Source organism: Caballeronia calidae (assembly GCF_900044055.2).
Taxonomy (GTDB): domain Bacteria; phylum Pseudomonadota; class Gammaproteobacteria; order Burkholderiales; family Burkholderiaceae; genus Caballeronia; species Caballeronia calidae.
This window is the reverse complement of the sequence record NZ_FCOX02000012.1, coordinates 57,672-113,373: the sequence shown is the minus strand read 5'-3', so window position 1 is coordinate 113,373 and position 55,702 is coordinate 57,672. Positions and strand designations below refer to the sequence as shown.

Here is a 55,702-nt window from a genome sequence, read left to right as displayed (position 1 = left end):
CGCAATGGGGCTACGAAGTGCATCGCGGGCTCGGCGAGACGGGCGTCGTCGGTGTGCTGAAAGAGGGCGATGGCGGCAAGCGCATCGCCCTGCGCGCGGACATGGACGCCTTGCCGATCGAGGAAACGACCGGCCTCCCGTACGCCAGCAAGCATGCCCGCACGATGCACGCATGCGGCCACGACGGCCACACCGCGATGCTCCTGTGCGCGGCGCGCTATCTCGCCGAGAGCCGTCAATTCTCGGGCACGCTGATCGTGATCTTCCAGCCTGCCGAGGAAGGCGAGGCGGGCGCGCGCGCGATGATCGAAGACGGCCTCTTCGAGAAGTTTCCGTGCGATGCCGTGTTCGGCCTGCACAACATGCCCGGCCTGCCCGCGGGCGACATGTTCTTCACGCCGGGTCCGGGCATGGCTTCGTCGGACCGCGTGAACATCACGGTGCGCGGCGTCGGCGGCCACGGCGCGATGCCGCACGTCGCGCGCGATCCGATGCCCGCCGTCGCATCGATCATGCTCGGCCTGAACAGCATCGTCGCGCGCGAAGTGGATGCGCAAAAACCCGCGGTCGTCACGGTCGGCAGCGTGCAGGCGGGCGAGGCGTGCAACGTGATTCCCGAGACCGCGCTGATGAAGCTCTCCGTGCGCGCGCTCGACGCGGGCGTGCGCAAGCAGCTTCAGCACCGCATCACCGCGCTCGTCGATGCGCAGGCGCTCGCCTACGGATGCACGGCCGAGATCGATTACGAACTCGGTTATCCGGTGCTCGTGAATCACGCCGAGCCGACCGCCTTCGCCACCGATGTCGCCGTGAAGATGCTCGGCGCGCAACGCGTCGAACCGGCCGCGAAGCCGCTGATGGGCAGCGAGGACTTCGCGTTCATGCTCGAAGCATGCCCGGGCTCGTATGCGTGGATCGGCAACGGCATCGGCTCGAAGGGCGGCTGCATGGTGCACAACCCCGGCTACGACTTCAACGACGACATCCTCGCGATCGGCGCGAGCTACTGGGTGCGCCTGGCCGAAGCCTGGCTCGCCGACTGATCCTGCCTGATCCTTTTCGCCCGACGCCCCGGAGCACACGATGAATACATCCACGTTAGCCAGCGCCAGCACTTCAGCCGCGAGTCCCGCGCCGACCACGCGAACCTCACGCACGCGTCTCGTCGCGGCAGCTGCCGTCGGCAACGCGCTCGAGTTCTACGACTTCACCGTCTACGCCTTTTTCGCGCTCGTCATCGGCAAGCTGTTCTTTCCGGTGCACGATCCGGTCGGCCAGTTGCTGCTCGCGGTGGCGAGCTTCGGCGTCGGGTTTTTCACGCGGCCCATCGGCGGCTTGCTGATCGGCATGTACGCCGACCGCGCCGGCCGCAAGAAGGCGATGCTGCTCACGCTCGGCCTGATGGCGCTCGGCACCGCGATGATCGCCGTCGCGCCGACGTATGCGCAGGCGGGCATCGCCGCGCCCATCATCCTCGTGATTGCGCGGCTCATTCAAGGCTTCTCGGCGGGCGGCGAAGTGGGCGCATCGACCACGCTGCTGCTCGAACAGGCGCCGTCGAATCGCCGCGGCTTCTACGCATCGTGGCAGTTCGCGAGCCAGGGTCTTTCGGCGCTCGCGGGCGCATTGACGGGCGTCGCGCTCACGGCATCGCTCACGTCGGCGCAACTCGAAAGCTGGGGATGGCGCGTGCCGTTCATCATCGGCACCGCGATCGTGCCGGTCGGCTGGTGGCTGCGCCGCACGATGGAAGAAGCGCCGCGCGAAAGCGCGGAAGCGGCTCCGAAGGCGCCGAAGATTCCGCTCGTAACCGTGCTGCGCGAACATGGCCGCGCGGTGCTCAATGGCCTCGGTCTGACGATCGGCGGCACGTCGGCGCACTTCATCATCGTGTTCTATCTGTCGATCTACGGCGTGAAGACGCTCGGCCTGCCGGGCTGGACGTCGATGCTCTCGGGCTGCGTGTCGGGCGCGATTCTCTTCGTCGTCGCGCCGATCGGCGGCTATCTGTCTGACCGCATCGGCCGCAACCGGCTCGCGCAGACGACGCGCATCCTGCTCATGCTCGCGATCTGGCCCGCCTTCGCGCTCCTGAATCAATCGCCGACCACGGCGACCTTGCTCGCGGTCGTCACGGTGTTGTCGATCGTGCATTCGCTCAACGTCGGCCCGACCGGCGCGATGCTCGGCGAACTCTTCCCGCGTCCGGTGCGCGCGACGGGGGCCGCGATCGTCTATAGCCTGGGCGTCGCGATCTTCGGCGGCTTCGCGCAGTTCTTCGTGACGTCGCTCATCGTCATCACGAAGAGCGTGATGGCGCCCGCGTGGTATGTGATCGGCTGCGGCGTGCTGTCCGTGATCGCCGTGGCGTGCATGCGCGAGCGTTCACAGGAGACGCTCGACTGATCGTGTATAACGAGACGTGTTTGGGTTGCGCAAAGGCCGCCTCGTGCGGCCTTTTTCGCTGGAGATTGAGCGGAGACATCGATGTCCGACTATCAAACGCCGCCGACCGGCATGTGGCCGGTGCTCTACACCTATTTCGACGCGCTGAACCGCCTCGACCGCGACGCCACGCGCAAGCAGATCGATGCGGCCATCGCGGCGGGCGCGCCCGCGATCGTTACGCTCGGTCTCGCGACGGAAGTGCATCGGCTGTCGACGGACGAGAAGCGCACGATGATCGACGATTGCGCCGCGCATATCGCGAATCGCGTGCCGCTCGCCGTCACCATCACGGGCGATAGCGTCGAGGCCCAGATCGGGCTTGCCGGATACGCGCTCGAACGCGGCGCGTCGTGGCTCATTCTTCAACCGCCATCGATACGTGGCGAATCCGAGGCGTTCTATCACGACTTCTTCGCTTCGGTGCTCGAACGAACCGGCGCGAGCGCGGGCATCCAGAACGCGCCGGACTATCTCGGCGTGGGATTGTCGGCGGAATCGATCGCCGCACTCGCGGCCGAGCGGCCTAACTTCCGGCTGCTGAAGGGCGAAGGCCCGGCCGTGACGATACGCGCGACCATCGAGCGGCTGCGCGCGCTCGAACAGACGCTCGCAGTGTTCAACGGGCGCGGCGGTCAGGAGCTTCTCGACAACCTGCGCGCGGGTTGCGACGGGTTGATCGTCGCGACCGATGCCTTCGATCATCAGGTCGCCATTCACGATGCCTTTGCCGAAGGGCGCGAGCACGACGCCGAATCGCTCTATGCAAACGCGCTGCCCGAAATCGTGTTCGTGATGCAGTCCCTGGAAACGCTCACCTGTTACGGCAAGCGGATCGCTGCGTGGCGCATGGGCTTCGATGTCGCGCACGATCGCGGCGTGCGTCCGACGCAGTTCGGCATCGAATGCGCGCGCCGTTTCGCGCAACGTCTCGGACCGACTTCGCGCGTCGTGCGTAAATGAATCATCGCACCGGGCGACGCGTGAAGCGCTGCTCGATCACCGTCGCGCCCCATTGCGTGCCTTCGGCTTCATCGCTCAGGACGAAGCCGGACGACTCGTACAAGTGACGCGCGGCATCGAGGCTCTTGAAGGTGCAGAGATACGTCTCGTCGTAATGCGCGTCGACGAAAGCCGTCGCGCGCTCCATCAACTGCCTGCCCATGCCGCTGCCGCGCAATGCATCGTCGATGATGAACCAGCGCAGATGCGCGACGCGCGTCGACGTATCGCCGTCGATCGCAAGCGAGCCGAGCGTGCGTTCGCCTTCCATCACGAGCCACAGCGCCTTGCCTTGCGCGGGCAAACCTTCCGCGAACGCGGCGAGCTCCGTCGCGACCCTGCGCTCGAAGAACACGCCGAAGCGCGCATGATGCGCATAGAAGCGCGCGTGCAGACTCGCGATATCGCCGATACATCCCGGCCGATAGCCCTCGACGATGCGCGCGCTTTCCGTACGCGCGGCGTGCGGCGTCTTGTGTTCGTGATCGTGACCGTGCGCGAGCGCATCGGCGTAGAGCGCGAGCGAGCGCACGAGCGTCTGCTGATCTTCCGGAACCATGCGGCGCAATGCATCGGAGACTTGATCGGTCGCGAACTTGTCGATCTTTCTGCGCAGCTTTTGCCCTGCCGTCGTCAGATAAAGCTCGGACGAGCGCGCGTCCTCGCTCGATGTCTGACGCGTGACGAGCCCCGCCGCTTCGAGCCGCGCGATTTGCCGGCTCGCGTTCGATTTGTCGAGCCGCAGGATCGTGGCGATATCGCGCGCCTGAATGCCGGGCGTCGCGCCGATCTCGATGATCGCATGCACCGCCGAAGGCGCGAGCCCGCTGTCCGCGAGCGTGTTGCGCATGAAGCCGAGTTCGCGCACGAGCTTGCGCGAGAAGTCGCGCAGTTCGAGGATGGTTTTGTCGCGGGATTGAACGGGTGTGTCGATGATGTCCATGATGTCTCCATTGGTTGCGACGCGCAACCAATTGCCTTGCACTTTAGTTGCGAAATGCAACTTTTGCAAGGGATGAACTCATGCTCCCGAATATCCTCACCTTAGCCGCGGTCGCGTGCGAATTCGCAAGTGCGCTTCGGCTCCGCCACACGCAACAGCACGAGCGCGATGCCGCCCCAAGCGAACTCGCGCATGCGCCGCAGCAACGCGAACGACAGCGCCGCTTGCCGATCGACACCGAACGCCGCCGCGATCGCGATGATCGTCGCTTCCTGCACGCCGAGGCCCGCGGGCGCGATGAACACCGCGTTGCGCACGGCCTGCGTGAGCGTTTCGATGGCGACGGCGCCCGCGATCGACACCGGATGGCCGAGCATGTCGAGCGCCGTATACACTTCGGCCGCGCCGAGCACGTAGCCCGCGAATTGCCACGCGAATGAACGCGCGAGCAGCGGCACGCGCTGCAGCAGCACGCGGATATCGTGATCGAGGCGCTTGCCGTCGAGCCGCGCGGCGAGCGCGTGAGCGGGATCGAGCCAGCGCCGCGCCATCGCTTCGAGACGATGGAACGGCGCGCCCCGGTGCGCGACCACGAACGCCGCGACGCAAACCGGCAGCGACGCGATCAAACCCGCCGCGATCACGTTGCCGATGACGTTCCCATCGCTCGCATGAAAGCGCAGCAGCGCGAGACCGAGCATCGCGAGCGCGTATTGCACGACGATCGTCACGAGCATCTCCACGATCACCGATGCGCTCACGAGGCTCACATTCGGCAGATAGCGCGTGCCGAGGCGGATGCCCGCGAGCTCGCCGCCGATGCCGAGCACGGGCAAGAGACGCCCGACCGCCTCGCGCACGACCGCAATCCACCATAGCGCGGCAAGGCCGACGCGCTTGTCGAGCAGAAGCTGCCATGCGCGCGCATCGAGCAGCAGCGGCAGCGCGTGCAGCGGCACGAGCCACAGCAGCACCGGCCCCGTGTGCGCGATGAGCGCGAACGCATCCGCGATGCCTTCGTGCACCGCGAGCGCAATCAGCAACGCGATGGCCGCGGGCCAGCGCAGCCACGCGACGCGTTTCAATGCGCCCGTCATGCAATCGGCTCCGGCGTGGTCGCGAAGTTGAACACATCCGCGAAGCCGCCCCGCATCGCGCCGGTCGCTTCGATGGCGCGCCTGACGCGCGGCGAGCACAGCGCGGCCAGTTCGTCCGCGTGCCGATAGTCGCGCATCGATGGCGTGATGGGCGCGGCGCCTTCCGTCGCGGGGTGACTGTAGATTTCGAGCACGCCTTCGGGCGCCCGTGCAAGCAACGCGAGCAGCGCGGCTTCATCCATGCGGCCCGTCGACGAGATGCCCGCGACCCAGTCGTTATATGTGATGCCCGCGCCATCGAGCCGCTTCTTCACCAGTGCGACCCACGGCGCGAGCAGGCGCGAGCCGTGCCTCTCGCGCGGCAGGCGCACCGCGCGCATGCCGAACTGCGGCCCGATTTCGAGGATCAGCGCAAGGACCGTCGGATGCAGATGAAAATGCTTGTGCACATTGACGTGATCGAGCTCGAGGCCGGTCGCGGCGAATGCCTTGAATTGCGCGCCGATTTCGAGGGCGAGCTGCCGCCGCACGTCATGCAGAAAGAAGAAGCGCAAGCCGTTCTCGAACATCGTGCCTTCGAAGTTGCCCCGCGCATCGACGAGATCCGGTATCGACCAGTGCGGCAGCGAGGCGACGCCATCGTTCAGGACGAGATGCAGCCCCACGCGCAGCTCCGGCAAATCGCGCGCGATCTTCACGGCATCGTAGGCAGCGGCCGCACCGACCATCAGGCTCGCGCACGTCAGCACGCCTTCACGATGCGCGCGCGCGACCGCCGCGTTCACGCGTTCGTGCAAGCCGAAATCGTCGGCGGTGACGATCAGTCCGCGCACGGCATCACGCCTCGTGCGCGCGCAGGAAGCGGAAGAACTCGACGCCTTCGCGCAGGCGGCGCTTCATCATCTCCCAGCTCGTGAGCATCTCGCGCACGATCTCCCAGATCTTCGACGGCCGGAAATAAAAGCGCTTGTAGAAGCGTTCGAGATCGTGATAAATCTCCTCGCGCGACAGATGCGGATAGCCGATCGCGGCAAGCTGCACGCCTTCCCTGCTGACGAGATGGATCGTCTTGTTCTCTTCCATCCAGCCGTTATCGACCGCCTGCCGGTATAGCGTCGTGCCCGGATAAGGCGCCGCGAGCGAGACCTGGATCGTATGCGGATTGATTTCCTTCGCATATCGAATGGTCTTCTCGATCGTCTCCTTCGTTTCGCCGGGCAGGCCGAGAATGAACGTGCCGTGCACCTTGATGCCGAGCGTGCGGCAGTCGTCGGCGAAGCGCCGCGCGATATCCGTGCGCAGGCCCTTCTTGATGTTCAGGAGAATCTGATCATCGCCGGATTCAAAGCCCACGAGCAGAAGCCGCAAGCCATTCTCCTTCATGATCTTGAGCGTCGAGTAAGGCACGTTCGCCTTCGCATTGCACGACCACGTGACGCCGAGCCTGCCGAGCCCGCGCGCGATCTCTTCGACGCGCGGCTTGAAGTCGGTGAAGGTGTCGTCGTCGAACATGATCTCCTTCACTTCGGGCATGTTGTCGCGAATCCACTTCACTTCCTCGAGCACGTTCTCGACCGAGCGCACGCGATAGCGATGCCCGCCCACCGTTTGCGGCCACAGGCAGAACGTGCAGCGCGAGCGGCAGCCGCGTCCCGTGTAGATCGACACATACGGATGCTTCAGATAGCCGATGAAATAGTTGTCGATGGTGAGATCGCGCTTGTAGACCGGCGCGACGAACGGCAGCTCGTCCATGTTCTCGAGGATCGGACGGGCCTCGTTGTGCTCGATCGAGCCATCGGGCAAACGGTAGCTCAGCCCCTTGATATCGGCGAACGCGCGGCCCTCCGCGATCTCCCTGCACGTGAAGTCGAATTCCTCGCGGCATACGAAGTCGATCGCGTCGCTCGCGGCGAGCGAGTTATGCGGATCGACGGCCACTTTCGCGCCGACCATGCCGATCGAAACGCCGGGCGCGCGCGCCTTCAGCTTTTCGGCGAACAGGGCATCGGTGGGAAACGAAGGCGTGCTCGTATGAATGATAACGAGTTCGTAGCGCGCCGCGATATCGAGCGTCGCTTCGACGGAAAGGCCGTCGGCGGGCGCATCGAGCACGCGCGAGCCGGGCACGAGCGCGGCGGGTTGCGCGAGCCAGGTCGGATACCAGAACGAGCGTATTTCGCGCTTCGCCTGATAGCGTGAACCGGCGCCGCCGTCGAAGCCGTCGAACGAGGGCGCCTGGAGAAAGAGCGTGTGCTTCATGATGCGAGGTTCCGTTGAGTTTCCGATTGACCGATGCTCATCGACTGTCGGATGCGTTGGCGTCGTAGCGTGCGCGGGCGCCGTCGAGCGGAACGCGCACGCCGCGCCACACGACGCTCGAGCCGAACAGGGCGGCGAGCCATTGCAGCCACATCAGCACATCGCGCAGCGGTATGAGCGGCAGATCGCGCCAGAACGCGCGCCACGAGCGCGCGCTGCGCCAGTGCAGCACGAGCCGGGCGCTCAGGCCGAGCGACGTGCTCATATCGACGATGGTGTCGGCGACGATTTCCGCGACATTCGTGCCGTGCTCGAAGCCGAGCCCGAGCAGTGCGCTCGTCAGCAGCCACGGCGTGGTGAACGACAGGCACATGAACAGGAAGCCGAGCGGGTTGACCGAGCGGATCGTGCGCAGCCAGCGTGTTTCGCGGCTCCAGAGCGAGGCGAGATCGTGTTCGATCACATCGGTCGCGACGATCACATCCGACAGCACGGTGCGCAAGCCGAGCGCGCGTGCATGTTCGGCGAGCCAGTAGTCGTCCGCGAGACAGTCGCGCAGCGCTTCGAAGCCGCCGCTTCTCACGAGCGTATCGCGCGTGAGCGCGAGCGTCGCGCCGAAGCCGAAGCTTCTGTGACCGAATGCATCGGCGACGTGCACCGAAGGCGCGAACCATTCGTCGATGAACAGCGCGCCGATGCGCGACCAGAAGCCGCCGATGCGCCGCGCACGATACAGGCAGGTGACGACGCCCACGGTCGCATCGGCGAGCGGCGCGGTCACGCGTTCGAGATAGTCCGGCTCGACGGCGATGTCGCTATCCGCGATCACGATGAGATCGTGCTTCGCGTGCGCGGCGAGATTGATCAGATTGCCCACCTTGCGGTTGCTGCCGTGCGCGGTGCCGTCGACCACGAGCTCGATGTCGCGTCCGCGATGGGCGCGTGCGAGCCGCGCGACGACGCCCGCCGCGGGATCGGACGCACTCGCCACGCCGAACAGCAATTGATACGACGGATGCGTCTGCGTGCAGAAGGTTTCGAGATTCGAGTAAAGACGCGGCTCGATGCCGCAAAGCGGCTTCAGCACGCTGACGGGGCCGGGTATTCCGCCGCCGCGCCGTGCGCCCGCCGTGCCGCGCGAGCCGTGATGCACGAATGCCGCGAGCGTGGCGTGGCAGGTGGCCGCGCAGCATAGCGCGATGACGAGCCAGACGAGCAACGGAACCGAATGCGCCGTCATGATCGTTTCGCGTGAATGCAGCAAATGAACGACGGCATGTCGATCCCCACAGTTAGCTTGCACATCGCAGCGATTGGAATGCGTGTCGAGAGTCCGAAGCCTGCATCGCCGATCCTTAAGCGATGCTTAGAGAAGCGAACGAATGCACGCTGAAATATGGGTGAAAGCGCGCCGTAGCGGTGCGGCAAGGAAACCGTCGCGCGAAAAAAAACCCGGCAACGAGGCCGGGTTAAAGGGGATCGGGCGCGTTCCGAGGTCACGCCCGACCGCGTGGCACTCCGCGGCACGTCACGCCGGTTTCGGCGTGGCGAAGCACAATCATCGGCGCCGGATTCGCGCGCGGCCGGCGGCAGCGGATGCCCGCATGGCATTCCAGGTCCGCGCGGCCGCGAATCGGCGCGCACGACGGTATAGTGCGTGGACGAACCTTATGCGAAGCTTAAGCTGCGAGCGCGGTAGTCCGGGTAACGGGGACATAATGTGCTGTCACCCGCAAAGCTTAAGGGGCGCTTAAGCATGCGGGCCGGAGAATCGGGTGCGACGTGTTGCGAGCCTGGAGGAAGTGGATGCGCCTGTTATTGGTGGAGGACGACGAGATGATCGCGGAGACCGTGCTCGCCGCGTTGCGCCGCGCAAACTATACCGTCGACTGGGCGCAGGACGGCCGGGCGGCCGAGCTTTCGCTGGGCAACGGCGTGTACGACCTCGTCTTACTGGACCTGAATCTGCCGAAGCGCGACGGCCTCGATGTGCTCGGCGGCTATCGCAGGAACGGCGGCGATGCCCCGGTGATGATCATCACCGCGCGCGATGCCGTCGATGACCGCATCCGCGGCCTCGACGCCGGCGCCGACGATTACCTGATGAAGCCCTTCGATCTCGACGAGCTCGCCGCCCGCGTGCGCGCGCTCCTGAGACGCCGCACCGGCCAGAAGCATCCGGTGTATTCGCACGGCGAACTCTCGCTCGATCCCGCCGCGCACGAAGCGACCAAGGGCGGCGTCGTGCTCAATCTCGTGCCGCGCGAGTTCGCGTTGCTGCAGGCGCTGATCGAGGAGCCGTCGCGCGTGTTCCGCCGCTCGGAGCTCGAAGAAAAGCTGTACGGCTGGGGCGAGGAAGTGGGCAGCAATGCGATCGAGGTCCATGTGCACAGCCTGCGGCGCAAGATCGGCGCGGAGGAGATCGTGACAGTGCGCGGCGTGGGTTATCGGCTGAAGAGGATCGGATGACATCGATACGCAGATGGCTGCTCGGCTGGCTCATCTGCGGGCTCGGCATCGCATGCCTGATCGCGGGCATCGGCATATTCAGCGCGGCGCGCCTCGAAGCGGGCGAGCTCTTCGATTATGAATTGCGCACCGTCGCGCTTTCGCTGCCCCACAACATCGGCGCCGACGACGTCGCGCTGGGACGCAGTCACGAACTTCACGGCATCATGGATGACCGGCTCGTCATCGACATATGGGACCGGACGGGCCGCCTCATTTATCACTCGCCGCACGAACCTGCTCTGCCGCGCTTCGGCGATGGCTTCGAATCCGCCGAGCGCGAGGGGTATCGCTGGCGCGCGTTCGGCGTCGCGCAGGCTGACCGCTTCGTGCAGGTGGCGCAGCCTTATTTCATTCGCGACGATCTCGCCGTCTCGCTCGCGCTGCGCACGATCTGGCCGCTCGCGCTGCTCATTCCGGTGATCGTCGCGATCGTGCTCATCGTCGTCGCGCGTGGGCTCGCGCCGGTGCGCTGGCTGTCGCAATCGCTCGCCATGCGTTCGCCGGAATCGCTCGACCCCATCGCGTTCGACAAGCCGATGCCCGTCGAATTGCGCCCGCTCGTGCATGCGTTGAATGACCTGCTCGCGCGCCTGAACGAATCGTCGCAGGCGCAGCGCACGTTCGTCGCCGATGCGGCCCACGAGCTGCGCACGCCGCTCGCCGCGCTCAAGCTGCAAATCCAGGCCGCCATCGGCGACGGCTCGCTCAAAGTCGATGCCGTGACGCTCGCGAAGATCGATGGCCGTCTGAACCGCCTCATCCATCTCGCGCAGCAATTGCTCAGCATGGCGCGCGAAGATGCCGCGCGCGAAGCGGCCATCGGACCGATGAGCCTGCGCACGCTCTGCGAGATTCGCGTGAGCGACTTTTCGTTGCTGGCCGAAGCCCGGTCGATCGATCTCGGCCTGGAGCTCGAAGAGGCGCTCGACGATCACGACGCGTTCACCATCATGGGCGACATGCACGCGCTCGCCGTGCTGGTCAACAATCTGCTCGAGAACGCGATTCGCCATACGCCGCCCGGCGGCCGCGTCGACGTGATGCTGCGGCGCGAAACGGACGGCATTGCGCTGACCGTGCTCGATTCGGGAACGGGCATTCCGGAAAGCGAGATCGATCGCGTATGCGACCGCTTTTATCGCTGCGTCGGCACGACGGGGCATGGCAGCGGCCTCGGGCTCGCGATCGCGCTGCGCGTCGCGCAGCGTCATCACGCGACGCTCGATATTCGCAATCGCGCGGGGGCGAGCGGGCTCAGCGTATCGGTGCACGGCCTGCGCGCGCTTGCATCGCCGGCGCGCACGCGGGATATCGTCAGCGGAATGCATGCGTGAATGAAAGCGCAAGAAGCGGGGCGTGCCGCGCTGCTTGCGGGACGAAGCTTGCAGTTTTCATTCCTTCATGCCGAGCCGATCATGAAGAAGCTGTTTCTTTCATGCGCATGCCTTGCGTGGATTTGCACCGCGCATGCGACAGACGCAGCCGCATCCGACGCGGCATCCGAACCGAAGACCTTGAAAGAACGACTCGGCGACAAGGCGAGCGATGAACAACGCGTAGACAACTGCCACGTTCCCGCCGATCAGCGCGGCACGAAGGTTCGTCCCGACACGTGCGCGCCCTGAAGCGCGCGCGATTGTGGTACCTTTAGCGGGTGAACCATTTGGTACAAATTCAAGGAGCCTGCCTTGTCTTCCATTCAAGCTTCATCCGTCCTGCGCCTCGGCATTCTCGGCGGCGCGAACATCGCAAGACAATTCACGCGTGATGTGAGGCCGAGCGAGCGCGTGCGCGTCGTCGCGGTTGCGAGCCGCAGCGACGAGAACGCGAAAGCGTTCGCCGAGGCCAACGGCATCGAAACGTGGTTCGGCAGCTATGACGCGCTGCTCGCGAGCCCGGATATCGACGCCGTCTATATTCCGCTGCCCAACAGCCTGCACGCCGAGTGGGCCATCAAGGCCGCCGAGCACGGCAAGCACATCCTGTGCGAAAAGCCGCTCGCGCTCGATCGCGATGAAGCCGCGCGCATGTTCGAAGCCGCCGACCGCCACGGCGTGATGCTGCTCGAGTCGTTCCCGTATTACTTCCAGCCGCAGACCGCCGCGATGATGTCGCTGATCGGCGAAGGCGCGATCGGCGACGTGCGCGCGATTCAGGCGAACTTCGGCTTCACGGTGGGCAATCCCGGCGCGAACATCCGCATGAAGCCCGAGCTCGGCGGCGGCGCGCTGCTCGACGCGGGCAGCTACCCGCTGAGCCTCATTCGCCTCGTGATGGGATGCGCGCCGCAACGCGTCGATGCGATCGCGACCTGGGCCGGCAGCCAGGTCGATATCAGCCTCATGGCGACGCTCATCTACGCCGATGGCCGCCGCGCGCAGGTCTCGTGTTCGATGGACGCGGCCAATCACCGGCACGCGACGATCATCGGCACGCAGGGGACCATCGACACCGAGTATCTCAATCACACGAGCGCGCAGGCAGCGGGCGACCCGTACGGCTATCTGCCGAGCCAGTTGCGCGTGCGGCGCGGCATTCCCAATTCGGTGCCGTTCGAGCCGGTCGCGTCGGAGGCGGGCAGCGGCTTCTTCTTCGCGGCGGAAAGCTTCGCGCGCATGGTCGCGGCGCGCGATGACGCCGCGATCGAGTACTACGCGCAAGTGAGTCTCGACAATGCCGCGACGCTCGCGGCGATCATCGAGAGCGCGCGCAGCGAAAAGCCCGTCACGCTCTGATCGTCGTAAGCGATTCACGCGCCGCATGTGGCGCGTGAATCGCCGGTCATGCGCCGGACTTCAACGCTTGACGATCACCACTTCCAGATACTCGCTCGGCACGACGAGCGACGACGTTCCCGCGATATTGCAGCGTTCCAGCAACGCCGTGATATCGCGTTCGAGATCCGCCTGTTTCGCGGCATCGAGCGCGGCGAACGCGCGATGCGTCGGCCCGTAGAAATCACGGAACACCTGGATCCAGTGCGCGCTCGATTCATAGCGGAAGTTGAAGTGCTTGCGCACGCAACGAATGTCCGCCGCCGCCGAACCGAAGAGCGCGACGACATGCGGCTCCGTGCCCCATAGCGCAGGCGATTGCAGTCCGGCGGGCGGCGGCACGTAAGCGCCGATCACCTTGAAGAGCTGACCGATGAACCCCTCGGGCGTCCAGTTCGCCATGCCGATGCGTCCGCCGCTCTTCGTCACGCGCAGCATCTCGCCCGCGGGGCGCCTGTGGTCCGGCGTGAACATCGCGCCGAAGGTGGACAACACGACATCGAAGCTGCCGTCATCGAACGGCAGGTCTTCCGCATCGGCCACCTTGAACTCGACCATGAGCCCTTCGGCTTGCGCGCGCGCCCGGCCTTTTTCCAGCAGCGCGGGAACGTAGTCGGTCGAGGTCACGTGAGCGAAGCGGTGTGCAGCGGCGAGCGTCGCGTTGCCGTTGCCGGCGGCGACATCGAGCACGTGCTCGCCGGCGCGCACGTCGATGGCCTCGGCGAGTGTTTCGCCGACGATCTGCAAGGTCGTGCCGATCACCGCAAAATCTCCGCTGGCCCAGGTCGCCTGCTGCCTGGCCTTGATCGCGGCGAAGTCGGGTTGTGCTTGGGTCGGCTCGTCGCGAACCGCGGATGTATTCAACGCATGCATGGTTCCTTCTCCAGATTCCAGATGATGTGTCGAGCATCGCCCTGATGGCGGGCAAGTGCAGTATCCCGTTACCATCGCATCGACGCCTGCCCGCGCGTCGCCGCGAATTGCCCGTTCGTCCGCTTTGCGCCCGCTTCACGTTCGCCGCGCTGGCGCCGCCTCCGATCATCGGGAGCCGACATGAGCCACGACATCCTGTCCGATGTGCTGCGCACGGTGCGCCTGCGAGGCGCGCTCTTCTTTCACGTGAGCGGCAACCGCAACTGGGCGGCGGAGGCGCCGCCCGCGCGCGATATCGCGAGCATCGTCATGCCGGATTGCGAGCACGTGATGGAGTATCACGTCGTGACGCACGGCAACTGCTGGGGCGCGATCGTCGGCGAAGCGCCGGTGCGCCTCGCGAGCGGCGACATCATCGTGTTTCCGCACGGCGACGCGCATGTGATTTCGAGCGCGCCCGGCATTCGCGCGGAGGTCGATATGACCGCGCTGTCGGCGAAGATCGATCAGTTGCCCTTCACACTGACCTACGACGCGGTAGAAGCGCGCAACAATCCGTGCCCGAACGACGCCTACGAAACCATGCTGGTGTGCGGCTTTCTCGGCTGCGATCTGCGTCCGTTCAATCCGCTCATCGCTACGTTGCCGCGGCTGCTGCATCTCACGGAGACCGGCAGCCAGGGCTGGATTAATCACTTCATGCAGCAGGCCGTGATCGAGTCGCGTCACAAACGGCCGGGCGGCGAGGCGATGCTCGAGCGCATGAGCGAAATGATGTTCGTCGATGCGGTGCGACGTTATGTCGATGTGCTGCCCGATGAAAGCCGCGGCTGGCTCGCGGGCTTGCGCGACCGGTTCGTCGGCCGCGCGCTCGCGGTGATGCATGACGCGCCCGCACACGAGTGGACGGTCGAAGAGCTGGGCGAGCGTGTCGGACTCTCGCGTTCGGCGCTGCATGAGCGCTTCGTCGAGATGATCGGCTTGCCGCCGATGCAATATCTCGTCAACTGGCGCATGCAGGTCGCGGCCGGGCTTCTGCGCAATACGAATTCGACGATCGCATCCGTGGCGCTGGACGTCGGCTATGCATCGGAAGCGGCATTCATTCGCGCATTCAAGCGCCTCGTCGGCAAGCCGCCGGCCACGTGGCGCCGCGAAAAGAGCCGCGCGGAAGCCGAGATGCACGCGCACTAGGCGAAATCGGATTGACTCTCGCCGATTCTCTGACTAATGTCAGAGATGTTAAAACACGCCTCGGTGACAGAGATGAACCCGGCCGATATCACCCAGATTCGCAGCTTCAATCGCACTGTCGCCGAGGGCATCGGCGCGCTCAACGATCACTTTCTCGGACGCGGCCGGCCCATGGGCGAGTCGCGGCTCTTGTGGGAGATCGGTCCGCAAGGCGTCGATCTTCGCGTGCTGCGCGAGCGTCTCGGTCTCGACTCGGGTTATCTGAGCCGCACGCTCGCATCGCTGGAACGGCAGGGCCTGGTGCAGGTCGATGCACACCCCGACGACCGCAGGGTGCGTCGAGCCTCTTTGACCGAAGCGGGCAGCGATGAGCGCGCCGAACTCGAACGCCTCTCGGATGCCGTCGCGGGCGGCATGCTGGCGCCATTGAGCGAAGCGCAGCGGCGTCGGCTCATCGGGGCGATGGCGGAAGTCGAGCGTCTGCTGCAACCCTCGCTGATGCGCTTCGCGATCGAAGATCCTGCGGGCGAAGAGGCGCAATGGTGCATCGGTCAATACTTCGCGGAGTTGAACACGCGTTTCGCCGCGGGCTTCGATCCGTCGCTCAGCCTGTCCGCCGATGCGCGCGAACTGACCGCTCCGCATGGCGCGCTGATCGTGGCGAGGCTTCATGGCGCGGCGATGAGCTGCGTCGCGCTCAAGTTTCACGGCAAGGCCGCGGCCGAGCTGAAAAGAATGTGGGTGAGTGCGTCCGCTCGCGGCCTTGGCGTCGGGCGGCGCCTGCTCGCGGAAGCGGAAAGGCACGCGCTTGAAAGCGGAGCGAAGGCCGTGCGGCTCGAGACCAACGACGCGCTGAAAGAAGCGATCGCGCTGTATCGGCAAGCGGGGTATATCGAGGTCGCGCCGTTCAGCGACGAGCCTTACGCGGATCACTGGTTCGAGAAAGCGCTGCGTTGACGCCTCCGGTCAGCGCGATGACGAGATCGAGAAACGCGCGCGTCTTCGCCGGCGGATGATGCCGCGACGGATAGAACGCATAGAGCGGAAAGCGCTCGTCGGGCCAGTCGGGGAAGAGATCGATCAGCTTGCCATCGGCGAGCAGATGTTCATGGCCGAGCGCGAGAATCTGCGCGACGCCATAGCCTGACAGAAGCGTGCTCAGCATCGTGCCGGGATCGTTGAGCGTGAGACGGCCGCGGGTTTCCACGGTGATGCGCTTCTTCTTCCGATGAAACTCCCACACGAACGGCCGCCCCGTTTCGGGATCGCGAAACTCGATGCACGTGTGCGACTCTTCGGCGAGCGCTTGCGGCGTCGCGGGCTTGCCGCATCGCTTGATATACGAAGGCGCGGCGACGGTGCGCACCGGCGTATCGAGCAGCTTGCGCGCGACGAGACTCGAATCGCGCGGCTCGCCGAAGCGGATCGCGAGATCGAAGCCGTCCGCGATCATGTCGCCGAGCCGGTCGCTCGTGATGAGATCGAGCTGCAGCTCGGGATGCGCCTTCAGAAAGGCGTCGAGCTTCGGGCCGAGCAGCAGCCGCGAGAAGATCGGATCGACATTCACGCGCAAGCGCCCGCGCACCGCAGTCGCGCTGCCCGATGCCGTGGCGGCCGCTTCCTCCAGGCCCGCGAGATGCGGCATGACGTGCTCGAAGAAGCGCCGGCCATCGTCGGTGAGCGATACGCTGCGTGTCGTGCGATCGAAGAGACGAATCTTGAGACGCGCTTCCAGACGTGCGATCGCACGGCTCACGCCGGGCTGCGACATGCCGAGCCGATCGCCCGCCGCGGCGAACGTGCCCGCATCGACGATCGCGGCGAACACGCTGATGCCGTTGAGGATGCGTTCGTTGAAGCCCGCCATTCATGCCTCCGCGTCATGGATGAAATGGCATTCATGTTATCGCGAAGCGAAGCGCGCACGCGCAGAATGGGCATCGTTCAATCGGCTAACACGTAAGGGAGCTATACATGGCGCGTGTTTTCATCACAGGTTCGACGGACGGGCTCGGCGCGATGGCGGCGCGCCTTTTGATCGACGAAGGGCATCGCGTGGTGCTGCATGCGCGCAACGCCGCGCGTGCCCACGACGCGCGCAACGCATTGCCCGAGGCGGAGGCGGTCGTCATCGGCGATCTGTCGCGCATCGAAGCGATGCGCGATGTCGCGGAGCAGGCGAACACGCTCGGGCGTTTCGATGCGGTGATTCATAACGCGGGCATCGGGTATCGCGAGCCGCAACGTATCGAGACTGTCGATGGCCTGCCGCAGGTGTTCGCGATCAACGTGCTCGCGCCTTATGTGCTGACGGCGCTGATCGAAAAGCCGCGGCGGCTCGTGTATCTCAGCTCGGGCATGCATCGCGGATCGCGCGCCAATCTCGACGATATCGAGTGGAAAGCGCGTCACTGGAACGGCGCGCAGGCGTATGCGGAGAGCAAGTTCATGGACGTGCTGCTCGCGCTGGCCGTCGCGCGTTACTGGCCGGACGTGCTGTCGAACGCGCTGGAACCCGGCTGGGTGCCGACGAAGATGGGCGGGTCATCGGCGCCCGACGATCTCGACAAGGCGCATCGCACGCAAGCATGGCTCGCCACGAGCGAAGATGAAGACGCGCGCGTGACGGGACGCTACTTCTTTCACATGCGCGAGCGCGCCTGCGATCCGGCGGCGCGCGACGAAGCGTTGCAGGATGCGTTGATCGCGTTGTGCGAGCGCCTCTCGCGCGTGAAGCTCGAACGCTGAGCGCGTGCAAAAAAAACGGGCCCCGAAGGGCCCGCCAAATCACTCCAACACGGTCATCTTCATGCGTGGTGCGCCTTGGCGACCTTGTCCACGGACATCGAATCGGCGCGCAGACGCTCGTACTCCTGCTCGCTCATCGGCACGGCGTCCTTCTTGCCCAGATCGTTCAGGCGGACGCGGTACGTTTCACGTGCGGTGTACGCTGCGATCGCCGCGATGATCGTCACGCTGAACGCGATGGCGCCGACCGTCAGCGGGATATTGTTCGATCCCGGGGGCGCAACCGCTGCGAACAGCGCGGGCAGCAGCGCAGTGATCGTCGTGCCAACATTCTGCGAGATCGCCATGGCGGAGACACGCGTGCGGGTCGGGAACAGTTCCGGATAGAAGCTCGGGAAGATCGCGTTGTAGCCTTGATACACCACGCCCCACATCAGCAACGACATCAGGAATGCGAGCGGAATGCTGTGGATGCTGATCGCATAGAGATAAGCGAACGCGAGCACACCCGAGATCAGCGAGCCGCCGATCATCATCGGGCGACGGCCGATCTTGTCCGACAGATTGCCGACGAACGGAATCACCAGCACCGCGACGATGTTGCCGACCACCGGAATCCACAGATACACGCTCTTGTGGAAGCCGATGCCATACGAAGACTGCACCGCATACGCCGCACCGAAGATCGTCGCGACGACGGGAATCACGTTCATCAGCGCCATGCAGACGACGCGGATCATGTCGGGCGTGCTGTTGGCGAACGCTTCCTTGATCGGCGACTTCGGCAGATCGCCGTGTGCGCCTTCGGACGTGAAGGCCGGCGTCTCATGCACTTCCTTACGGATGATGTAGCCCGCGACCAGCACGAAAGCCGACAGCAGGAACGGAATGCGCCAGCCCCACGAGTTGAACATGTCTTCCGGCATGAACGTGGCGAGCGGCAGGAACACGGCGGCGGCGAGAATCTGGCCGGCCTGCACGCCCTGCAGCGTGAAGCTCGCGTAGTAGCCGCGGCGTCCGAACGGCGCGTGCTCCAGAATCATCGAGCTCGCACCGGAGATTTCACCGGCCACCGCGAAGCCCTGGATCAGACGCAACACGACGAGCAGCGCGGGCGCGGCCATGCCGATCTGGTGATACGTCGGCAGGAGACCGACCGCCATCGTCGAGATGCCCATCAGGAACATGCAGATGAGCAGCACGTTCTTGCGGCCGTGCGTGTCGCCCAGATGGCCGAGCACGAATGCGCCGATAGGACGGGCCACGTAGCCCACGCCGTACGTCGCGAGCGAAGCAATGATCGCCACCTTCGGATTGCCCGACGGGAAGAACAACTGCGGGAAAATGAGTGCTGCTGCCTGGGCGTAAATGAAGAAGTCGTAATACTCGAGCGCCGAGCCGATCCAGCCGCTCGCCGTCGCTTTTTTGGCCTGGCGGCCGCCGTGCGCGTCTTCCTTAGGGCTAGCCATAGAGATGTCTCCGAACAATGGGTTTATGGAGTTGAGCCTGGAACTGGGCCGAGCGGCGGGGCATTCGAAACACCTGAATTGCGCGTCGCTCTGAAAGTGATTGGAGAATAAAAGCGCAACCCCTTCGGATCAACATATCGTGATAAATTTTGCGCGATTATCGCACGCGTGTGTCCGATAATCGATCACTTTGGGGGTTAGCACTAGCCATTGGCCCCGGTTGAGCGCCGAAACATCCGGTGATCCATAACTAAACAAGCATGTCAGCATGACTAAACCCGAACTCGACAAGCGAGACTGGATCGCCGGGCTGGAAAAGGGCCTCGCCGTCCTCGAAGCCTTCGACGATCAGCACGCGCGCATGACCCCGACGCAGGCCGCGATGCGCACCGGCCTCACGCGCACCGCCGCGCGCCGCTATCTGCTGACGCTCGCGCATCTCGGCTATGTGCAGACCGACGGCAAGCTCTTCAATCTCACGCCGCGCGTGCTGCGCATGGGCTGGTCGTATTTCGAATCGGCGCGCTTGCCGCGCATCGTGCAGCCTTACTTGCAGCAGTTGAGCGCGCTGATCCACGAATCGGTGTACGTGAGCGTGCTCGATGACTGGGACCTCGTGATCATCGCGCGCAACGGCTCCACGCGCGTGATGACGACGGGCTTCGTGCTCGGCGCGCGCGTGCCGGCCGCGCTGATGTCGGGCGGCATCGCGATGCTCGCGTACAAGGACGAGGTATCGGTGCGCGAATGGCTCGACGCGACCGAGTTCAAGCCCTTCACGCCGCTCACCATCACCAACAAGGAAAAGCTCTACGAGAAGATCCGGCAGGCGCGCGTGGACGGCTACGTCGCGATCGAGCAGCAATTGCAGACGGGCGTGCGCGGCGTCGCGGTGCCGATGAAGAACCGGCACGGCGAAGTGGTGGCGGCGCTGTCGGTGAACATGCCGATCGGGAAGGAAACGGGCGAGGCGGCGCTCGTCCGTGTGCTGCAGCCGTTGCAGGAAACGGCGCTGTCGATGTTGAACGTGATCTGAGCTTTATCGTTGCGACCAGAACGCGCGCTGCACGCGCAGCACTTCATCCTCGACTTCCTCGACCGGACCGATCAGTTCGACCGGCTTCTGGCAATGATCGAAGACATAGCGCGATGAGACGCTCATCGTCGGATTCTCGGCGTGATTGCCGGTGGCTTCGAGGAGGCGCGCCTCGGTGAGTCCATACACCACGCGGCCGATATTGGCCCAGTACGCTGTGCCCGCGCACATGCAGCACGGCTCGACGGACGTGTAGAGCGTGCATCCCCACAGATACGCCGGCGTGAAGTTGAGCGCCGCGACACGCGCGAGCACCGACTCGGCGTGATTCACCGTATCGACATTGCCTTGCTCCATCAGCACCGTCTCCTGATCCGGGCCAACGAGAATCGCGCCGAACGGATGATGGCCCAGCAGCGTCGCGCGCTCGGCGACGGCGCTCGCGTGCTGCAGATGCCGCACGATCTGCTCGCGCGTAGGCGTGAGACCTTGCGGCGGAAGATCGTCGCGTGAAGGGGCGGGTGCGGTGATGGGCATGGAGGCGTCTCCTTCGCATGTCGATGTCGTATGGAAGGGCAGGATAGCGCAGCAAAAACGTGCGTGGTCATGCGTATGACGATGGCGAGATTAAGCGGAAAGGTGAGCGTATTCGGGAAGGGGCATTTCGGATGCCGCTCGACGCCCTTGATTCAAGGCGCTTCGAGCGGCACGCGCATGGTTAAGGTGAGGTTTTTCGGGATCTTCACGATCAGCAGATGACCACGTTCAGCGATGCGATGCGGCCGCGGTTCGACCGCACACCGACGCAATCTCCCTCAAACCCCGCCCGTGAAGATCGGACCTTGCCCTCCCGGCACGAACGCGCGAGGCGCATGATCGCCGTGCGCGCCCGACTGATCGCGCGCAGCCGATGCCGTCGCCGGATCGCGCAACGTGACCGCGCTATCGGCCGTGATCGGCACGCTCGGCTGCGCGAGCAGTTCGGTCTTGCGCATCGAACCCGCCGACGTCCCGAAGTAATACCCGATGATGCTGATCCACGCCGTCCCGAGCGCGCCCACCACGACGTTCACCAGATCGCGATTCGCCTCGGGCAGCGCGCGCAGTGCCATCAACAGCAGGATGCCGAAGAAGCCCGCGGTCACGCTCATCGCGAGCACTCTGGGCACCCAGTCCTTGTTGGCGATGCCCATCGCGCGCGCATCGGCGCGATCGCCCGCCGCGATGCGCGCCATGTCCGCTTCGAACGACAGCCGCGCCTGCGCCGCCGCCACGACGAGTTGCTGCAACTGCAGCGAGTTCGCGCTTTCGGCCTGAACGATTTTTTCGAGCGCGGCGGGATCGTTGAGCGCGGTCTCGACGACATCCGGATCGTTCGGGGTGCCGAGCGCATGCGAGATGATCGCGGCTGCCGTCGTCACGCCGAGCCCGACCGGGCCGCCGATGAGACCCGCCAGAAGAGGCGCCTTCGCGCCGATCGTTGCCGCCACTTTCGACCAGTCCATCATGCTGCTCCCAGAAGAAGATTCGTCGCCATGCGCTCGGTCCAGCCGCGGCTGAACGTCGGCCATGCGTGCAGGCCCTTCAGATATCGCAATCGATACGCAACGAAGCGCAATACGAAGCGCATCGGATCGGCGGCCTTCACGGCATCGACGGTATCGGGGCCGAACTTGCCGTCTTCCGTCGCGCCGGATGCCTTCTGCATCCACAGCACGACGAGTCCGCCGTTGTAGTTCGCATCGAAGATCTGGAAGGCGACGCGCGGATCGAATTCGTCGAGATGCAGCGGGTCCCAGTACTTCTGCTTGGCGATGCGCTTCGCCAGTTCGAGCGGCAGGTCCTTCATCGCGCCCGCATAACCGTAGCCGCGCGCGACGCGCGCGGTCACGCCCCACATCGTTTCACCGCCCGGGTCCGCCGGATGGAACGAGTAGCCGCCTTCGCTGCCGATCAGCGCGTCGAAGGCGTCTTCGAAGCTGTTCATGGTGATCTCCCTGGCGCCTGCGCGTGCCGCCGGAACCGCGTCATCGCGGCGCCGGAAGAAACGGGCCGGCGCGCATGGCGGCCGGCCCGGTCGCATCAAGTCAGTGGCAGGCAGTCATGATGCGACGGCAACACCTTATGCATCGGCCGTGCCAGTGAGCGCAAGATTGCCTGCGAGCCTTGTGGGACAAGGTTCGCAGGCGCTGGGGAGAAGGAAGCGGAAAAGCGAACTGTCGTGCGTCGGCCAACGCTTTCTCAGCGCGGCTGTTCGGGCGACGCAGACATCGATCAGTGCGCGGCTGTCGCGAGAGAGGTGCCGGCTTCGGGCTCGTTCGTGCGAATCGCGATGACCGCAAGGAGCGCCGCCGCGAGCGGCACGGCGAGCGTCAGATAGAAGCCGCCTGGCCCGCCCATGTTCAGGAACGTCCCGCCGACAGCCGATCCCGCGATGGCGCCGACGCGCCCCATGCCAATGGCCCAGCCGGTAGCGGTCGCGCGCAGCGTCGTCGGATAGGCGCCGACGACGAGATAGTTGAGCGCGATCTGTTGTCCGCCGATGCCGAGCCCCGCCGCGCCCGCGAGCGTGAACACGAGTCCCCACGACGTCTCCGCATACGCGAGGCCGATGGCGATCGCGATACCGAGCGCAAGCAACGCGATCAGAAGACGCCGCGTGCTGATCCTCGGCAAGGCGATGGAAAGCGGAATCGCGCACACGATGAACACTGCGTTCACGACCACCGTGCCGAGCGGCGCCTGCGCGGCGGGCAGGCCCGAGGCCTTCAGCACCGTCGGCAGCCACGAGAGGAACATGAACCACGCGATCCAGTTGAAGAAGTAGACGGCCCAGATCGCGACGGTGTTGCGCGCATTGCCTTCGCGAAAGAGCGCGGCGACGCTCGCGCGTGCGGCGGCTTCGTGCACGGCGAAGCGCGCGTCATCGGCCAGCGGCCACGTCACGATGCGCGCGAGCACATGGCGCACGGCGTGCTGATCGTTGCCCGCGCGCGTGACGAGGAAATGCAGCGATTCGGGCAGCGCGAACCAGAGCAGCACGAGCAACGCGAGCGGCGCCGCCCCGCCGATGACGAACACACCTTCCCAGCCGATCACGGGCATCATGCGCGCGGCGAGCAGGCCGCCGAGCATGGCGCCGGCGGGCAGGCCGAGCAGCACGCCCGTCATGATCGCGCCGCGATGCCGCGCCGGTCCGTACTCGGCGGCAAGCGCGAGCAGGACCGGCGTGCAGCCGCCCATGCCCAGTCCCGCGATGAAGCGCAGTACGAGAATCTGGCTCGTGCCGCTCGCGAAGGCGGTAGCGAGCGATGCGATGCTGAACAGCGCGACCCCGCCGAGCAGCGCGGGACGTCTTCCCACGCGATCGCCGACGAGCCCGAGCGTCATCGCGCCGATGGTCATGCCGAGCGTGCCCGCGATCAGGATCGGCGCGAGATCGCCGGGCGCGAGATTGAAGGCCGCGACGATCGCCGGGCCTGTATACGCGATGGCTTGCGTGTCGAAGCCGTCGAAGAGCGTGGTCGCGAAGCAAAGCAGAAAGATCGTCCATTGGAAAGGACGGATGCGTTCCCTGTCGATCAGCGACGCGATATCGAGAGGCGTGCTCATGGTGTCTCCTTTTTTTGTGTCCGTCGGAGAGTACGAGAGCCCTGCACGCCGCGTCCAATACCGTTGCGGACTGACGCCATACCGTGCGGGTATGGCCCGCTCATTCGATGCTCATTCTTCGCCCCTACGATGCGAAGCATTCAGGGCGGCGCGGTCTCATCGAAACATTCGCGCAGCCTTTCGTTGACGAGGTTTCATCGAGGAGAAAAGCCATGCGCCACTATCCATTGGACAGTCCACGCGCGGCGGCGCGCATCGTCGTGATGTCGCTGATCGCGGACGGGCATATCGGCAGCGCCGAAATCGAGCAGCTCGAGCGGCGCGGATTCTATGCGCGGCTCGGACTTCGCGCGGGTGAGCTGCATGAAGTCGTGCGCGAGGTGTGCGAAGACCTCACGCGATGTTCGTATCTCACCTGGGACGACGCGTGCCGTGTCGACGCGCGCGTCGTGCAGGCGCTCGCGGACGAAGTGCGCGACGAGCGCATGAGACGCGACGTGCTCATGCTCTGCGAATCGGCGGTCGTCGCCGATGACGGCGTCATGACCTGCACCGAAGCCGCCGTGATCGATGCGGTGAAGCGCGCATGGCGCATGCACTGAAAACGCGTGATACATCAACTGGAGACGACATCATGCAAAAGCACATTCTCGTAGCGGTGGGACCGGAATTCAGCCATGCCGCGCTCACGCTCGGCATCGCGCGGGCCCGCGAATGCAATGCGCGCCTCACGGCGCTTCATGTGGTGGACCGCATGCCGTTCTGGGCGGTATCGTCGGTGCCGTATGACTGCGGCGCGGCGCTTCAGTATCTCGAAGAGCAGGCGCGCCAGGTCGAAAAGCGCACGCTGCAGGCGATACGCGCATCGAGCGTCGACGGCGCCTGCGTGACGATGGACCTGCCGAACGGCATGACGCTCGCGCGCGTGATCGCACAGGCGGCGCGCGAGTTCGATGCGGACCTCATCGTGGTCGGCCGCAGGAAGGCCGCGAACTGGCGCTTCTGGGAAGCGCGCGTCTCGGATGCGGTGAGCCGTCACAGCAATCGCCGCGTGCTGATCGCATCGAATCATGCGGGCAATGAAGCGGCCGTTGAAACAAAAGCGACACCGTTGCGCTTTACCATCGTCGATTCCACGCAGCGCACACCTGCGCCGCCGTATAGCTCTAGAGGAAGCCCGCCATGCCGGACCGCATCGTCAAACCGTCCCGTCGCACGTTGTTGAAGGGGCTCGTCTCCGGCACGGGGCTCGCGCTCACGGGCGCGGGTCTCGCCGATGCACTCGCGCAAGGGGTCGCGCCCGCCGTCGTCACCGCCGACAAGTTGCGTCCGCAACTACCCGGCGGCGTGATGAGCGGCGATGTCACCGCGACGAGCGGCATCGTCTGGAGCCGCACGGACCGGCCCGCGCGCATGATCGTCGAGTACTCGGCGAGCGAGGGCTTCAAGACGTTTCAGCGGCGCATCGGGCCGGCCGCGCTCGAGAGCAGCGGCTTCACGGCGCGCGTCGATCTGACCGGTTTGCCGCCCGGCGCGGACGTGTTCTATCGTGTGCGCTTTCAGGATCTCGTCGATGGCAAGGCGTATAGCGAGCCTGTGACGGGACGCCTGCGCACCGCATCGCTCGATGCGGACAAGCCGGTCTGCTTCGTCTTTTCCGGCGACGAAGCGGGGCAGGGCTGGGGCATCAACGAGCGCTTCGGCGGCTATCGCATCTATGAAGCGATGCGCCGCGAGTCGCCGGACTTCTTCATCCATCAGGGCGATCAGATCTACGCGGACAGCGTGATCGAACCGGAAGTGCGTCTGCCCGACGGCACGATGTGGACCAACATCGTCACCGAAGGCAAGTCGCATGTCGCGCAGACGCTCGACGATTACCGTGCGGCATTCGCGTACAACCAGCTCGACAAGAACAAGCGCCGTTTCGCCGCCGAAGTGCCGTTCCTCGTGCAATGGGACGATCACGAAGTGCGCAACAACTGGTATCCGGGCGAGATCATCGGCGAGGCGGAGAAGCGTTATCAGACGCGTTCGATCAACCTGCTCGAAGCACGCGCCAAGCAGGCGATGTTCGAATACAACCCGTATCGCATCAATCAGCTCGATCCGGAGCAGGTTTATCGCGGCTTCCAGTTCGGGCCGCTGCTCGATGTGTTCATGCTCGACGAGCGTTCATATCGCGGCGCGAACTCGCCGAACAGACAGACGCGTCTCGATGCGGATTCGGCCTTTCTCGGCTCGCAGCAGACGGCGTGGCTGAAGGCATCGTTGAAGGCGTCGCGCGCGACGTGGAAGGTCATCGCGAGCGACATGCCGATCTCGCTCGTCGTCCCCGATGCGAACCCCGATGTGCCGAAGGGCACCTTCGAAGCCTGGGCCAACGCGGACAACGGCGCGCCCTCGGGCCGCGAACTGGAGCTCGCGGAGATCCTGCGCTTCATCAAGCGGGAGGACATCAGGAACGTCATGTGGATCACGGCGGACGTGCACTACGCGCAGGCGACGCATTACGATCCGTCGCGCGCGAAGTTCACCGAGTTCAAGCCGTTCTGGGAATTCGTCGGCGGGCCGATCAACGCGGGCACGTTCGGCCCGAACGATCTCGACATGACCTTCGGCCCCGAATTGCGCTACGTGAGTGTGCCGAAGGACAATCCGCAGAACCGCTCGCCGGCTTCGCTGCAACAGTACTATGGCCGCGCGAAGATCGATCCCGCGAGCCGCGCGTTGACCGTTTCACTGCATGACCTCGACGGCAAGTCGCTCTACGAAGTGAAGCTCGACGTCGAGGCGTGAGCGGGCGGATCTATCCCGCGAGCTTCGCCGCCAGTCCGGCGACGTGCTTGCCCTGATAGCGCGCGATATCGAGCTCGTTCTGCGAGGGCTGACGGCTGCCGTCGGTGCTCGCGAGCGTGGTCGCGCCGTAAGGCGTGCCGCCCGAGATTTCGCTCATGTTCGTGAGTCCCGCGCACGCATACGGCACGCCGACGATCACCATGCCGTGATGCAGCAGCGTGCTGTGAAACGACGTGATGGTGGTTTCCTGTCCGCCGTGCTGCGAAGCCGTCGATGAAAACACGCTGCCGATCTTGCCGACGAGCGCGCCTTTCACCCACAGGCCGCCCGTCTGATCGAGGAAGGTGCGCATCTGCCCGGCCATGTTGCCGAAGCGCGTGGGCGTGCCGAAGATGATGGCGTCGTAATCCGCGAGTTCGTCGATGGTGGCGACGGGCGCCTGCTGGTCCTGCTTCACGCCGATCTTCGCGGCCTGGTCGGCGGGAATCGTCTCGGGCACGCGCTTGAGCGTCACCTCGGCACCCGCTACGCCACGCGCGCCTTCGGCAACGGCCTGCGCCATGGTTTCGACGTGGCCGTACATCGAATAATAGAGAACCAGTACTTTCGCCATGATGTGTCCTTGTGTGAGGGTGCATCCGATGGAGATGCGCGGTTCCTTGCGCGCATTCAAAGATAGCACTGGCGAAGCGATGCGCAAGGAACTGGCCTGCCCGAGCCAATGCGAAGCGTTCATGGACGCATGCGCGTCGCGTGCACGACAATGCCGAAAATCCAGAAAGGAGACGCCATCGCCATGAACGGCCACGCCTTGCTCAGCGCGAATCTGCTCATCGCCTATTCGGCTTATTTCGTCGGCACCGCGAGTCCCGGGCCGAGCAATCTCGCGATCATGTCGATCGCGAGCACGTCGGGCCGGCGCGCGGCGTTCGCGTTCGCGGCGGGCGTGATGTCCGGCTCGTTCTTCTGGGCGATGCTCGCCGCGCTCGGCCTCTCCGCCGCGCTGACGGCGTACTCGGGCTTTCTCATCGGCGTGAAGATCTGCGGCGGGCTGTATCTGCTGTGGCTCGCGTTCAAATCGGGGCGCGCGGCATTGAAGCCGCCGATGCGCGCGTCGGCGACGGATGCGCAAGGGCAGAGCGGCCGCAAGCTCTATGCGCGCGGCGCGCTGTTGCATCTCACCAATCCGAAGGCGATTCTCGTGTGGATGTCGGTGGCGGCGCTCGGATCGTCGGCGGGCGAGGGGCCGGGGCATATGCTCGTGGTCGTCGCGGGGTGTCTCTGCATCGGCGCATGCGTGTTCGGCGGCTATGCGGCGCTCTTCTCGATGGCCTCGGCGCGGCGCATCTACAGGCGCATCCAGCGCGGCCTCGATGCGTGCCTCGCGCTCGCGTTCGGCGCGGCGGGCCTTCGGCTGCTCACGTCGCGCGTGTAGCGGATTTGCCGCACCTCGCGCGGTTCGGCTTTGCTTCTCGCCGATCGGCGGCTACGCTCAAGCCAGACGCCCGATCAATCGCCAGAAGATGCCCACCGACGATCCTCCCCGAAGCGCCTCACCGATTCCGCAGCACAGCGCCGCAATCCTGGGCGCGCTCGTCCATATCGTCCGCGATGCATTCGTCTCGCTCGGGCGCGAACTGATCGCGATCAGACCGACGCCCGCCCGCGCACTCTTCGCGACCCAGGCGATGCTCTCCGTCGGGCTCGCCGTGGCGCTCGCCTATGCGTTCCACCTGAGCAACATCTGGTGGGCCGCGATCAGTGGCTTCGCGGTGATGCAGTCGAAGTTCTCCGCATGCGCGCAACGCGGCGTGCAGCGCGTGGTCGGCACGATCGCGGGCGCGATCATCGGCGCGGTGGCCGGGCCCGTCATCGGCGACGTGCCGTGGATCTTCGTGCCGCTCCTCGGCGCGATAACCGGCGTGGCGGTGTATCGCGCGCTCGTCTCGGATGCGGGCTATGCGTGGGTCCTGGGCGCGGTGACGTCGCTGATGGTGATCTTCGAGGCGCATCGGCTCGTGTCGGCGGCGGCGACGGCGTCGTTCGCGCTCTTGCGCGTCGCGGAAGTGGTCGTCGGAACGGTGGCGTGCGTGGCCGTGTCGGCGCTGTTTCATGCGGCTCTGCAGCACTATCGCAAGTCGCGCGGGGCGGCGCCGGTGCCGCGTGCGCAGGCGGCATCGACGGTCGATCGCGTCGATGGCGCCAACGCGCCGGTCATCACCGTCATGCCGTCCGATGCGGCCCGGGCCGTGCAGGCGCTGGACGCGTCTCATGTCGCGCGCGCGGAGCAGATCGCGCTCGCGATGCGCAAGCGTCTCGGGTGGCAAAGCGCGTGGTCGGTGATGATCCTGGCATCGCTCGCGTATGCGTGGAACCTGCCCGGCTTCGCGCAGGCGATGGTGACGGCGGTCGCCGTGCTGATCCTGCCCGCGTCGGCGCTCGGCAAGCCGACGCACATGCCGGTCGCCGAACGCATGATTCAGCGCTTCCTCGGCTGCCTGCTCGCGGGCGCGGTGAGTCTCGCGCTCTTGCCCGTACTCGGCGACAACCCGTTCGCCTGCATGATCGCGCTATGCGCGGGCGTGTGGATCGGCTGTCATGTGCAGACGGGGACGCAAGGCGCGAGCTATGTCGGTCGGCAGTTCAGCATCGCGTTCATCATGGTGTTCGTGCAGGATCACCATTGGTCGTCGGACCCGATGCCCGCGCTGATGCGGCTCGTGGGAATTCTCGGCGGGATCGTGGTGCTGTCGGGGGTGATGGTGGCGGGCGCGGCGTGGGCTTCGAAACGAGCGCCCCACGCCGCGATGCGGTGATATCGGCTCAGCGCATCAAGCCTCTTCCGCCCAGGCCAGATTCTCGCGCGCCATCAACGCGCTCGACGCCGCCGGACCGAACGTGCCTGCCGTGTAGCCACGCGGCCGGTCGCCCAGTTCCTTCCATCCGTTGAGGATCGGCTCGACCCACGTCCACGCCGCTTCCAACTCGTCGCGACGCATGAAGTGCGTGAGCCTGCCGCGAATCACATCGATCAGCAAGCGCTCATACGCCTCCGCGCGCCGCTGCGTCATGGCCTGCTGCAGATCCAGATTGAGCGTCACCGGCTGCATGTGCATGCCGCTGCCCGGCTCCTTCGCCATCATCTGCAACTGGATGGATTCTTCGGGCTGCAATGTGATGGTGAGCCGGTTGCCGTAGTGACGCGGCCCATCGGGGATGATCGAGAACGGCAGATCCGCGAAGTCGATGACGATCTCCGAGCGGCGATTCTGCATGCGCTTGCCCGTGCGCAGGAAGAACGGCACATTGGCCCAGCGCCAGTTGTTGATATGCGCGCGCAACGCGACGAAGGTTTCCGCGCGGCTGTCGGCCGGCACGTTCTGTTCCTCCAGATAACCCTTCACCGCCTCGCCGCCGACCGCGCCCGCCGTGTACTGGCCGCGCACGGTATCGCGCGCGATATCAGCGACCGTCATCGGCCGAAGCGATTTCAGCACCTTCAGCTTCTCGTCGCGCACGGCGTCGGGATCGAGCGACACGGGCGGCTCCATCGCGACGATGCACAGCAGTTGCAGCAAGTGGTTCTGCACCATGTCGCGCAGCGCGCCGGTGTGATCGTAAAAGCCCGCGCGGCTGCCGACGCCCACCGTCTCCGACACCGTGATCTGCACGCTCTTGATATACGGCGCCTGCCATAGCGGCCCGAAGATCGCATTGCCGAAGCGCAGCACCATCAGGTTCTGCACGGTTTCCTTGCCGAGATAATGGTCGATGCGATAGATCTGCTCTTCCTTGAAGTGCTTGCCGACCGCATTGTTGATCGCCACCGCGGAGGCGAGATCGTGGCCCAGCGGCTTTTCCAGCACGACGCGCGCGTGCTCGTCGAGGATGCCGGCGTTGTCGAGGTTGTCGCAGATGGTCACGAAGAGCTCGGGCGACGTCGACAGATAGATCACGCGCTGCGAGCCCGGACGCACGGCTTGCGCGAGACGTTGAAAGTCGCCCGGGTTTTCGACATCGACGCGCACGTAATCGAAGAGCGCAAGGAATTTGTCCCACGACTGCGCATCGAAGGCCTTCGCGTCGATGAACGGACGCGACTGCTCTTCCATGAAGTTCTTCAGGTAATCCTCGCGCGTCCAGTCCTTGCGGCCGATGGCGAGAATGCGCGTGTCGGCGGGCAGGTTGCAGTGCGTGTGCGCCATGTAGAGCGCCGGCAGCAGCTTGCGCGCCGCCAGGTCTCCGCCGCCGCCGAAGATGATCATGTCGAGCGGGCGGTCGTTCACGGGAGAAGTTGGATTCGTCATGGTGCGTGAGCCGGTAAAGGTTCAGAAAAGCCGAAAGCGCGGCGATCGGAGCGATCGTTCGAGACAGCTATGTTGCATGTTTTGCCGGCATTTTGCACGGCGGACGTGTCAAGCGGGCGTTCGATTCGGCCTCCGATCGACGGATTTTCCCCGGCGGCGCGCGTGTTTAGCGCGATCAGCGCAACGATTCGTCGGCGCGCAGTGTCGACACGGCGAGATCGAGAAACGCGCGCACCTTCTGCGTCACATGACGGCCTTCGCGATGCACGAGATGAATCGGCAAGGGCGGCGGCTCGAATTCGCGCAACACCACGACGAGGCGGCCTTCGCTCACATGCTGCGCGGCCTGATAGGACATGAGCCGCGCGATGCCGAAATCCGCGAGCGCGGCGGCGATGGCCGAATCGTTGGTGGTCGTCGTGAAGCGCGGATGCGTGCGCACGAGAAATTGCCGCTCGCCGTCGTGCAGACGCCATTCCGGCGGCGACGACGAGCCCGTCGACGCGATGATCACATGCGCCGCGAGCTCGTCCGGATGGCGCGGCGTGCCGTGCTTCGCCAGATACGCGGGCGATGCGCACAGCACGCGCCGCACGCGTCCGACGTTGATCGCCTGCAACGACGAGTCCGGCAATTGCGCGATGCGCACCGCCACGTCGATGCCTTCATCGACGAGATTCACGACGCGGTCGACGAACCAGCAGCTTGCATCGGCTTCGGGATAGCGGTGCAGATAGTCGAGCACGATGGGCGTGACGTGCAGCCGGCCGAACATCACCGGCGCGGTGATCGACAGCAGGCCGCGCGGCGATGAATGCGTGCCCGTCGCGGAGAGCTCGGCGGTCTCGACTTCGCCGAGGATGCGGCGGCAGTCCTCGAAATAACCGCTGCCCGCGTCGGTGAGACGCACGACGCGCGTCGTGCGCGTGAGGAGGCGCACGCCGAGGTGCTCCTCGAGTTCCGTCACGACGCGGCTCACGACGGAAGGCGAGACATCGAGCTTGCGCGCGGCGGACGCGAAGCCGCCGGTTTCGACCACCGTGACGAAGGTCGTCATTGCCTGTAAACGGTCCATGGGAAAGCACGAGGCATGCAAGCTTGAAAGATGCCGTGCATTCTCGGGGATATGCGCGCCACGCACAATCCGCAACCGCTTCAACGGGACATCACAACTCCAGTTCGAGCCTGCCGCTTTCGTCCGCGGCGGGCATCGCGCAGCAGATCAGCGCTTCGTCGTCGGCTACGTGGAACGCCGGCTCGCTTTCATACGACACCGCGCCCTGCACGATGCGCGTCCTGCAAGTCCCGCACGTGCCACCTCGGCAGTTGAATTCCGGCGAAAGGCCGCTCGCTTCTGCCAGTTCGAGCAACGTGCCGCTGCCCGGCTTCCACTGCGCATTCGCGCCCGACTTCAGGAATTCGATCTTCACCGGTTCCGTCGCGGCGGGGCGCATCGGCTTCACGTCCGCGCCGCGATCGGCTGTGCGCTTCAGCGCCGATGGACCGAACGCCTCCGCGTGGATGCGCGCATCAGAAACGTTGAGCGCGCGCAGGCCGTCGTAGATGGTCTGCATGAACGCGCCCGGCCCGCACAGATAGAAATCGTAGTCGTTGAAGGGCAGACGGCTCGTCAGCAGATCGATATCGATGCGCCCCGATGCGTCGTAGTCGCGCGCGAGCCGCGCGCCGTTCGTGTCGCTCAGCACGCGGATCACGTTCACCGCGCCGCCCGCGCTTTGCGCGAGCGCATCGATTTCCTGCGCGAACGCGCGGCTCGCGAGCGAATGCGCCGACACGATCATCCATACCGGACGCACGCGGCGCTTGCGCAAGCCTTCATAGACGACGTGCCGCAGCATCGCGAGCATCGGCGTGATGCCGACCCCCGCCGCCATCAGCACGGCGGGACGGCGCTCGAACGGATCGATCGTGAAATCGCCCGCGGGCGCGCGCGCTTCGATCGCGTCGCCTGCCTTCAGCGTGTCGTGCAAATGCGCGGACACGCGGCCATCGCGCTTCACGCTGATGCGATACACGCCATCCGATGGCGCCGCCGACAGCGTGTACGTGCGGATCTGCGGCTTCGTCTCGCCCGGCAGCGTGACGCGAATCGGCAGATGCTGTCCGGCCTTGTGCGGCACGATGCCCGCGCCATCGGCGGGTTCGAGATGGAACGAGCGGATCGCATCGCTTTCGTCGACGATCCGGCTCACGCGGAACGTGCGCCATGCGTTCGCGAGCGCGGCGGCCTTCATGCGCTCGGCGGCTTCGTGCCAGTCGCCGGTCATCAGCGAGTTCGGCGATGCGCCGTCGCTGCGCGCCTTCCATCGCAAGGGCAGCGCATCGGCGCGATACACGATGCGGCGCGGCGTGAAGCGCCACAGACGTTCCGCGCCCTGGAACGCGGCGGTTTCGGGCGAATCGAGCAGCACTTCGGCCTCGCCCGCGAGCTGCAGCATATCGCCCGTTTCGAAGTCCGCGAACACGAGTCCCGCGCGGCCGTTCACGAGGATGTTGCCGAGCGTGTTGAAGAAGAGATTGCCCGCGAAATCGGGAATGGTGAGCGAGCCGTCGTCCGACTGCCGCACGAAGCCCGGCTTGCCGCCGCGATGCGACACGTCCACTTGCCGATGCCCGTCCTCGCCATCGAAATACGACGCGACGAAGAAGGCGTCCGCGGCCGCGATCATCGCCTTCGCGCGCGGCGAAAGCGCGCCGGGCGTGACCGGCGAAACGGGCGAGGGCGCGGCCGGATCGCGCACGAACTCGAAATCGCGCAACTGGATGTACTGCGGGCAATTGCCGTAGCTCTGCTCGACGGCCACGTCGAATTCCACGCTCGCGCCATCGCGACGGATCACGCCGTTCATGCGATTGCGCCGCCGCGTGTGCAGCTCGATGCCGAGCAGTCCGATCGACGCGCCGTCGTGCATGCCGGCGTCGGCGGGATCGAGCGGATCGCGCGCGCGGCGCATCGACAGCGTCTTCGCATCGGGCGTATGCATGAAGCCGGGATGCCCGGCGAAGAGCGTCGCCCACGGATCGCCGTGTTCGTCGACCGCGCCCGCCACGATGAACGGCAGTTGCGCGAAGAACTGGCGATGCTGATCCGGCATGTAATCGCGCACGACGCGCCGCCCGACGCCGTCCATGCGCTCATCGACGCCGAAGGCCTTTTGAATGGCGATTTCGCCGCGATGCCACGGCGCGGGCGCGGCGACGGGCGGAACAGTGGAAAGCGCGGAAGCGGACATGATCGATGCCTCTTCGGTTCAGGCGCGGCGGCAGGGCGCAAGGTGAAAAGCGCGCAGCCGCCGCGCTCACTTTACGCCGCGAGACCCGCGGCCGTCTTTTGGAACGGAACGAAGCCGGGCAGCGCTTCGACGCGCTTCAGCCACGCATTCACGTTCGCGTAAGCGGAGAGATCGACGTTGCCTTCGGGCGCGCTCGCGATGTAGCTGTAGAGCGCGATATCCGCGATGGTCGGATGCGTGCTGCCGATATCGGCGATCCAGTCGCGGTTCGCGAGTTCCGAATCGATCACCTTGAGCACGTTGTGCGCGCGGGCGATGACTTCCTCCGCATTGAACTTCGCGCCGAACACGGTGATGAGACGCGCGGCCGCCGGGCCGAACGCGATCTGGCCCGCCGCGACCGACAGCCAGCGCTGCACCGCGGCGGCTTCGGCGGGCGTTTCGGGCAGCCATGTCGTATCGCCGGATTTTTTGGCGAGATAGACAAGAATCGCGTTCGAATCGGCGATCACGGTGTCGCCATCGACGAGCACGGGAACCTGCCCGAAGCAGTTCAGCTTGAGGTACTCGGGCGTCTTGTGCTCGGCCGCCGCGAGATCGACGAATGCTTCTTCATGGTCGATCGCAAGCACATTGAGGAACAGAAGTGCGCGGTGCGCATGGCCGGACAGCGGATGGTAGTAAAGCTTCATGGCAAGTTCCCTTGGTTGATCGTGTCGGCGGGAGAGGTTCCCGTCGTGTGAATCAAGTATGGGTTCTTGCGCGAAAAAGCGGAATGGCAGGGAATTTAAATTAACTGTTCTCGAAACGAGAACGGTGAGCGCGATTATGGGCCTTTATCTCACGTTGTCTTCATTCGCCGCGAGGCACATTCGCCTTGTTGCCCGCGAGCGGCGAGCCGTAGCCGCCGCTGTTCGCGTTGTTCGGCAGGCCGTTGACGAGTTGAGCGCGCGGATCGCTCGGATTGAGATTGAGTTCGCCGGCTTGCGCGTTGCCGTGCGTCGGATACTGACTGCCGAGCGGTGCGTTCGGCATGAGCTTCGTGCTGTTTTGCGGCGCGTACATGTCAGTTTCGACGCTCGGATGCAATTGCGCGAAAGCGGACGTCGAAACGAAGGCCGATGCCAAAACCAATGCGGTCACTTTCATGGCTGAACTCCCTGCAAAGCCCAATTCAGTGTAGTCCGCGCGCGGCGTGGGAGGCGCATCACCCTGACGCCGACCAGTCCAGCATTTGTCCTTTCGCGATGCCTACTTCCCGTGCTTCCTGAGTTTCGCCTTGCGCTTCGGCCTTTCATCGATGATGCGAACGCGATGCTTGTCCTTCATCTTCTTCCATTGCTTGCACTCGTCCCTGGTGCGCAGGCAGCCGATGCAGAAGCCGGTCTTCTCGTCGAACTTGCAGATGTTGATGCAGGGTGACTCCACTCCCATGATGTTTTTCCGTGAACGGCTGCGGTGTGAGCCTTTGATGCGGGATCGACAATTTCGCACGCGCCGTGCCCGCGCATCCAACTGATTGTCTCGATGACGCCCATAGACCACCGATCGCGCTGCGCAATCATCGCTCCCGAATCTCCTCACCGTTGTGGCGATGAAGTAGAATTCGGCTCCCGAATAGCCTCACCCCAGGCGCGATCCGCACGTTCGCGACGGCACGTGCCTTGCTTGATCGTTCCTTGCTCCCGCAATCAAGCCGGCCGTGCCACGGCATGCCGTGCGCCGCGCGACTTCATCCTGAAAGCGAGCCGTTACCCATGCCGCAAGCACCCGGGCCGCGCCGGCCACCCGCAAAGATCCTGCCGCCCGAAACGCCCGGCGTGCGCGCGCTGGCGTCGCTGGTGACGGGCGTCGTCGTCATATGCGCGCTGTACTTCGGGCGCGCGGTGATGATTCCGATCATCCTCGCGATTCTGTTGAGCTTTTTGCTCGCGCCTTTCGTCGACTTTCTGCGCCGCTTGCGCTTCGGACAGGTGCCGTCGGTGATCGTCGCGGTGGTGATCGCGCTTTCCGTGCTGACGGCCGTCGGCGCGCTGATCGGCGCGCAGGTCGCGCAGCTCGCGGGCGATCTGCCGAAATATCAGGTCGCGGTCGAGCGCAAGATCGACACCGTGCAGAAGATGACCGTCGGCCGCGCCGACGAGTTTCTGGGCCGCGCATCGCGTGCGCTGAAGCGCCTGTCGCCCGCGCGCGAGCAGGAGCCGAAGAACGAGGACAACCCGGCGGCATCGCCGATCGATCAGCCGATGCCCGTCGAAGTGCACCAGCCCACGCCGACGCCGCTGGAGCTCGCGCAGCGCTTTCTGTCGCCGGTCATCAGCCCGCTGGAAACCACGGGCATCGTGCTCGTGGTCGCGGTGTTCATCCTTTTGCAGCGCGAGGATTTGCGCGACCGGCTGATCCGCCTCTTCGGCTCGCGCGATCTGCATCGCGCGACCACCGCGATGGACGAGGCCGCGCGGCGCCTGTCGCGCTACTTTCTCGCGCAACTCGGCATCAACGTGGGCGTGGGCATCGTCATTTCGATCGGGCTCGTGATCATCGGCGTGCCGGGCGCGTTGCTGTTCGGCGTGATGACCGCGCTGCTGCGCTTCGTGCCCTATGTCGGGACGTGGATCGCGGCGATCATCGCGGTCGTGTTCGCGGCGGCGGTCGGGCCGGGCTGGGCGATGCTCGTGTGGACCATCGTGCTCTTCGGCGTGACGGATATCGTGGCCGGTCAGGTCGTCGAGCCGCTGCTCTATGGACACAGCACGGGGCTGTCGCCGTTCGCGGTGATCGTCGCGGCGATCTTCTGGAGCTGGATCTGGGGGCCGATCGGCCTCGTGCTTTCGACGCCGCTCACGCTGTGCCTCGTGATTCTCGGCCGTCACGTCGACCGCCTCGAATTTCTCGACGTGCTGTTCGGCGACAGGCCCGCGCTCACGCCCGCCGAAAACTTCTATCAGCGCCTGCTCGCCAACGATCCCGACGAAGCGCTCGTGCAGGCCGAGACACTGCTGAAGGAGCGCTCGCTGATCGCCTACTACGACGAAGTCGCGCTCGAAGGCCTGCGCTACGCCCACAACGACGTGCTGCGCGGCGTCGTGACGGCGGACCAGTTGCGGCGCATCAACGAGTCGGCGCTCGACATCATCGAAGGGCTGGAGGATGCGGAAGACACGGCCGTCACCGTCACGCCGAAGGAAGAATTGCCCGCGAGCTTCGAGTCGTCGGACGAAGCATCGAAGCTCGCGCCCGAGATGCCGCCCGCGCGCTTCGATGCCGAGAAGGAAGGGCATACCGCATCGGTGCTGTGCATCGCGGGGCGAAGCGAGCTGGACGATCTCGCCGCGACCATCGCCGTTCAGCTCTTTCGCAAGCACGGCCTTCACGCGGACTTCGCGGGCTATGAGCGCTTCTCGCGCGGGCGCTTCGGCGAAGTCGATCTCGCGGGCGTGTCGATCATCTGCGTGGTGTCGTTCGATGCGGCCGAGTCGCCGCCGTATCTGCGCAATCTGCTGCGGCGTCTGCATCAGCGGGCGCCATCGGCGGAACTGATCGTCGGACTGGTGTTTCCCGAAAGCCCGCTGCAAGGTGAAGTGCTCGTGCGCACGAGTTCGGCGGCGGTGTCGTTCAAGGAACTGGTGGAGGCGTGCGTGGCCGCCGCGCGCCGTCAATCCACCGACGGCGTGCCGTGGGCGGGCCTGACCGACACGGGCAGCGAAGCCGCGCTGAGCGGCCCGCAGGAAGACGTGCCCGAGCTGCGCAATGCGTGAAGCCGGCGTGATGCCGGACGCGGCGCGTCAGCGGTTGCCGTCGAACAGATCGTTGAGCATGGTGTCGAAGGCCGCCTGCGCGTCTTCGAGTTCCTGAAGCGCGGCGTCGAAGGTCTGCAGCGCCATCTGCGACGGGCGGCCGTCGCCTTCGGGCGGAAACTGCTTCTGCAGCGCGAGAAAGGCGGACTGAACCTGGCGCGTCGCGTTGACGATACGTTCCATCGCTCGCGCTTCTTCCGCGCGATTGTTCTCAGCGGTCATCGGAGACACTCCTCGTTGGCAATGCTCCGATAGTACCAAGCGATGCGCGCTTTCCTAAGCCTTCGCCACGGTAAAGAGGCGCACGGCTTCGTCGAGCACCACGGCGCGTTCCGCGAGGCGCTGCGCGGTGGCCGCCGCCTGCTCGACGAGCGCGGCGTTCTGCTGGGTCGAGTCGTCGAGATGCGCGACCGCCTGATTCACCTGCGCGATGCCGTCGGCCTGCTCGCCGCTCGCCTTCGCGACCTCCATGATGATCGTCGATACGCGGTTCACGGCTTCGTCGATCGCGCGCATCTGGCTCGTCGTGCGCGAGACGAGGTTCGTGCCTTCCGCGATCTGCGCGACGCTCGTCGCCACCACGCCTTCGATTTCCTTCGCCGATGCCGCGCAGCGCTGCGCCAGGTTGCGCACTTCGGTCGCGACGACCGCGAACGAGCGGCCGGCCTCGCCCGCGCGCGCCGCTTCGACCGCCGCGTTCAGCGCGAGAATATTGGTCTGGAATGCGATGCCGTCGATGACATCGGTGATGTCCGCGATGCGCCGCGACGCCGCCGTGATGCCCGCCATCGTCTGCTCGACCTGGCTCGCGATGCGCCCGCCGTCGTCGGCCGCGGCCTGCGCTTCCTTCACGAGCTCCAGCGCGCGCACGGTGGCGTCGGCGTTGCCCTGGACGGTCGTGGTCAGCTGGTCCATCGTCGCGGCGGTCTGTTCGAGCGAGGCCGCCTGCATCTCCGTGCGGCGCGACAGGTCCGTGTTGCCGCTCGAAATCTCGTTTGCGGCGTCGAGCATGCCGCCGATCTGGCCGCGCACGTCGAACACGATCGCCGCGAGATTCGCCTTCAACTGGCCGAGCGCGCGCTGCACGTCGCCGAGATCGTCGCGGCGGGCGATATCGGGCATCTCGACGGTCAGATCGCCCGCGGCCATGCGCGCCGCGAAGCCGGACATCGTGCGCACGGGGGCATCCACCTGACGCGACAGCGCGAGCCACGCCGCGAAGCTCACTGCCGCGCTCGCGCCGAACGCGCACCAGAAGGAAAGCGGCGGCGCGCCGCGCCAGCCGACGAGGCCCGCGATCAGCGTCGCGACGGGCACGGCGGCGAAGGCTGCGCCGCAGCGCGCGCTCACCGGCATGTGCGCAAGCGCGGCGAGCCGGCCCGCGAGACCGCCCTTCACGAGCGCGCCGCGCACGAGCCTGTGCGGCGCGTTGCCCGCCTTCATCTGCGCATACAGCGCGCTCGCTTCGCGCACTTCCTCGCGCGTCGGTTTCACGCGCACGGAGAGATAGCCGACGACCTTGCCGTGCTCCATCACGGGCGTCACGTTCGCGCGCACCCAGTAATGGTCGCCGTTCTTGCGGCGGTTTTTCACGAGCGCGGTCCACGAGCGGCCGGCGCGGACCGTCGACCAGAGATCGGCGAAGGCTTCGCGCGGCATGTCGGGATGACGGATGACGTTGTGCGGCTGCCCAATCAGCGCCTCGCGCGAGAAGCCGGACACTGAGACGAACGCCGGATTGCAGTACTGGATGTTGCCGGAGAGATCGGTCGCGGAGACGAGCATCTCCGAGGCGGGGTAATCGAACTCTTGCTGGGTGACGGGCTGGTTGTTGCGCATGATGTCCTTGTTCTCTTCCGATGCGCGCGCCGCCCGGACGACGGGCGGCGCGCTTCGAATTACAAGGACATAACGGCCTTTGTCCCCACGATCTTTAGGGGAATGCGAATGAAACGCTCAAGTGCGGCGGAATGTCGCCGATAGGGCGCTTTGCTTACTGCGCGCTCCATCCGCCGTCGATCTGCAGCGCCGAGCCGCGCATTTCGCTTGCGGCGTCGGAGCAGAGGAAGACGGCCATGTCGCCGATCTGCTGCGCCGTCACGAACTGCGCGGACGGCTGCTTGTCGCCGAGCAGTTTGGCGCGTGCGGCGTCGGGCGAGAGCGAATCGCGGGCGGCGAGGTCTTCGATCTGTTTCTGCACGAGCGGCGTGAGCACGAAGCCCGGGCAGATCGCGTTGATGGTCACGCCGGTGCGGGCGTTTTCGAGCGCCGCGACCTTCGTCAGGCCGAGGATGCCGTGCTTCGCGGCGACATAGGCCGATTTGCCCGCCGAGCCGACGAGCCCGTGCACCGATGCGATGTTGATCACGCGGCCCCAGTTGCGCCCGCGCATCTGCGGCAGCGCGACACGCATCGTGTGGAACGCCGAGCTCAGATTGATCGCGATGATCGCGTCCCAGCGATCGACCGGGAATTCGTCGATGGTCGCGACGTGCTGGATGCCTGCGTTGTTCACGAGGATATCGACGGCGCCGAAGGTGTCGTTCGCGAACGAGATCATCGCTTCGATTTCTTCGGGCTTGGTCATGTCGGCGGGATGATGCGCGGCTTTCACGCCGGTGGCCTCGATTTGCTTCAACGCGCCGTCGATGTCGCCGAAGCCGTTTAGCACGAGGTTCGCGCCGGCGTGGGCCAGCGAGGTGGCGATCGCTAAACCGATTCCGCTCGTCGAGCCGGTTACTAGCGCCGTTTTCCCGGCGAGGGATTTGTTCAATGCGGTTTGAGTCATGGGCGGGTTTTTTTCCTTCAGGTTTTGTTGGCGTTCTGCGGAGTTTGGAAGGGCGGGTTGTTGTGCGTAAATTAGGGTTTGTTTTGCTTTCGCTTCTATGGACTTCCTGATTTCGCGTCGGTCTATTTGCGTTGCCCCTGTGCGGGGCGGTAGCCGCCTGGTTTATTCTCGGGCGCGTGCGTGCGTGAAATCCTGTTTTCGTGTCGGTCTATTAGCACTGCCCCTGTGCGGGGCGGCAGTCACTTTCTTTGCTGCTGCAAAGAAAGTAACCAAAGAAACAGCTATCCCCATCCAAAGTACTTCATGCCGGCCCCGGCACAGAAGAACGGCTGTGGTCCGGCAGTAGCGAGTGCCCTCACAAAACTCACGGGGCTTGGATCGCGCACGGTCTGCCACATCGCACCACTCAACTGATTGGTAAGGCGCCAAATAGCTCCGGCCCGCTTCGCGGCCGACCGGTCCATCGGGGATGCGCGTGCATCTTTACTAACGCTTCCATCTCACTGCATTTGCCTTCCGTTGGTTTCCCTTGCAGACCCAACGGCAGCGCGTAGCGCTGTGCCGGAGCTATTTGGTGCTGAACCAGCGCGCTATAACTTCTAGCTTGTCAGACCGTGCGCGATCCAAGCCCGGTTAGGCCTATGAGGGCACTCGCTACTGCTGGACCACGTGCAATCTTCTGTGCCGCGGCCGGCCTGAAGTGCTTAGGCTGGGGAAAGCTGTTTCTTTGGTTACTTTCTTTGCAGCAGCAAAGAAAGTGACTGCCGCCCCGCACAGGGGCAGTGCTAATAGACCGACACGAAAACAGGATTCCACGCCGGCCGGCGGAAGCAAAAAGGAAGAGACCGACACGAAAACAGGATTCCACGCCGGCCGGCGCAAGCAAAAAGGAAGAGACCGACGCGAAACCGGAATTCCACGTCGGCGAGGAAAGAACCCTCAAACAATCCCAGTCAAGTAATACACGGCGATAACAAAGAACACGGCCAACGTCTTAATGACGGTAACAGCGAAGATATCGCGATAAGACTCCCGATGAGTAAGCCCCGTCACCGCGAGCAGCGTGATGACCGCGCCGTTATGCGGCAACGTATCCATGCCGCCGGAGGCCATAGCCACAACCCGATGCAGCACTTCGAGCGGAATATGCGCCGCCTGCGCCCCGGCGATAAAAGTATCGGACATCGCGGCGAGCGCGATACTCATACCCCCCGACGCAGAACCCGTAATCCCCGCCAGCGAACTCACCGAAATAGCCGCATTGACGAGCGGATTCGGAATGCTCTTCAGCGCATCGCTGACCACGAGAAACCCCGGCAAAGCCGCGATCACACCGCCGAAGCCATACTCGGACGCGGTGTTCATCGCCGCGAGCAACGCGCCCGCGACGGCCGCACGCGTGCCGACCGCAAACCGCTCCTTCACACGCGAGAACGCCGTCAGCAAAACGAGCACGATGCCGAGCAGCAGCGCCCCTTCGACGGCCCAGATCGCGACGACGGTCTTCACCGCCGTCGTAACCGGCGCATGCACGCCCGGCAGCACTTCCGGCGGCACCGTGTAGCTCGCGCCGTACCACGTCGGAATCCACTTCGTCAGCACGAAGTTCGCAACGCCGACGAGAATCAGCGGCGCAATCGCGAGCACCGGGTTCGGCAGCGACGTCGATTCCACACGCTCCGGCTCGTTCACGAGCGACGTGCCGTAGCCTTCGCCCTTGGCCATCGTCGAGCGGCGGCGCCATTCGAGGAACGTCAGACCCACCGCGATGATGAACAACGACCCGATCACGCCGAGCCACGGCGCGGCCCAGCCGGTCGTCTTGAAGAACGTCGTCGGAATGATGTTCTGGATCTGCGGCGTGCCCGGCAGCGAATCCATCGTGAACGAGAACGCGCCCAGCGCAATCGCGCCCGGCATCAGGCGCTTCGGAATATTGCTCTGGCGATACATCTCCGCCGCGAACGGATACACCGCGAACACGACCACGAACAGCGACACGCCGCCATAGGTGAGCAACGCGCACACCGCGACGATCACCGCATTCACGCGCGACTTGCCGATGTACCGGATCGCCGCGGCGACGATCGACTCGGAGAAGCCCGACAGCTCGATCACCTTGCCGAACACCGCGCCGAGCAGAAACACAGGGAAGTAAAGCTTCACGAAGCCGACCATCTTCTCCATGAAGATGCCGGAGAACACCGGCGCGACGGCGGCGGGGTCGGTGAGCAGGACCGCCGCCAGCGCCGCGATCGGCGCGAAAAGAATGACGCTGTAGCCGCGGTAGGCGGCGAGCATCAGGAACGCCAGGGCGGCGAGCACGATGATGAACGACATTGAGTCTCCGTGAGTGGTTTGTTCTTTGAAACGTAGTGCGCGCTTCTTCTGGAAGCGCATCCGATGCGCGGGTACGCGCCGCGCGGCGAAACGCAGCTTTCATGCCAGGACGCTGAAACCAAGGCGGGGCGGGCATCGGGCAAGCATGACATCGTAACGTTTCAGCCTGATGTCTCGAAATCGAGACGCGCGGATGCGCCGCGCAGCGCCAATCGCCGTCTGAAAATCAGTGCAGATGCGGATAGCCGGCGTGTCTCAAAATTGAGATAGTCCGTCTCGAATAAGAGATATCGGAGACACAGGGCGCCATGCGCAACGACTGGATCAACGTCCCCGCGGACTACAGCGACGTGATGCGCCGCGCGATGGAATCGCTTTTCAAGACCTTCGAGAATCTGAGCGAAGGCACGTTCATCGTCGATGCGGACGCACGCGTCGTGTGGATCAACAAGCGCTACGCGGCGCGCTTCGGCTTCTCCGATCCGCTCGACGCGATCGGGCTCGACTGCGAAGCGGTGATTCCGAACAGCCTGATGCGCGAAGTCGTCGCGACGGGCAAGCCGATCCTGCTCGACGTGCTGGAAACCGGCCGCGAACCCCTCGTGGTCACGCGTCTGCCGCTCAAGGACGAGTCGGGCGCGACCATCGGCGCGATCGGCTTCGCGCTCTTCGACGAGATGAAGGCGCTCACGCCGCTCTTCGCGCATTACTCGCGCGTGCAGCAGGAGCTGATCGCGACGCGCCAGTCGCTCGCGCAGGCGCGGCGCGCGAAGTACACGTTTTCGAGCTTCGTCGGCACGAGTCCGGTCAGTCTCGAAGCGAAACGCCAGGCGCGGCGCGCGGCGCTCGTCGATTCGCCCGTGCTGCTGCTCGGCGAAACCGGCACCGGCAAGGAGCTGCTCGCGCACGCGATCCACGGCGCATCGACGCGCGCGGGCAAGCCGCTCGTGACCGTCAACGTCGCCGCGATTCCGGACACGCTGCTCGAAGTCGAATTCTTCGGCGCGGCGCCGGGCGCGTACACCGGCGCGGAGCGCAAAGGTCGCGTCGGCAAGTTCGAGCTGGCCGACGGCGGCACGCTCTTCCTCGACGAAATCGGCGACATGCCGCTGCCGCTGCAGGGCAAGCTGCTGCGCGTGTTGCAGGACAAGGAGTTCGAGCCGCTCGGCTCGAACCGCATCGTGCGCGCGGATGTGCGGATCATCGCCGCGACGTCCGCCGATCTGCCCGCGCTCGTCGCGGCGGGACGCTTTCGCGCGGACCTGTTCTATCGCCTGAATGTGCTGACGATCCACGCGCCGCCGCTGCGCGAGCGTCTCGCCGATATCGAGGCGCTCGCGTATTCGATTCTGGAAGACCTGTCGGGCGACGCGCGTCCGGGGCACGTGAGCCATTTCGTGCTGCACAAGGATGCGCTGCGGCTGCTCATGGCCTATTCGTGGCCGGGCAACGTGCGCGAGTTGCGCAACACGCTCGAGCGCGCGCTGATGCTCTCGGAAAGCGAGCATATCGATGCCCGCGCGCTGAGCGCGTTCATCGACGCGGGGCGTGTCGCGCTCGCGGCGCAGGCGGAGCCGGCCGCGCAGGAAGCCGGCGGTCCTACGAACCTGTCGTATGCCGACGCGATGGCCGATTTCGAACGACGCTTTCTCTCCGACGCACTGCGCGCGAGCGGCGGACGCGTCGCCGATGCGGCGGAGAAGATCGGCATCGGGCGGGCGACGCTGTACAAGAAAATCGCCGCGCTGGGGATTGCCGTCTGACGCCCTTTCGCGAACAGGCCAAACCGGCGCGAAAGCTTCGCGTGGCATACTCCCGACATCGAAAATAACGACCAAGAATCAAAGGGGTATCGGATGAAACGCGGGATGAAACTCGGCCGGGCGATCGGCCTTTCGGTCATGTTCGCGGGCTGCGCGTGGGCGCTTGCCGGATGCAGCAGCGCGCCGCCGCTTTTCTCCGCCGATGGACGTCCCACGCAGCAGGTCCAGTGCCCCGCGTATGGCGGCTGGCGCAACTGCACCGATAACGCGAAAGTGCTTTGTCCGAGCGGCTATGACGTGCTCGGGCAGTCGACCGAGAACAACCAGAATTCGCTGCTCATCGCGTGCAAGGGGTAGCAAGGCGCGAGATCAGCCTTGCTGCGTCTCCCGCAGCATCGTGACGTCGTAACCGAGCGCCCGCGTGCGCTCGATCAGTGAACGGCGCAGCTCGGAAGAAGGCTTCGCCTCGCGCGTCAGAATCCACAGATAACGCCCGCTCGGCTCGCCGACAATGGACCACGTGTAATCGTCGGCGTGATCGAGGATCCAGTAGTCGCCGACATAGAACGGACCGAAGAACGACACCTTCAGCTTCGTCCCGTTCGATCCCGGAACGATCTTCGCGCGTCCTTCCGCCGAACGATACGGCCCGGTCAGCCCGCCTTGCCTGCACGCATTGACCACGGAGACGAGCCCGTCCTCGCGGCGCGCATAGTTCGCGGTCACGGCTTCGCAGTTGCGCTCGAAGCGGTTCTCGTAGCGCGCGAACTCATGCCAGTGGCCGAGATAGCGATCGAGATCGACGGCCTTCGACGGTTCGGGCACGTTGTCGTTGCCGCTCTTGCGCGCTCCGTTCGATGCATAAGCGACCAGCGAGGCGACGCCGCCGAGCAACGCGAGTGTCGCGGCGCCATATGCCCAAGGTCTTCTGATTTTCATGTTGCCTGAGTGTTCGAGTAGTGCGAGGGAAGACGGAGCAGCAAGTGTCGTTCCGGCCTGAATCGGCTCCCGAACTTTCTCACCTCAAGGTGCGGGCGACGGCGCGTGCAAAATGCGGTGAGACGCGCAAGTGCCTGTCCCGACTGAGTTTTGTTCCGGGAAAACCGCTCGTCGATGCGTCCGCCTTCCAACTCCCGTATCGCCTCACCTTTTGCTGGAGCGCATCAACGCGCCGTCGTGCGGACGTGCGCGGCTCACCGTTCGAACGCACGCTCGACTGTTGCAGCGCAATAATCCGATGAATAGCAAATACGTTGCGGAACAAAGGGTTGCATCGGCCACTTAACGGTCTGATCGAGATCGCTGCATTGCTTCGCGATCCCGATGAACCGACGAAGAGTGAGCGGTGCGCGCATGGCGCCGCTCACCGTCGAGCCGCTCCCGAATCGCCTCACCTTTTTCGACTGCGAGTATCCTCTCGCTCTTTCCCTCTCACGCTCCAAGCAGCTGCATCATGCCTTCGCCGGTCTTTCTGCCTCACGCATTCGCGTCTCTGCCTTCGCTGCTCACTCCGCTCTTCACGATCATCCTGCCGGTCTTCGGCCTCATCTTCGCGGGCTACGCATGCCGCAAGCTGAACAAGCTGGGGCCGGCCGCCGTATCCGAGCTGAATCGGTTCGTCGTCTATCTCGCGCTGCCCGCGCTGCTCTTCGACATCATGGCGAAGACGCCGTGGAGCATGCTCGATCAACCCGCGTTCATCGCTGCTTTCGGCATCGGCTCGGCGGTGATTTTTCTGCTGACGCTCATCGTGCGTCTGATGCAGTCGCGTCATCTCGCGGACGCGAGCATCGACGGACTCAACGCCGCTTATCCGAACACGGGCTTCGTCGGGATACCGCTCTGTCTGCTGGCATTCGGCAAGGAAAGTCTCGCGCCCGCCGTGATCGCGACGATCATCACCGTGTGCGTGCTGTTCGCCGTTGCGATCGTGTTGATCGAGCTCGGGCTGCAGACCGAGAAGCACATCGCGGCGACGCTCGGGCATGTGGCCAAATCGCTCGTAAAGAATCCGCTGCTGATCGCGCCGCTTGCGGGCGCGCTGTTGAGCGGCTCGGGCGCGCATGTGCCGGAGGGCGCACAGGCGCTGCTCAAGCTGCTGGGCGGTGCGGCGAGCCCATGCGCGCTCGTCGCGCTCGTCGCGCTCGTCGCGCTCGGGCTCTTTCTCGGCGCGAAGGGCGAGGCACACGACATGAGGACGACGAGCGCGCTCGTGAGTCTCAAGCTGCTCGCGCAGCCGTTGCTGACCTGGTGGCTCGCGTTCCACGTATTCGGCCTGCCGCCGCTCTGGGCGAAATCCGCGGTGATCCTGAGCGCGCTGCCGACCGGCACCGGCCCGTTCATGCTCGCGGAGTTTTATCGGCGCGACGGCGGCGTGACGTCGAGCACGATTCTCTTCTCGACGGTGGTATCGCTCGTCACGGTCACGTTCTGCCTGACCGTGATGCTTTGAGCGCGCAAAAAAACGCCCGGCGCGGGCGCGTCGGGCGAAACCACCTTCTGTTCGACGGTGGAGGAGGGCCAGTTCAGACTGCTGCCTCTGATTCTTCGGGAATGCTGCTGATTACCGGGCGCTGCCGCCGTCGCGCATGTCGGCGGCGTGCATTTGCGCGTGGCGTTCCTGATACGGGCGCAGTTGCGGATAGCTCAGCGAATTGATGGCATCGAGATCGCCCGCGCGACGGGCGCTCGCGAGTTCCGCCTTGACTTCAGCGCGCGATTTGCCCTCGAACGTCGATTGAGCGAAGGCGGGCGCGGTGGCGAGAAGCGCGGACAGAACCAGACCGCCGATCAGCGTGTTTTTCATGGGACACCTCCTGGATGCGTTTTGCGTCAGGCCGACGCTCGAGGAGCAGTCTAGAAGGAAACCTATTGGCCAAAAATACCGATTGAACCAACACATTGTTGTCGAGAGTGGTGGAATACGGGCGCGCGGCTGACAAGTAAGAGCTGGTTTAACAGCGATATTATTACGATATTCGCAATAACGTCTTGCCATCGCCCTGCTTTTTATGCGAATCCTCCATAGTTACAGTTGAATCATCGATCGAACGCGATCGGGCAAATAAATCGAACGGGAGGATCTCATGAAGCGCATTCTCGCGACTTTGATTGCATCGTTGGTGCTGTCCGCCAGTATCGGCGGGGCTCAGGCGGCTGAAACGCAGCCATCGACCTGCCAGGGTCCGGCTTCGCAATGCAACGTGTTCTTCGGCCAGTAAAATCGCCCCTTAACGACGCAAGGCGCCCACTTCGCGGGCGTCTTGTTTCGTATACGAATCAAAAACTAAACAGAATTGCGCTTACCCAAGAGTTATCCACAGATTCTGTGGATAAACATGGGGATAGCCGGCCGGAAACCCCATGGCGTCGCGGCTGGAAGTAGATTGCTCAATTCATCGCAAAAATAGGCGCGTTGATATCGCCGGAATGGAAGACGATTTCCCCTCGATGCCTCTATCATGTGCACGCGCGTCGTCTCATGGACGGCGCTCCGGACCGGGTTCATCGTCCGGGTCATCCACCTTTTCATCCTTGCACGGGGGAAGTTGTCATGGCCTTAAAGATCGCGGTTGTCGTCGGAAGCCTGCGGCGCGATTCGTTCAACAAGCAGCTCGCGCATGCGCTCGTGTCGCTTGCGCCGAGCGATTTTTCCTTCGAGTTTCTCGACATCGGCAGCCTGCCGCTCTATAGCCAGGATTACGACAGCGACTTTCCCGAAGCCGCGCGCACGTTGAAGCAGAAGATCGCCGATGCGAACGGCCTGCTGATCGTCACGCCGGAATACAACCGCTCGATCCCGGGCGTGCTGAAAAACGCGCTCGACTGGGGCTCGCGGCCGTGGGGGCACAGCGCGTGGGGCGGCAAGCCGGGCGCGATCATCGGTACGTCGGTGGGCGCGATCGGCACGGCGATCGCGCAATCGCATCTGCGCGGCGTGTGCGCGTATCTGGATATCGTGCTGATGAACCAGCCCGAGATGTATATCAAGCACGACGAAAAGCGGATCGACGCGAACGGGAACATCGTGAGCGAGGACACGCGCAAGTACCTGCAGACCTTCATGGACAAATACGTCGCCTGGGTGCGCGACCGGGCGGCATAAGCGCTCACCTTTCGCACATAAAAACGGCCCGCGCGAGCGGGCCGTATGCGTTGCGTGCTGCTGTTTTGTGAATCAGACGTGATGATGTCCCGTCACGCGATCCCAGCCGTGACGGATCGCGGCCTTGAAGCGCTCCCACGTATCGCCTTCCGGATGCCTGCTTTCCCAGTCGCGGCGCGTCTCGTACTCCATCTGATCGTCCCACGCGCGGCTGCGGAAACGGTCGTCGTTGCCGAGCGTCGCGCCGTAGCGATACGCGCCCTGATAGTCCTCGTAGGGCGCGCCCGTCGCCGAATATTTCGATTCATAATCGGCGCGGAAGTCCTCTTCGTACACCATGGATTCGTTGGGCACGGTTTGCGGACCCGTCGTGGCCGCAGGTCCGACCGGTCCCGTCGCCTGCGTCCCGGCGGAAGCCGCGACCGGATCGGGCGATGATCCCGCCGCGCGCGCCGCGCCCGCCTGATACGGCGCCGCCGGTTCGTCGAGCGGGCTGAGCGGCTCGACCGAGCGCCATTCGGAAGCCGTGTCGGTGCGCACGCCCGGCAGCGGATCTCTCGGCGGCTCGTTCATCGCGGCGCGTTCCGGCGGGACGGCGCCCGTCGTGCGCAACGGATCGCGGCCCGCGAGCGCATCGCGTTCGGAGATCGATTCGCCGGCGAGCTCGGTGCGCGCCGCGAGCGGATCGATGCCGGTGGTCGCCATTGGATCGCGGCCCGTCACGGGATCGCGTCCGGCGAGCGGGTCGCGCGATGCGCGCTCGTTTTCGCTCATCATCGACTGGGATTGAGACTGTCCCCACGACTGCGATTGCGACTGCATTCCGCCCTGCGGCATCAACGGATCGTCGGCGGGATCGCTGACGTAATCGCGCGGCGTGAGCGTCGCAGGGTCGTTCCGCGAGTACGGATCGCCGAGCGGCACTTCGGCGGGATCGCCGACATCGGCGCGCGGATAAGCCCGCGCGCGCGATGACGTCAGATCCGGTTCGTTCACCGCATCGCGTCCCGGCACCGCGCTGCCGCGTCCGAGACCGAGTTCGTCCAGTATCGAATGATCGCGGTCGTCCGCAGCGGCGTGCGTTGCGGGCGTGCCGTGCCCGAGCGTCGACCAGCTTGCCGCGCGTTCGTCGATATCGATCGCGCCCCGGTCGGTCAGCGTCGCGCGCGCGATGTCCGCCTGCTCGACGCTAGGCGTATCGACCGCGACGAGCACCGCGCCGCGCCGCACGGCCTCGGAATAGTGCGCGACTTCGGGCGGCTGATCGCGTCCGCCAAAAAGCATGCTGAAAAAGCGCTCGATGTTCGCGAGCACGCCCGGCTCCCGATGCGTCTCGGCATCGGACAGGTCGGAAGGCTCGGCGGCATCGTCGCGCCTGGGGTTCGCTTGCAGTTCGATATCCCCGCGCGGGAAGCCTGCGGCGATCAAGGCCGAGCGCGCGTCCTCGGCTTGCGCGAAAGTGTCGAAAACTCCGATGACGGTGTGTCGCATTTACGCCTCCTGCGATGGGCGGTATTCCGGGATCGGCAACGTTCGATTGCCGCACGTACCGCTCCGTCACGCAACTCGCGTGCCGGATGGGCGCGCGTCGCGAAGGGCTCGCGCGGGCACGACAGCCTGCGGAAATCGGACGGCGCTTTTACAACCGCGCGTACAAAAATCGACAGGCTCAACGCTCGACGGAGCGGGCCGTGCGCGTGTCCTGCCGGCGCTCGCGGATCGCGCGCAGCAGCGAATCGAGCAGCGCGATGTCGAACGGCTTCGAGAGCACGCGCGCACCGACCTGCCGCGCGCGGTCGAGTTCTTCCGCGTAGCCCGTGACGAGAATCACCGGAAGATGCGGCTCGAAGCGCTGCAGCATCTCGGCGAGATCGATGCCGTTCATCTGCCCGGGCATGTGGATGTCGGACAGCACGACGTCGAAGGGGAAGTCGGCGGCGGCGTCGGCGCGCGCGGTTTCGAGCACGCTGGCGGCGGCGTCGGCGTTGAAGACGTAAGTGACGTGGTGGCCCATCATCGTGAGCAGCGCCTCGGTGCCGGCGGCGACTTCTTCGTTGTCCTCGACGAGCAGCACGCGCAGGCCGTCCGCTTCCTGCGCCACCACCTCTTCCTGCGCGACGTCGGCGCCCGGCGCGCCCGCCGCCGCCGCGCGCGGCAGATACAGACGCACGGCGGTGCCCGCGCCGATCGCGCTGTCGATGGTCGCGAGCCCGCCCGCGCGTTCGCAGAACGCGAACACCTGCGGCAGGCCGAGGCCGGTGCCCATGCCCTTCGGCTTGGTCGTGAAAAGCGGCTCGAACGCGCGCCCGAGCACGTCCGAACTCATGCCGGAGCCGTTGTCCTCCAGCGTGATCTGCACGAATTCGCCGGTGATCGGAAAGCCGTCCTCATGGCGAAAGCGCACGTTGTCGGCGCGCACGGTGAATGTGCCGCCGTTGGGCATCGCGTCGCGCGCGTTCACCGCGACGTTGATGAGCGCGAGCTCCAGCTCGGCCGGATCGACGCGGATCGACCACACGTCCGGCGCGACCTCGACGTTGAGCGCGACCTTCGCCCCGAGCGATGCGCGCAGCAGCTCGCGTCCCGCCGGCACCCATTTGCCGATGGCGATGATCTCGCTGCGCAACGGCTGCTTGCGCGCGACGCCGAGCAACTGGCGCGTGAGCGACTGGCCGCCCTTCAGCGCGCGCTCCATCGCGGCCAGTTCGCGGTCGAGGCCGGGCGCGCCGCGCCGCCGCGCGATCTGCACGTTGGTCGAAAGGATCATCAGCAGGTTGTTGAAGTCGTGCGCGACGCTGCCGACGAGATTGCCGAGCGCCTCCATCTTGCGCGCCTGCCGATACGCGGATTCGATCGAGCGGCGCATCGACGCTTCGGCCTGCCAGCGTTCCCACGCTTCCTCTTCCGTCGCGAGCCGCCGCAGCGATTGGCCGATGACGCCCCACAGCACGACGCACGGCGCGAAGACCGACAGCGCGAGCACGCTCAGATGCCGGTACCAGGCGTCCCAGATCGTCGCGATCGGATAGCCGCTCGACACGTAGACCGGATACGTGCCGACGCGGCGAAACGCGACGATCTTCAACTGATTGTCGAGCCCGGAGACGATCCTCACGACGCCGCTCCTGCGTCCCGTGCCGAACGCCTCGCGCAGCGGCGAGCCGGGCGCGAGCGTCATGCGCCCGGGCGGGCGCGGCGGATACCACGCGAGCACTTCGCCGTCCGAGCGCGAAAGGCCGAGCGAGACGCTCGGGTTGTCGCCGATCAGCTCGCGATAGAACGCGGCGAAGTACGACGGCCTTAGCGCGATGGACACCATGCCGTCGAACTTGCCCCTGGGCGTGAGGCGCGCTGTCGTCGTGTTGAACACCTGCTCGCCGGCGACGCGGCCGGTCGTCACGCGCGAAATCTGCTCGATCTGCCGGCCCGCGCGCAGGCCGCCGAAGTCGTCGCGGTCCGCGACGGAGACGTCGGGCGTCGGATACGTGCGGCTCGTCGCGAGCAGCTTGCCGTCCGGGCCGAACACCGACGCCGCCGCGACCTGCTGATAGTTGACGCTGATCGCCCGGAGGCGCTGGTGGATCGTCGCGCTATCGCGACGGATCGCGTCGGCGTCGAGGCCGCCGAGCAGATCGACGATGCGCTCGTTCAGGGTCACGTTCAGATCGAAGACCTTGAGCGCGTGCTCCTCGGCGACGCGGGCATTGCGCGCGACGAACTCGGTGGCATCGGTGACGCGCGCGCGGTAATCCGTGAAGGCGGTGACGGCGACGTACACGCACGGCAGCACGATCGCGGCGACGAGCAGCGCGTACAGCGTCATGCGCTGCGCGGCGAAGTTGCGCTCCGGAACCACCGGAAAAGGCGGTTCCTCCTGCCATGACTGCGCGGCGGGATGGGCGTCGGACTCCTCACGTTGCGGCGTCATTTTTGGCAGCGAATTGGAAAAACTTACCCTGAGCCCACGCTTTTCGTACGTCGGGACGGGCGTGCGCGTGAGCGCGCGGTGCAACCGCAACGGGCACGCACGAAGCGTGCCGATGCGACGGTCATGCTGCGTGAGGCGATCGGGTGAAACCTCGGGCATGGCGCGCAGTTAGCGAGATTATCGGAAGCGCAAACGTACACAAAAGCATAAAAAGTGCTTTCGCTAGAGTCTTGTGAGTGAATTAATCCCAATTAAGCGCATCTTTAGTTGGATTGATTCCGGCTAGTGGCTCTGTCGAGTTGCTTTGACATTCTGATAGTCAGACAATGGAATCGTCCGACATATACGCCGCCAGAGCGTTTTCGGAAAACAAAGCAGCCTCGCGGCGCGCGCCGGGGAGCAGTCACGCTTGCGGCGAAAACGCCGCCACGCAGCGCGACCGAGCGAGGAGAAAAGGCCACGGTCCGGCACGTCCGGATCACGCACGGGGCAGTCACCATGACGCCGATCGGGATTCCACATGCACCGCGCGCCGCGGGCACGCTGGTTGCACAGCGTACGCCCGCCGCATGGCGCGCCTACGTCCACAAGCGCCGCGCGTGGCTCATCGCGGCCGAGCTGAATCTCCGACAGCGCCCGCATTCGCGCCGGGCGAAGGGACTCGCGCCGATAGCGCCGTGAATATCGCCTAAAGATCGCCGCGCGGATGCCGTAATCACATGCGAGAGCATGCCGTGCGTGCCGACAACACCGTCCCAGCCCGAAAAACCGCTCAAGAGATCCTGCCGACCATGCCGTTGCCGATTGTCATTGCCGATGATTCCCTGCTTGCGCGCAAGGTGCTGACGCGCTCGCTGCCGCCGGACTGGGACGTCGAGATCTCATACGCGACGAACGGGCGCGAGGCGCTGGAGCACTATCGGGCGGGCCGCGCCTCGGTCATGTTCCTCGATCTCACGATGCCCGACATGACGGGCTATCAGGTGCTCGACGCCCTGCAGCACGAGGACCTGAACACCTTCGTGATCGTCGTGTCCGCCGATGTGCAGCCGTTGGCCCAGGAGCGGGTGCGCGCGCTCGGCGCGATCGCCTTCCTGCCGAAGCCGGTGACGCCCGAAGCGCTGCGTCCCGTTTTGAAGGAGTACGGACTCCATGGTTGAACCCGCCCTGAACGAAGACCAGCGCGACGCGCTGCAGGAAGTCGCCAACATGGCGATGGGCCAGGCCGCGACGCGCCTCTCGACGCTGCTCGGCACGTTCATCGAGCTTTCGGTGCCGCGTGTGCGCGTGGTGAGCGTCGCCGAGGCGTCCGCCGCGCTCGCGGAGATGACCGGCATCACCGATACCGTCACGGCCGTGCGGCAGGGGTTTCGCTCGGACATCAAGGGCGAGGCGATCGTGCTGTGCAAGAGCGGCAGCGTCGATCAGCTGTGCGCGCTCGTCGACGATCCGTACACGAAATCCACCTACGAAGCGACGACGCGCACCGAGCTCATCTTCGACGTCGCCACCGTGCTGATGGGCGCGTGCGTGTCGTGCATCCTCGACCGCCTCGGCCGCTCGCCGATCTTTTCGCCGCCGGGCATGCTCGGCTCGGAAATCGGGCTCGACGATGTCTTCCAGCCCGCGATGCTCGCGTGGAAGACGGCGCTTCTGCTCGAAGTGAATTTCGCGCTCGAGGACCACAGCTTCCGCGCGCATCTGGTGATGCTGATGGCCGAGGACGCCATCGCGCATCTGAACGAAGCGCTCGACGCGCTTCTCTCGAGCCTCTGAAAGGGACGCCATCGTGAGCATGGACGAACTGCGGCACGCGCTCTCCGAACTCGTGATCGAGCGCGTGGGCTTCGGCATCTTCGTGCTCGACCGCGACCTGAACGTGCTGATGTGGAACCGCTTCATGCAGGACCACAGCGGCAGGACGTCCGAGCAGGTCATCGGCAAATCGATCTTCGCGAGTTTTCCGGAGCTGCCGCGCGTGTGGTTCACGCGCAAGGTCGAGAGCGTGTTCCAGCTCGGCAGCTTCGCGTTCAGCTCGTGGGAACAGCGCCCGTATCTCTTCAAGTTCGATCACGACCGGCCGATCACCGGCGGCGTCGATTTCATGCAGCAGGACTGCACCTTCATGCCGCTCACGCTCGATCGCGAGGTGCGCGCCGTGTGCGTGACGATTTCCGATGCGACGCACGCGAGCATGATGCAGCGCGCCCGCGACGAAGCCGTTGCCAAGCTGCAGGAATTCGCGGACCGCGACGGCCTGACCGGCATCGCGAACCGGCGCTATTTCGAGCTGCGCCTCGCCGATGAATTCGCGCGCTGGCAGCGCTACGGCGGCGAACTGTCGATGCTGCTCTTCGATCTCGACCACTTCAAGCGCATCAACGACGACCTCGGCCACCTCGTCGGCGATACGGTTTTGCGCGTGATGGCGGAACGTGTCGCGAAGAGCGTGCGCGTGCAGGACGTGTTCGGGCGCTTCGGCGGCGAGGAATTCGCACTGCTCCTGCCGTGCACGAACTTCGAGGACGCGATGATCGTCGCGGAGAAAGTGCGCCGCGAAATCTGCGAGACGCCCGTCGACGTGCAGGGCGCGCGCGTGCCGGTCACGGCGAGCGTCGGGGCGGCGCGGGCGCGCACCGGCGCGACGTCGTCGTA

53 protein-coding genes (2 of these 53 only partly in view) are annotated in these 55,702 nt (G+C 65.2%); 26 read left to right on the top strand and 27 right to left on the bottom strand.

Annotated elements, in window-relative coordinates; all coding sequences use genetic code 11:
* The 3 genes from AWB78_RS13900 to AWB78_RS13890 form a co-directional block, all read left to right on the top strand.
* Positions 1 to 1,043: the 3' portion of a M20 aminoacylase family protein gene (locus AWB78_RS13900; RefSeq protein WP_062605168.1), read on the top strand. The gene continues 139 nt to the left of window position 1, outside the view; the window shows 1,043 of its 1,182 coding nt (coding positions 140–1,182); its start codon lies beyond the left edge, outside the window; it ends in the stop codon at positions 1,041 to 1,043.
* A gap of 40 nt (positions 1,044 to 1,083) precedes the next feature.
* Positions 1,084 to 2,406: an MFS transporter gene (locus AWB78_RS13895; protein ID WP_062605167.1), complete on the top strand. Its 1,323-nt coding sequence runs from the start codon at positions 1,084 to 1,086 to the stop codon at positions 2,404 to 2,406.
* An 81-nt stretch (positions 2,407 to 2,487) separates the two neighbouring features.
* On the top strand, positions 2,488 to 3,408 hold the full coding sequence (locus AWB78_RS13890; RefSeq protein ID WP_198399268.1) for a dihydrodipicolinate synthase family protein: 921 nt from the start codon (positions 2,488 to 2,490) through the stop codon (positions 3,406 to 3,408).
* 1 nt (position 3,409) lies between these two features.
* On the opposite strand, the gene AWB78_RS13885 is transcribed toward AWB78_RS13890, so the two are convergent.
* The 5 genes from AWB78_RS13885 to hpnI all read right to left on the bottom strand — a co-directional run bounded on the left by AWB78_RS13885 (position 3,410) and on the right by hpnI (position 8,989).
* Positions 3,410 to 4,390, bottom strand: a complete 981-nt coding sequence (locus AWB78_RS13885; RefSeq protein WP_062605166.1) for a bifunctional helix-turn-helix transcriptional regulator/GNAT family N-acetyltransferase — start codon at positions 4,388 to 4,390, stop codon at positions 3,410 to 3,412.
* Between the two features lie 101 nt (positions 4,391 to 4,491).
* The gene (locus AWB78_RS13880; protein WP_062605165.1) at positions 4,492 to 5,487 is read right to left on the bottom strand and encodes a lysylphosphatidylglycerol synthase domain-containing protein; all 996 of its coding nucleotides are present in this window, start codon (positions 5,485 to 5,487) and stop codon (positions 4,492 to 4,494) included.
* Entirely contained in the window at positions 5,484 to 6,320 is an 837-nt protein-coding gene (hpnK, locus tag AWB78_RS13875) for a hopanoid biosynthesis-associated protein HpnK (protein WP_062605164.1), read from the bottom strand. Before hpnK ends, AWB78_RS13880 begins: the two co-directional genes overlap by 4 nt.
* A gap of 4 nt (positions 6,321 to 6,324) precedes the next feature.
* Complete coding sequence (gene hpnJ / locus AWB78_RS13870) at positions 6,325 to 7,749, bottom strand: hopanoid biosynthesis associated radical SAM protein HpnJ (RefSeq protein WP_062605163.1); 1,425 nt, start codon at positions 7,747 to 7,749, stop codon at positions 6,325 to 6,327.
* Between the two features lie 37 nt (positions 7,750 to 7,786).
* Complete coding sequence (gene hpnI, locus AWB78_RS13865; protein ID WP_062605225.1) at positions 7,787 to 8,989, bottom strand: bacteriohopanetetrol glucosamine biosynthesis glycosyltransferase HpnI; 1,203 nt, start codon at positions 8,987 to 8,989, stop codon at positions 7,787 to 7,789.
* Positions 8,990 to 9,555: 566 nt separating this feature from the next.
* Here hpnI and AWB78_RS13860 point away from each other — a divergent pair.
* From AWB78_RS13860 to AWB78_RS13845, 4 genes are all read left to right on the top strand, one after another.
* Positions 9,556 to 10,218 carry a response regulator gene (locus AWB78_RS13860; RefSeq protein WP_062605162.1) on the top strand — a complete coding sequence of 221 codons (663 nt, stop codon included), beginning with the start codon at positions 9,556 to 9,558 and terminating at the stop codon, positions 10,216 to 10,218.
* Complete coding sequence (locus AWB78_RS13855) at positions 10,215 to 11,594, top strand: ATP-binding protein (protein WP_062605161.1); 1,380 nt, start codon at positions 10,215 to 10,217, stop codon at positions 11,592 to 11,594. Before AWB78_RS13860 ends, AWB78_RS13855 begins: the two co-directional genes overlap by 4 nt.
* Positions 11,595 to 11,885, top strand: coding sequence for a hypothetical protein (locus tag AWB78_RS13850; protein WP_062605160.1), 291 nt, complete (start codon positions 11,595 to 11,597; stop codon positions 11,883 to 11,885).
* Between the two features lie 63 nt (positions 11,886 to 11,948).
* The gene (locus AWB78_RS13845; protein WP_062605159.1) at positions 11,949 to 12,995 is read left to right on the top strand and encodes a Gfo/Idh/MocA family protein; all 1,047 of its coding nucleotides are present in this window, start codon (positions 11,949 to 11,951) and stop codon (positions 12,993 to 12,995) included.
* Between the two features lie 60 nt (positions 12,996 to 13,055).
* Here AWB78_RS13845 and AWB78_RS13840 read toward each other — a convergent pair whose 3' ends face one another.
* Positions 13,056 to 13,907, bottom strand: coding sequence for a class I SAM-dependent methyltransferase (locus AWB78_RS13840; RefSeq protein ID WP_062605158.1), 852 nt, complete (start codon positions 13,905 to 13,907; stop codon positions 13,056 to 13,058).
* Between the two features lie 180 nt (positions 13,908 to 14,087).
* On the opposite strand from AWB78_RS13840, the gene AWB78_RS13835 reads away from it, so the two are divergent.
* Both AWB78_RS13835 and AWB78_RS13830 read left to right on the top strand, forming a co-directional pair.
* The gene (locus AWB78_RS13835) at positions 14,088 to 15,101 is read left to right on the top strand and encodes an AraC family transcriptional regulator (RefSeq protein WP_062605157.1); all 1,014 of its coding nucleotides are present in this window, start codon (positions 14,088 to 14,090) and stop codon (positions 15,099 to 15,101) included.
* A 72-nt stretch (positions 15,102 to 15,173) separates the two neighbouring features.
* On the top strand, positions 15,174 to 16,058 hold the full coding sequence (locus AWB78_RS13830) for a bifunctional helix-turn-helix transcriptional regulator/GNAT family N-acetyltransferase (RefSeq protein ID WP_062605156.1): 885 nt from the start codon (positions 15,174 to 15,176) through the stop codon (positions 16,056 to 16,058).
* On the opposite strand, the gene AWB78_RS13825 is transcribed toward AWB78_RS13830, so the two are convergent.
* Positions 16,009 to 16,968, bottom strand: coding sequence for a LysR family transcriptional regulator (locus AWB78_RS13825; protein ID WP_062605155.1), 960 nt, complete (start codon positions 16,966 to 16,968; stop codon positions 16,009 to 16,011). The genes AWB78_RS13830 and AWB78_RS13825 overlap by 50 nt on opposite strands.
* 107 nt (positions 16,969 to 17,075) lie before the next feature.
* On the opposite strand from AWB78_RS13825, the gene AWB78_RS13820 reads away from it, so the two are divergent.
* Positions 17,076 to 17,849, top strand: a complete 774-nt coding sequence (locus AWB78_RS13820) for an SDR family NAD(P)-dependent oxidoreductase (protein ID WP_062605154.1) — start codon at positions 17,076 to 17,078, stop codon at positions 17,847 to 17,849.
* A 59-nt stretch (positions 17,850 to 17,908) separates the two neighbouring features.
* On the opposite strand, the gene AWB78_RS13815 is transcribed toward AWB78_RS13820, so the two are convergent.
* Positions 17,909 to 19,318, bottom strand: a complete 1,410-nt coding sequence (locus AWB78_RS13815; protein ID WP_062605153.1) for an MFS transporter — start codon at positions 19,316 to 19,318, stop codon at positions 17,909 to 17,911.
* Positions 19,319 to 19,586: 268 nt separating this feature from the next.
* On the opposite strand from AWB78_RS13815, the gene AWB78_RS13810 reads away from it, so the two are divergent.
* Positions 19,587 to 20,354, top strand: a complete 768-nt coding sequence (locus tag AWB78_RS13810) for an IclR family transcriptional regulator domain-containing protein (RefSeq protein ID WP_062605152.1) — start codon at positions 19,587 to 19,589, stop codon at positions 20,352 to 20,354.
* A gap of 3 nt (positions 20,355 to 20,357) precedes the next feature.
* On the opposite strand, the gene AWB78_RS13805 is transcribed toward AWB78_RS13810, so the two are convergent.
* From AWB78_RS13805 to AWB78_RS13785, 4 genes are all read right to left on the bottom strand, one after another.
* A complete protein-coding gene (locus tag AWB78_RS13805; protein WP_062605151.1) occupies positions 20,358 to 20,891 on the bottom strand; it encodes a nucleoside deaminase in 534 nt (177 codons plus the stop codon).
* A gap of 278 nt (positions 20,892 to 21,169) precedes the next feature.
* Positions 21,170 to 21,859 carry a hypothetical protein gene (locus AWB78_RS13795; protein ID WP_062605149.1) on the bottom strand — a complete coding sequence of 230 codons (690 nt, stop codon included), beginning with the start codon at positions 21,857 to 21,859 and terminating at the stop codon, positions 21,170 to 21,172.
* A complete protein-coding gene (locus tag AWB78_RS13790) occupies positions 21,859 to 22,341 on the bottom strand; it encodes a glycoside hydrolase family 108 protein (protein WP_062605148.1) in 483 nt (160 codons plus the stop codon). Before AWB78_RS13790 ends, AWB78_RS13795 begins: the two co-directional genes overlap by 1 nt.
* A gap of 287 nt (positions 22,342 to 22,628) precedes the next feature.
* The gene (locus AWB78_RS13785; protein ID WP_062605147.1) at positions 22,629 to 23,966 is read right to left on the bottom strand and encodes an MFS transporter; all 1,338 of its coding nucleotides are present in this window, start codon (positions 23,964 to 23,966) and stop codon (positions 22,629 to 22,631) included.
* A gap of 212 nt (positions 23,967 to 24,178) precedes the next feature.
* On the opposite strand from AWB78_RS13785, the gene AWB78_RS13780 reads away from it, so the two are divergent.
* Genes AWB78_RS13780 through AWB78_RS13770 form a run of 3 tightly spaced genes read left to right on the top strand, consistent with a single transcriptional unit; the run spans position 24,179 to position 26,765 of the window.
* Positions 24,179 to 24,568, top strand: a complete 390-nt coding sequence (locus tag AWB78_RS13780; protein ID WP_062605146.1) for a hypothetical protein — start codon at positions 24,179 to 24,181, stop codon at positions 24,566 to 24,568.
* A 32-nt stretch (positions 24,569 to 24,600) separates the two neighbouring features.
* Positions 24,601 to 25,191, top strand: a complete 591-nt coding sequence (locus AWB78_RS13775; RefSeq protein ID WP_062605145.1) for a universal stress protein — start codon at positions 24,601 to 24,603, stop codon at positions 25,189 to 25,191.
* Entirely contained in the window at positions 25,149 to 26,765 is a 1,617-nt protein-coding gene (locus tag AWB78_RS13770) for an alkaline phosphatase D family protein (RefSeq protein ID WP_062605144.1), read from the top strand. The genes AWB78_RS13775 and AWB78_RS13770 overlap by 43 nt, the downstream gene beginning before the upstream one ends.
* Positions 26,766 to 26,775: 10 nt before the next feature.
* Here AWB78_RS13770 and wrbA read toward each other — a convergent pair whose 3' ends face one another.
* Positions 26,776 to 27,378 carry an NAD(P)H:quinone oxidoreductase gene (wrbA, locus tag AWB78_RS13765; RefSeq protein ID WP_062605224.1) on the bottom strand — a complete coding sequence of 201 codons (603 nt, stop codon included), beginning with the start codon at positions 27,376 to 27,378 and terminating at the stop codon, positions 26,776 to 26,778.
* Between the two features lie 183 nt (positions 27,379 to 27,561).
* On the opposite strand from wrbA, the gene AWB78_RS13760 reads away from it, so the two are divergent.
* Both AWB78_RS13760 and AWB78_RS13755 read left to right on the top strand, forming a co-directional pair.
* Positions 27,562 to 28,200 (top strand): LysE family translocator, encoded by a 639-nt coding sequence (locus AWB78_RS13760; protein ID WP_062605223.1) that lies wholly within the window; start codon positions 27,562 to 27,564, stop codon positions 28,198 to 28,200.
* Between the two features lie 88 nt (positions 28,201 to 28,288).
* On the top strand, positions 28,289 to 29,581 hold the full coding sequence (locus tag AWB78_RS13755) for an FUSC family protein (RefSeq protein WP_062605143.1): 1,293 nt from the start codon (positions 28,289 to 28,291) through the stop codon (positions 29,579 to 29,581).
* 15 nt (positions 29,582 to 29,596) lie between these two features.
* Here the strand turns inward: AWB78_RS13755 and zwf are convergent, their stop codons facing one another.
* From zwf to AWB78_RS13725, 6 genes are all read right to left on the bottom strand, one after another.
* Entirely contained in the window at positions 29,597 to 31,072 is a 1,476-nt protein-coding gene (gene zwf, locus AWB78_RS13750; protein WP_062605142.1) for a glucose-6-phosphate dehydrogenase, read from the bottom strand.
* Positions 31,073 to 31,247: 175 nt separating this feature from the next.
* On the bottom strand, positions 31,248 to 32,147 hold the full coding sequence (locus tag AWB78_RS13745; RefSeq protein ID WP_062605141.1) for a LysR family transcriptional regulator: 900 nt from the start codon (positions 32,145 to 32,147) through the stop codon (positions 31,248 to 31,250).
* Between the two features lie 91 nt (positions 32,148 to 32,238).
* Positions 32,239 to 34,326, bottom strand: a complete 2,088-nt coding sequence (locus AWB78_RS13740; RefSeq protein ID WP_062605140.1) for a 2Fe-2S iron-sulfur cluster-binding protein — start codon at positions 34,324 to 34,326, stop codon at positions 32,239 to 32,241.
* 71 nt (positions 34,327 to 34,397) lie between these two features.
* On the bottom strand, positions 34,398 to 35,018 hold the full coding sequence (locus AWB78_RS13735; RefSeq protein WP_062605139.1) for a glutathione S-transferase family protein: 621 nt from the start codon (positions 35,016 to 35,018) through the stop codon (positions 34,398 to 34,400).
* Positions 35,019 to 35,178: 160 nt separating this feature from the next.
* On the bottom strand, positions 35,179 to 35,475 hold the full coding sequence (locus tag AWB78_RS13730; protein ID WP_096031781.1) for a hypothetical protein: 297 nt from the start codon (positions 35,473 to 35,475) through the stop codon (positions 35,179 to 35,181).
* A gap of 102 nt (positions 35,476 to 35,577) precedes the next feature.
* A complete protein-coding gene (locus AWB78_RS13725; RefSeq protein WP_062605138.1) occupies positions 35,578 to 35,760 on the bottom strand; it encodes a DUF1289 domain-containing protein in 183 nt (60 codons plus the stop codon).
* 323 nt (positions 35,761 to 36,083) lie between these two features.
* On the opposite strand from AWB78_RS13725, the gene AWB78_RS13720 reads away from it, so the two are divergent.
* Positions 36,084 to 38,084, top strand: coding sequence for an AI-2E family transporter (locus tag AWB78_RS13720; RefSeq protein ID WP_062605137.1), 2,001 nt, complete (start codon positions 36,084 to 36,086; stop codon positions 38,082 to 38,084).
* A 27-nt stretch (positions 38,085 to 38,111) separates the two neighbouring features.
* Here AWB78_RS13720 and AWB78_RS13715 read toward each other — a convergent pair whose 3' ends face one another.
* The 4 genes from AWB78_RS13715 to AWB78_RS13700 form a co-directional block, all read right to left on the bottom strand.
* Positions 38,112 to 38,345 carry a hypothetical protein gene (locus AWB78_RS13715; protein WP_062605136.1) on the bottom strand — a complete coding sequence of 78 codons (234 nt, stop codon included), beginning with the start codon at positions 38,343 to 38,345 and terminating at the stop codon, positions 38,112 to 38,114.
* A gap of 54 nt (positions 38,346 to 38,399) precedes the next feature.
* Positions 38,400 to 39,962: a methyl-accepting chemotaxis protein gene (locus AWB78_RS13710; RefSeq protein WP_062605135.1), complete on the bottom strand. Its 1,563-nt coding sequence runs from the start codon at positions 39,960 to 39,962 to the stop codon at positions 38,400 to 38,402.
* A 154-nt stretch (positions 39,963 to 40,116) separates the two neighbouring features.
* Positions 40,117 to 40,911: a 3-hydroxybutyrate dehydrogenase gene (locus tag AWB78_RS13705; RefSeq protein WP_062605134.1), complete on the bottom strand. Its 795-nt coding sequence runs from the start codon at positions 40,909 to 40,911 to the stop codon at positions 40,117 to 40,119.
* 939 nt (positions 40,912 to 41,850) lie between these two features.
* Positions 41,851 to 43,251, bottom strand: a complete 1,401-nt coding sequence (locus AWB78_RS13700) for a GntP family permease (RefSeq protein WP_062605133.1) — start codon at positions 43,249 to 43,251, stop codon at positions 41,851 to 41,853.
* 308 nt (positions 43,252 to 43,559) lie between these two features.
* Here AWB78_RS13700 and AWB78_RS13695 point away from each other — a divergent pair, with 308 nt between their 5' ends.
* Positions 43,560 to 45,014: a sigma-54 interaction domain-containing protein gene (locus AWB78_RS13695; RefSeq protein ID WP_062605132.1), complete on the top strand. Its 1,455-nt coding sequence runs from the start codon at positions 43,560 to 43,562 to the stop codon at positions 45,012 to 45,014.
* A gap of 105 nt (positions 45,015 to 45,119) precedes the next feature.
* Entirely contained in the window at positions 45,120 to 45,371 is a 252-nt protein-coding gene (locus AWB78_RS13690) for a hypothetical protein (protein WP_062605221.1), read from the top strand.
* A gap of 12 nt (positions 45,372 to 45,383) precedes the next feature.
* On the opposite strand, the gene AWB78_RS13685 is transcribed toward AWB78_RS13690, so the two are convergent.
* Complete coding sequence (locus AWB78_RS13685) at positions 45,384 to 45,953, bottom strand: lipocalin family protein (RefSeq protein WP_062605131.1); 570 nt, start codon at positions 45,951 to 45,953, stop codon at positions 45,384 to 45,386.
* Between the two features lie 514 nt (positions 45,954 to 46,467).
* Here AWB78_RS13685 and AWB78_RS13680 point away from each other — a divergent pair.
* Positions 46,468 to 47,466 (top strand): AEC family transporter, encoded by a 999-nt coding sequence (locus tag AWB78_RS13680; protein WP_232477703.1) that lies wholly within the window; start codon positions 46,468 to 46,470, stop codon positions 47,464 to 47,466.
* Between the two features lie 111 nt (positions 47,467 to 47,577).
* Here AWB78_RS13680 and AWB78_RS13675 read toward each other — a convergent pair whose 3' ends face one another.
* Positions 47,578 to 47,820, bottom strand: a complete 243-nt coding sequence (locus AWB78_RS13675) for a DUF4148 domain-containing protein (RefSeq protein ID WP_062605130.1) — start codon at positions 47,818 to 47,820, stop codon at positions 47,578 to 47,580.
* Positions 47,821 to 48,100: 280 nt separating this feature from the next.
* Between AWB78_RS13675 and AWB78_RS49305 the strand changes: the two genes are divergently transcribed.
* Both AWB78_RS49305 and AWB78_RS13670 read left to right on the top strand, forming a co-directional pair.
* Positions 48,101 to 48,235: a hypothetical protein gene (locus AWB78_RS49305; protein WP_269768930.1), complete on the top strand. Its 135-nt coding sequence runs from the start codon at positions 48,101 to 48,103 to the stop codon at positions 48,233 to 48,235.
* 332 nt (positions 48,236 to 48,567) lie between these two features.
* Complete coding sequence (locus tag AWB78_RS13670; protein ID WP_062605129.1) at positions 48,568 to 49,119, top strand: NADPH-dependent FMN reductase; 552 nt, start codon at positions 48,568 to 48,570, stop codon at positions 49,117 to 49,119.
* Positions 49,120 to 49,191: 72 nt separating this feature from the next.
* Here AWB78_RS13670 and AWB78_RS13665 read toward each other — a convergent pair whose 3' ends face one another.
* Together AWB78_RS13665 and AWB78_RS13660 are read right to left on the bottom strand one after the other, a co-directional pair.
* Positions 49,192 to 50,610, bottom strand: coding sequence for a hypothetical protein (locus tag AWB78_RS13665; RefSeq protein ID WP_062605128.1), 1,419 nt, complete (start codon positions 50,608 to 50,610; stop codon positions 49,192 to 49,194).
* A gap of 178 nt (positions 50,611 to 50,788) precedes the next feature.
* Positions 50,789 to 53,047, bottom strand: a complete 2,259-nt coding sequence (locus AWB78_RS13660; protein ID WP_062605127.1) for a hybrid sensor histidine kinase/response regulator family protein — start codon at positions 53,045 to 53,047, stop codon at positions 50,789 to 50,791.
* A 498-nt stretch (positions 53,048 to 53,545) separates the two neighbouring features.
* Here AWB78_RS13660 and AWB78_RS13655 point away from each other — a divergent pair, with 498 nt between their 5' ends.
* The 4 genes from AWB78_RS13655 to AWB78_RS13640 form a co-directional block, all read left to right on the top strand.
* Positions 53,546 to 53,728, top strand: coding sequence for a hypothetical protein (locus AWB78_RS13655; RefSeq protein ID WP_062605126.1), 183 nt, complete (start codon positions 53,546 to 53,548; stop codon positions 53,726 to 53,728).
* Between the two features lie 110 nt (positions 53,729 to 53,838).
* Positions 53,839 to 54,207: a response regulator gene (locus AWB78_RS13650; RefSeq protein ID WP_062605125.1), complete on the top strand. Its 369-nt coding sequence runs from the start codon at positions 53,839 to 53,841 to the stop codon at positions 54,205 to 54,207.
* Entirely contained in the window at positions 54,200 to 54,823 is a 624-nt protein-coding gene (locus AWB78_RS13645; protein ID WP_062605124.1) for a chemotaxis protein CheC, read from the top strand. The genes AWB78_RS13650 and AWB78_RS13645 overlap by 8 nt, the downstream gene beginning before the upstream one ends.
* Before the next feature lie 19 nt (positions 54,824 to 54,842).
* Positions 54,843 to 55,702: the 5' portion of a GGDEF domain-containing protein gene (locus AWB78_RS13640; protein ID WP_062605123.1), read on the top strand. It continues 82 nt past the right edge of the window; only the first 860 of its 942 coding nucleotides appear in the window; it begins with the start codon at positions 54,843 to 54,845; its stop codon lies off the right edge, out of view.

Coding starts and splice junctions, on each gene's coding strand:
- AWB78_RS13860 (WP_062605162.1), top strand. CDS start 9,556: ATGCGCCTGTTATTGGTGGAGGACGACGAGATGATCGCGGAGACCGTG.
- AWB78_RS13775 (WP_062605145.1), top strand. CDS start 24,601: ATGCAAAAGCACATTCTCGTAGCGGTGGGACCGGAATTCAGCCATGCC.
- AWB78_RS13795 (WP_062605149.1), bottom strand. CDS start 21,859: ATGGACTGGTCGAAAGTGGCGGCAACGATCGGCGCGAAGGCGCCTCTT.
- AWB78_RS13725 (WP_062605138.1), bottom strand. CDS start 35,760: ATGGGAGTGGAGTCACCCTGCATCAACATCTGCAAGTTCGACGAGAAG.
- AWB78_RS13880 (WP_062605165.1), bottom strand. CDS start 5,487: ATGACGGGCGCATTGAAACGCGTCGCGTGGCTGCGCTGGCCCGCGGCC.
- hpnI (WP_062605225.1), bottom strand. CDS start 8,989: ATGACGGCGCATTCGGTTCCGTTGCTCGTCTGGCTCGTCATCGCGCTA.
- AWB78_RS13670 (WP_062605129.1), top strand. CDS start 48,568: ATGGCCTTAAAGATCGCGGTTGTCGTCGGAAGCCTGCGGCGCGATTCG.
- AWB78_RS13715 (WP_062605136.1), bottom strand. CDS start 38,345: ATGACCGCTGAGAACAATCGCGCGGAAGAAGCGCGAGCGATGGAACGT.
- AWB78_RS13830 (WP_062605156.1), top strand. CDS start 15,174: ATGAACCCGGCCGATATCACCCAGATTCGCAGCTTCAATCGCACTGTC.
- AWB78_RS13840 (WP_062605158.1), bottom strand. CDS start 13,907: ATGCATGCGTTGAATACATCCGCGGTTCGCGACGAGCCGACCCAAGCA.
- AWB78_RS13755 (WP_062605143.1), top strand. CDS start 28,289: ATGCCCACCGACGATCCTCCCCGAAGCGCCTCACCGATTCCGCAGCAC.
- AWB78_RS13835 (WP_062605157.1), top strand. CDS start 14,088: ATGAGCCACGACATCCTGTCCGATGTGCTGCGCACGGTGCGCCTGCGA.
- AWB78_RS13650 (WP_062605125.1), top strand. CDS start 53,839: ATGCCGTTGCCGATTGTCATTGCCGATGATTCCCTGCTTGCGCGCAAG.
- AWB78_RS13645 (WP_062605124.1), top strand. CDS start 54,200: ATGGTTGAACCCGCCCTGAACGAAGACCAGCGCGACGCGCTGCAGGAA.
- AWB78_RS13785 (WP_062605147.1), bottom strand. CDS start 23,966: ATGAGCACGCCTCTCGATATCGCGTCGCTGATCGACAGGGAACGCATC.
- AWB78_RS13675 (WP_062605130.1), bottom strand. CDS start 47,820: ATGAAAAACACGCTGATCGGCGGTCTGGTTCTGTCCGCGCTTCTCGCC.
- hpnJ (WP_062605163.1), bottom strand. CDS start 7,749: ATGAAGCACACGCTCTTTCTCCAGGCGCCCTCGTTCGACGGCTTCGAC.
- AWB78_RS13850 (WP_062605160.1), top strand. CDS start 11,595: ATGAAAGCGCAAGAAGCGGGGCGTGCCGCGCTGCTTGCGGGACGAAGC.
- AWB78_RS13660 (WP_062605127.1), bottom strand. CDS start 53,047: ATGACGCCGCAACGTGAGGAGTCCGACGCCCATCCCGCCGCGCAGTCA.
- AWB78_RS13695 (WP_062605132.1), top strand. CDS start 43,560: ATGCGCAACGACTGGATCAACGTCCCCGCGGACTACAGCGACGTGATG.
- AWB78_RS13810 (WP_062605152.1), top strand. CDS start 19,587: ATGACTAAACCCGAACTCGACAAGCGAGACTGGATCGCCGGGCTGGAA.
- AWB78_RS49305 (WP_269768930.1), top strand. CDS start 48,101: ATGAAGCGCATTCTCGCGACTTTGATTGCATCGTTGGTGCTGTCCGCC.
- AWB78_RS13705 (WP_062605134.1), bottom strand. CDS start 40,911: ATGACTCAAACCGCATTGAACAAATCCCTCGCCGGGAAAACGGCGCTA.
- AWB78_RS13780 (WP_062605146.1), top strand. CDS start 24,179: ATGCGCCACTATCCATTGGACAGTCCACGCGCGGCGGCGCGCATCGTC.
- AWB78_RS13895 (WP_062605167.1), top strand. CDS start 1,084: ATGAATACATCCACGTTAGCCAGCGCCAGCACTTCAGCCGCGAGTCCC.
- AWB78_RS13730 (WP_096031781.1), bottom strand. CDS start 35,475: ATGAAAGTGACCGCATTGGTTTTGGCATCGGCCTTCGTTTCGACGTCC.
- AWB78_RS13685 (WP_062605131.1), bottom strand. CDS start 45,953: ATGAAAATCAGAAGACCTTGGGCATATGGCGCCGCGACACTCGCGTTG.
- AWB78_RS13720 (WP_062605137.1), top strand. CDS start 36,084: ATGCCGCAAGCACCCGGGCCGCGCCGGCCACCCGCAAAGATCCTGCCG.
- AWB78_RS13740 (WP_062605140.1), bottom strand. CDS start 34,326: ATGTCCGCTTCCGCGCTTTCCACTGTTCCGCCCGTCGCCGCGCCCGCG.
- AWB78_RS13825 (WP_062605155.1), bottom strand. CDS start 16,968: ATGGCGGGCTTCAACGAACGCATCCTCAACGGCATCAGCGTGTTCGCC.
- AWB78_RS13790 (WP_062605148.1), bottom strand. CDS start 22,341: ATGAACAGCTTCGAAGACGCCTTCGACGCGCTGATCGGCAGCGAAGGC.
- AWB78_RS13820 (WP_062605154.1), top strand. CDS start 17,076: ATGGCGCGTGTTTTCATCACAGGTTCGACGGACGGGCTCGGCGCGATG.
- AWB78_RS13760 (WP_062605223.1), top strand. CDS start 27,562: ATGAACGGCCACGCCTTGCTCAGCGCGAATCTGCTCATCGCCTATTCG.
- AWB78_RS13700 (WP_062605133.1), bottom strand. CDS start 43,251: ATGTCGTTCATCATCGTGCTCGCCGCCCTGGCGTTCCTGATGCTCGCC.
- AWB78_RS13680 (WP_232477703.1), top strand. CDS start 46,468: ATGCCTTCGCCGGTCTTTCTGCCTCACGCATTCGCGTCTCTGCCTTCG.
- AWB78_RS13805 (WP_062605151.1), bottom strand. CDS start 20,891: ATGCCCATCACCGCACCCGCCCCTTCACGCGACGATCTTCCGCCGCAA.
- AWB78_RS13770 (WP_062605144.1), top strand. CDS start 25,149: ATGCCGGACCGCATCGTCAAACCGTCCCGTCGCACGTTGTTGAAGGGG.
- AWB78_RS13885 (WP_062605166.1), bottom strand. CDS start 4,390: ATGGACATCATCGACACACCCGTTCAATCCCGCGACAAAACCATCCTC.
- zwf (WP_062605142.1), bottom strand. CDS start 31,072: ATGACGAATCCAACTTCTCCCGTGAACGACCGCCCGCTCGACATGATC.
- AWB78_RS13665 (WP_062605128.1), bottom strand. CDS start 50,610: ATGCGACACACCGTCATCGGAGTTTTCGACACTTTCGCGCAAGCCGAG.
- AWB78_RS13855 (WP_062605161.1), top strand. CDS start 10,215: ATGACATCGATACGCAGATGGCTGCTCGGCTGGCTCATCTGCGGGCTC.
- AWB78_RS13745 (WP_062605141.1), bottom strand. CDS start 32,147: ATGGACCGTTTACAGGCAATGACGACCTTCGTCACGGTGGTCGAAACC.
- AWB78_RS13890 (WP_198399268.1), top strand. CDS start 2,488: ATGTCCGACTATCAAACGCCGCCGACCGGCATGTGGCCGGTGCTCTAC.
- wrbA (WP_062605224.1), bottom strand. CDS start 27,378: ATGGCGAAAGTACTGGTTCTCTATTATTCGATGTACGGCCACGTCGAA.
- AWB78_RS13710 (WP_062605135.1), bottom strand. CDS start 39,962: ATGCGCAACAACCAGCCCGTCACCCAGCAAGAGTTCGATTACCCCGCC.
- AWB78_RS13655 (WP_062605126.1), top strand. CDS start 53,546: ATGACGCCGATCGGGATTCCACATGCACCGCGCGCCGCGGGCACGCTG.
- AWB78_RS13735 (WP_062605139.1), bottom strand. CDS start 35,018: ATGAAGCTTTACTACCATCCGCTGTCCGGCCATGCGCACCGCGCACTT.
- AWB78_RS13690 (WP_062605221.1), top strand. CDS start 45,120: ATGAAACTCGGCCGGGCGATCGGCCTTTCGGTCATGTTCGCGGGCTGC.
- AWB78_RS13815 (WP_062605153.1), bottom strand. CDS start 19,318: ATGGCTAGCCCTAAGGAAGACGCGCACGGCGGCCGCCAGGCCAAAAAA.